This is a genomic window from Nonomuraea lactucae (assembly GCF_003313395.1).
In the GTDB taxonomy this organism is placed as follows: Bacteria; Actinomycetota; Actinomycetes; order Streptosporangiales; family Streptosporangiaceae; genus Nonomuraea; species Nonomuraea lactucae.
Genome location: NZ_QNFZ01000293.1, coordinates 1 through 45387, shown reverse-complemented (window position 1 = coordinate 45387; position 45387 = coordinate 1). Strand labels below are relative to the sequence as shown.

45 protein-coding genes and 2 pseudogenes are annotated in these 45387 nt (G+C 70.6%); 25 read left to right on the top strand and 22 right to left on the bottom strand.

Annotated elements, in window-relative coordinates; genetic code table 11:
• The 3 genes from DQW85_RS21235 to DQW85_RS21225 form a co-directional block, all read right to left on the bottom strand.
• On the bottom strand, positions 1-379 hold a 379-nt coding region (locus DQW85_RS21235), incomplete at its 3' end, for a PHP domain-containing protein (protein ID WP_113702044.1).
• Complete coding sequence (locus tag DQW85_RS21230; protein ID WP_113702043.1) at positions 379-645, bottom strand: DUF6504 family protein; 267 nt, start codon at positions 643-645, stop codon at positions 379-381. The genes DQW85_RS21235 and DQW85_RS21230, both read right to left, overlap by 1 nt.
• A 78-nt stretch (positions 646-723) precedes the next feature.
• Complete coding sequence (locus DQW85_RS21225) at positions 724-1470, bottom strand: GntR family transcriptional regulator (protein ID WP_113702042.1); 747 nt, start codon at positions 1468-1470, stop codon at positions 724-726.
• Between the two features lie 111 nt (positions 1471-1581).
• On the opposite strand from DQW85_RS21225, the gene DQW85_RS21220 reads away from it, so the two are divergent.
• The 7 genes from DQW85_RS21220 (at position 1582) to DQW85_RS21190 (ending at position 8748) form a co-directional block, all read left to right on the top strand.
• Positions 1582-2733, top strand: a complete 1152-nt coding sequence (locus DQW85_RS21220; RefSeq protein ID WP_113702041.1) for an ABC transporter substrate-binding protein — start codon at positions 1582-1584, stop codon at positions 2731-2733.
• On the top strand, positions 2730-3551 hold the full coding sequence (locus tag DQW85_RS21215) for an ABC transporter permease (RefSeq protein ID WP_113702040.1): 822 nt from the start codon (positions 2730-2732) through the stop codon (positions 3549-3551). Before DQW85_RS21220 ends, DQW85_RS21215 begins: the two co-directional genes overlap by 4 nt.
• Positions 3539-4393, top strand: coding sequence for an ABC transporter permease (locus DQW85_RS21210; protein WP_113702039.1), 855 nt, complete (start codon positions 3539-3541; stop codon positions 4391-4393). Before DQW85_RS21215 ends, DQW85_RS21210 begins: the two co-directional genes overlap by 13 nt.
• Positions 4390-5484, top strand: a complete 1095-nt coding sequence (locus DQW85_RS21205; protein ID WP_113702038.1) for an ABC transporter ATP-binding protein — start codon at positions 4390-4392, stop codon at positions 5482-5484. The genes DQW85_RS21210 and DQW85_RS21205 overlap by 4 nt, the downstream gene beginning before the upstream one ends.
• On the top strand, positions 5474-6109 hold the full coding sequence (locus DQW85_RS21200; RefSeq protein ID WP_113702037.1) for an HAD family hydrolase: 636 nt from the start codon (positions 5474-5476) through the stop codon (positions 6107-6109). The genes DQW85_RS21205 and DQW85_RS21200 overlap by 11 nt, the downstream gene beginning before the upstream one ends.
• Positions 6110-6115: 6 nt before the next feature.
• Entirely contained in the window at positions 6116-7738 is a 1623-nt protein-coding gene (locus DQW85_RS21195) for a serine/threonine-protein kinase (protein ID WP_240197326.1), read from the top strand.
• 62 nt (positions 7739-7800) lie between these two features.
• A complete protein-coding gene (locus tag DQW85_RS21190; RefSeq protein ID WP_113702035.1) occupies positions 7801-8748 on the top strand; it encodes a quinone oxidoreductase family protein in 948 nt (315 codons plus the stop codon).
• Positions 8749-8762: 14 nt separating this feature from the next.
• On the opposite strand, the gene DQW85_RS21185 is transcribed toward DQW85_RS21190, so the two are convergent.
• Genes DQW85_RS21185 through DQW85_RS21175 form a run of 3 tightly spaced genes read right to left on the bottom strand, consistent with a single transcriptional unit; the run spans position 8763 to position 11465 of the window.
• Positions 8763-9782: a PucR family transcriptional regulator gene (locus DQW85_RS21185; RefSeq protein WP_113702034.1), complete on the bottom strand. Its 1020-nt coding sequence runs from the start codon at positions 9780-9782 to the stop codon at positions 8763-8765.
• Positions 9782-10576, bottom strand: a complete 795-nt coding sequence (locus tag DQW85_RS21180; RefSeq protein WP_113702033.1) for an ABC transporter permease subunit — start codon at positions 10574-10576, stop codon at positions 9782-9784. Before DQW85_RS21180 ends, DQW85_RS21185 begins: the two co-directional genes overlap by 1 nt.
• Positions 10554-11465 carry an ABC transporter ATP-binding protein gene (locus DQW85_RS21175; protein WP_113702032.1) on the bottom strand — a complete coding sequence of 304 codons (912 nt, stop codon included), beginning with the start codon at positions 11463-11465 and terminating at the stop codon, positions 10554-10556. The genes DQW85_RS21180 and DQW85_RS21175 overlap by 23 nt, the downstream gene beginning before the upstream one ends.
• 129 nt (positions 11466-11594) lie before the next feature.
• Between DQW85_RS21175 and DQW85_RS21170 the strand changes: the two genes are divergently transcribed.
• From DQW85_RS21170 to DQW85_RS21160, 3 genes are read left to right on the top strand one after another with little or no spacing between them, the layout of a single operon-like run.
• Complete coding sequence (locus DQW85_RS21170; protein ID WP_113702031.1) at positions 11595-11993, top strand: ArsR/SmtB family transcription factor; 399 nt, start codon at positions 11595-11597, stop codon at positions 11991-11993.
• An 18-nt stretch (positions 11994-12011) separates the two neighbouring features.
• Entirely contained in the window at positions 12012-12824 is an 813-nt protein-coding gene (locus tag DQW85_RS21165) for a patatin-like phospholipase family protein (protein WP_113702030.1), read from the top strand.
• Positions 12825-12848: 24 nt separating this feature from the next.
• Positions 12849-13865, top strand: a complete 1017-nt coding sequence (locus tag DQW85_RS21160; protein ID WP_113702029.1) for a 1-acyl-sn-glycerol-3-phosphate acyltransferase — start codon at positions 12849-12851, stop codon at positions 13863-13865.
• Between the two features lie 28 nt (positions 13866-13893).
• Here the strand turns inward: DQW85_RS21160 and DQW85_RS21155 are convergent, their stop codons facing one another.
• The 3 genes from DQW85_RS21155 to DQW85_RS48255 form a co-directional block, all read right to left on the bottom strand.
• Entirely contained in the window at positions 13894-15375 is a 1482-nt protein-coding gene (locus DQW85_RS21155; protein ID WP_240197325.1) for a cobyric acid synthase, read from the bottom strand.
• A gap of 209 nt (positions 15376-15584) precedes the next feature.
• Positions 15585-16241, bottom strand: a complete 657-nt coding sequence (locus DQW85_RS48260; protein ID WP_205315280.1) for a hypothetical protein — start codon at positions 16239-16241, stop codon at positions 15585-15587.
• A gap of 317 nt (positions 16242-16558) precedes the next feature.
• Positions 16559-16786 (bottom strand): CDGSH iron-sulfur domain-containing protein, encoded by a 228-nt coding sequence (locus DQW85_RS48255; RefSeq protein ID WP_113702027.1) that lies wholly within the window; start codon positions 16784-16786, stop codon positions 16559-16561.
• A gap of 259 nt (positions 16787-17045) precedes the next feature.
• Here DQW85_RS48255 and DQW85_RS21140 point away from each other — a divergent pair, with 259 nt between their 5' ends.
• Positions 17046-18026 (top strand): iron-containing redox enzyme family protein, encoded by a 981-nt coding sequence (locus DQW85_RS21140; protein ID WP_113702026.1) that lies wholly within the window; start codon positions 17046-17048, stop codon positions 18024-18026.
• Here the strand turns inward: DQW85_RS21140 and DQW85_RS21135 are convergent.
• Together DQW85_RS21135 and DQW85_RS21130 are read right to left on the bottom strand one after the other, a co-directional pair.
• Positions 18023-21037 carry an MGH1-like glycoside hydrolase domain-containing protein gene (locus tag DQW85_RS21135; protein ID WP_113702025.1) on the bottom strand — a complete coding sequence of 1005 codons (3015 nt, stop codon included), beginning with the start codon at positions 21035-21037 and terminating at the stop codon, positions 18023-18025. The two genes, DQW85_RS21140 and DQW85_RS21135, sit on opposite strands and share 4 nt — an antisense overlap.
• A 170-nt stretch (positions 21038-21207) precedes the next feature.
• On the bottom strand, positions 21208-22083 hold the full coding sequence (locus tag DQW85_RS21130; RefSeq protein ID WP_113702024.1) for an alpha/beta fold hydrolase: 876 nt from the start codon (positions 22081-22083) through the stop codon (positions 21208-21210).
• Positions 22084-22255: 172 nt separating this feature from the next.
• Here DQW85_RS21130 and DQW85_RS21125 point away from each other — a divergent pair, with 172 nt between their 5' ends.
• The 4 genes from DQW85_RS21125 to DQW85_RS21110 all read left to right on the top strand — a co-directional run bounded on the left by DQW85_RS21125 (position 22256) and on the right by DQW85_RS21110 (position 26451).
• Positions 22256-22777, top strand: a complete 522-nt coding sequence (locus DQW85_RS21125) for a snapalysin family zinc-dependent metalloprotease (protein WP_113702023.1) — start codon at positions 22256-22258, stop codon at positions 22775-22777.
• Positions 22778-22980: 203 nt separating this feature from the next.
• The gene (locus DQW85_RS21120; RefSeq protein WP_275888226.1) at positions 22981-24603 is read left to right on the top strand and encodes a glycosyl hydrolase family 18 protein; all 1623 of its coding nucleotides are present in this window, start codon (positions 22981-22983) and stop codon (positions 24601-24603) included.
• Positions 24604-24938: 335 nt separating this feature from the next.
• Positions 24939-25307 carry a hypothetical protein gene (locus DQW85_RS21115; protein ID WP_113702022.1) on the top strand — a complete coding sequence of 123 codons (369 nt, stop codon included), beginning with the start codon at positions 24939-24941 and terminating at the stop codon, positions 25305-25307.
• A 310-nt stretch (positions 25308-25617) separates the two neighbouring features.
• A complete protein-coding gene (locus DQW85_RS21110) occupies positions 25618-26451 on the top strand; it encodes a helix-turn-helix transcriptional regulator (protein ID WP_113702021.1) in 834 nt (277 codons plus the stop codon).
• A 217-nt stretch (positions 26452-26668) separates the two neighbouring features.
• Here the strand turns inward: DQW85_RS21110 and DQW85_RS21105 are convergent, their stop codons facing one another.
• From DQW85_RS21105 to DQW85_RS21080, 6 genes and pseudogenes are all read right to left on the bottom strand, one after another.
• Positions 26669-28003 (bottom strand): hypothetical protein, encoded by a 1335-nt coding sequence (locus DQW85_RS21105; protein ID WP_113702020.1) that lies wholly within the window; start codon positions 28001-28003, stop codon positions 26669-26671.
• Between the two features lie 4 nt (positions 28004-28007).
• Positions 28008-28523, bottom strand: a complete 516-nt coding sequence (locus tag DQW85_RS21100; protein WP_162795169.1) for a hypothetical protein — start codon at positions 28521-28523, stop codon at positions 28008-28010.
• A 392-nt stretch (positions 28524-28915) separates the two neighbouring features.
• Positions 28916-30092 (bottom strand): annotated as a pseudogene (locus DQW85_RS21095) (RNA polymerase sigma factor).
• A gap of 8 nt (positions 30093-30100) precedes the next feature.
• Positions 30101-30508, bottom strand: coding sequence for a YciI family protein (locus DQW85_RS21090; RefSeq protein WP_113702018.1), 408 nt, complete (start codon positions 30506-30508; stop codon positions 30101-30103).
• Positions 30509-30646: 138 nt separating this feature from the next.
• Positions 30647-31516 (bottom strand): hypothetical protein, encoded by an 870-nt coding sequence (locus DQW85_RS21085; RefSeq protein WP_113702017.1) that lies wholly within the window; start codon positions 31514-31516, stop codon positions 30647-30649.
• Positions 31517-31640: 124 nt separating this feature from the next.
• Positions 31641-32696 (bottom strand): aldo/keto reductase, encoded by a 1056-nt coding sequence (locus DQW85_RS21080; protein ID WP_113702016.1) that lies wholly within the window; start codon positions 32694-32696, stop codon positions 31641-31643.
• Positions 32697-32804: 108 nt separating this feature from the next.
• On the opposite strand from DQW85_RS21080, the gene DQW85_RS21075 reads away from it, so the two are divergent.
• A complete protein-coding gene (locus DQW85_RS21075; RefSeq protein ID WP_205315278.1) occupies positions 32805-33422 on the top strand; it encodes a TetR/AcrR family transcriptional regulator in 618 nt (205 codons plus the stop codon).
• Between the two features lie 566 nt (positions 33423-33988).
• Here DQW85_RS21075 and DQW85_RS21070 read toward each other — a convergent pair.
• A complete protein-coding gene (locus tag DQW85_RS21070) occupies positions 33989-34792 on the bottom strand; it encodes a hypothetical protein (RefSeq protein ID WP_162795168.1) in 804 nt (267 codons plus the stop codon).
• A gap of 121 nt (positions 34793-34913) precedes the next feature.
• A pseudogene (locus tag DQW85_RS48250) lies at positions 34914-35303 on the bottom strand (DUF6744 family protein); the annotation flags it as partial.
• A gap of 332 nt (positions 35304-35635) precedes the next feature.
• Between DQW85_RS48250 and DQW85_RS21065 the strand changes: the two are divergent.
• The 4 genes from DQW85_RS21065 to DQW85_RS21050 all read left to right on the top strand — a co-directional run bounded on the left by DQW85_RS21065 (position 35636) and on the right by DQW85_RS21050 (position 38097).
• The gene (locus tag DQW85_RS21065) at positions 35636-36055 is read left to right on the top strand and encodes a carboxymuconolactone decarboxylase family protein (protein WP_113702013.1); all 420 of its coding nucleotides are present in this window, start codon (positions 35636-35638) and stop codon (positions 36053-36055) included.
• Positions 36052-36843, top strand: coding sequence for a maleylpyruvate isomerase family mycothiol-dependent enzyme (locus DQW85_RS21060; protein WP_113702012.1), 792 nt, complete (start codon positions 36052-36054; stop codon positions 36841-36843). The genes DQW85_RS21065 and DQW85_RS21060 overlap by 4 nt, the downstream gene beginning before the upstream one ends.
• 142 nt (positions 36844-36985) lie before the next feature.
• A complete protein-coding gene (locus DQW85_RS21055; RefSeq protein WP_113702011.1) occupies positions 36986-37258 on the top strand; it encodes a hypothetical protein in 273 nt (90 codons plus the stop codon).
• On the top strand, positions 37234-38097 hold the full coding sequence (locus DQW85_RS21050) for a hypothetical protein (RefSeq protein WP_113702010.1): 864 nt from the start codon (positions 37234-37236) through the stop codon (positions 38095-38097). Before DQW85_RS21055 ends, DQW85_RS21050 begins: the two co-directional genes overlap by 25 nt.
• Positions 38098-38370: 273 nt before the next feature.
• On the opposite strand, the gene DQW85_RS21045 is transcribed toward DQW85_RS21050, so the two are convergent.
• Positions 38371-39468, bottom strand: a complete 1098-nt coding sequence (locus DQW85_RS21045) for a tyrosine-type recombinase/integrase (RefSeq protein WP_113702009.1) — start codon at positions 39466-39468, stop codon at positions 38371-38373.
• An 80-nt stretch (positions 39469-39548) separates the two neighbouring features.
• On the opposite strand from DQW85_RS21045, the gene DQW85_RS21040 reads away from it, so the two are divergent.
• Positions 39549-39749, top strand: coding sequence for a hypothetical protein (locus DQW85_RS21040; RefSeq protein WP_205315277.1), 201 nt, complete (start codon positions 39549-39551; stop codon positions 39747-39749).
• On the opposite strand, the gene DQW85_RS21035 is transcribed toward DQW85_RS21040, so the two are convergent.
• Positions 39730-40854 (bottom strand): recombinase family protein, encoded by a 1125-nt coding sequence (locus DQW85_RS21035; protein WP_113702007.1) that lies wholly within the window; start codon positions 40852-40854, stop codon positions 39730-39732. The genes DQW85_RS21040 and DQW85_RS21035 overlap by 20 nt on opposite strands.
• A gap of 514 nt (positions 40855-41368) precedes the next feature.
• Positions 41369-41974, bottom strand: coding sequence for a TetR/AcrR family transcriptional regulator (locus DQW85_RS21030; RefSeq protein WP_162795167.1), 606 nt, complete (start codon positions 41972-41974; stop codon positions 41369-41371).
• Between the two features lie 63 nt (positions 41975-42037).
• Here DQW85_RS21030 and DQW85_RS21025 point away from each other — a divergent pair, with 63 nt between their 5' ends.
• The 4 genes from DQW85_RS21025 to DQW85_RS21010 form a co-directional block, all read left to right on the top strand.
• The gene (locus tag DQW85_RS21025) at positions 42038-43669 is read left to right on the top strand and encodes a GMC family oxidoreductase (protein WP_113702005.1); all 1632 of its coding nucleotides are present in this window, start codon (positions 42038-42040) and stop codon (positions 43667-43669) included.
• A 287-nt stretch (positions 43670-43956) separates the two neighbouring features.
• Positions 43957-44109, top strand: coding sequence for a hypothetical protein (locus tag DQW85_RS44665; RefSeq protein ID WP_162795166.1), 153 nt, complete (start codon positions 43957-43959; stop codon positions 44107-44109).
• Positions 44110-44586: 477 nt separating this feature from the next.
• Entirely contained in the window at positions 44587-45009 is a 423-nt protein-coding gene (locus DQW85_RS21015) for a phage holin family protein (protein ID WP_113702004.1), read from the top strand.
• On the top strand, positions 45006-45387 hold a 382-nt coding region (locus DQW85_RS21010), incomplete at its 3' end, for a DUF3618 domain-containing protein (RefSeq protein ID WP_162795165.1). The genes DQW85_RS21015 and DQW85_RS21010, both read left to right, overlap by 4 nt.

Sequence of the window (45387 nt, the reverse complement as noted above, 5' to 3'; positions counted from 1 at the left end):
GGTGCGCGTCCGTGACCAGGCGCGCCAGGCGGGACCAGCCGCCGGAGCGAGCCAGCACCGTGATCCGGTCCTCGGAGTCGGGCCCCGTCGCGGGACGCGCTCGCCGGGGCTCCCGGGCGTCGAACCCCGGGAGCGGGTCGAAGCCCGCGCCGGCCCCCGTGCCGTCGAGCGCCAGGCTGACGCCGAAGACCGGGGCGATCCCGGCGTCCGCGCAGGCCTGGGCGTGCTTGACCGCCCCGTACAGCCCGTCGCGGTCGGTCAGGGCGAGGATGTCCATCCCGTCCTCCGCCGCCCGCCGTACCAGTGCCTGCGGGAAGGCCGTGCCGTACCGCATCGAGTAGGCGGAGCTCACGTTGAGGTGAGGGAACGGAGCGGCCATCAATCCCACGCCCGCATCAGCAGCCAGCCCCCGCTGGCCGTGTCGAACCTCAGCTCGTACGACCCGACCTCGCGCCCCGGGCTCGCCTCCAGCCGCCAGAACTGGCGCTCGCCGGGGTCGCCCTCACCGGTCTTCCACCACTCGCGGGCCACCACCCAGTGGTCGAGGACGCGGCGCACGAGGTAGAGGCGGTCGCGCCAGACGAACTGGCTGGGCTCCCCGTCCCTGGTCCACACCTCGATCGGGTCGCCATAGAGTCTGCTCAAGATGCTTCTCCCCGCGGCTCTCGTGCCTGTGCTGAGCCGCCCGGGGGAAGGCGGGCGCTATGTATCGAACATATGTTCTCAGGGCCCGAAGTGCAAGTCGCCTGCCCGCCGCTCCAGCGGGTTGGCGCCGATCGAGTTGCGGATGCTGAACGCCACGCTGCCCGCCCGGTAGCGGTCGTCGGACCACTCCACCGGCCTACCCTCGTACGTCGTGGTGATGCGGCGCTGGCGCAGGAGCGGGCTGCCCCTCCGCACCCCGAGCAGGCGGGCGTCGTGCGCCCCCGCGGCCACGGCGTCGATGAGGTGCTCGCCGTAGGCGAAGACGAGGCCGACCGAGTCGTAGAGCGCCCGCGTGACCGACTCGCAGTCGGGCGGCAGCTCCTCGACGGCGCGGGCCATCCAGTCGGCGTACACCGTCCGTTCGACCAGGACGGGCTCGCCCTCCAGCGAGCGCAGCCGGAGCACCTCCAGCACCTCGTCGGAGGCGAGCCTGGCCGCCTCGACGGCGGTCGCCGTCCGGCGGCGCTGGGTGATGACCTGCCCGCCGAAGCGGTAGCCGTTGGCGCGCGCCCACTGCGCGAAGCTGTGCAGCTCGGCGAAGCTCTGGCTGCGGGCGTTGCCGAGCACGATCCGCCTCGCGCCCTGGCGCGACCCGACCAAGCCCTCGGCGGCCAGCAGCGCGACCGCCTGCCGCACGGTGCCGCGCGCGGCGGAGTAACGGGCGGCCAGGTCGGCCTCGCTCGGCAACTGCGAGCCGACCGGATGGACGCCGGTGACGATGTCGTCCCTCAGCTCGGCGGCGATCCGTTCGTAGCGCGCAACCATCCGCGTCCTTCCCGTTCACGAAAAAGCAATGTCAATGGGACTTACTTGCTCTGGCTTGTTTGTACAAGTTCCCCTAAGTTCTTTCCACACCCCCAGGAAAGTGGAGGCGACGTGTTCACACCTCGCGCTCGTGTCGCAGGCGTCATCGCGACCCTTACCGTTGTCACCGCGGCGTGCGGCTCCGCGCCCGGATCATCCCAGCAGGCCGGTTCCGACGGCGGCGCGAACGCGCGCACCGCCACCTCCGCCGCCGACTTCGGCGGCTTCGACAAGCTCGTCGAGGCGGCCAAGAAGGAAGGCGCGCTGCACGTCATCGCGCTGCCTCCCGACTGGGCCAACTACGGCGAGATCATCAAGTCCTTCGAGGCCAAGTACGGTATCAAGATCGAGAGTGAGGACCCCGACGCGGCCAGCGCCGACGAGATCAACGCGGTCAAGACGCGCAAGGGGCAGGACCGCGCGCCCGACGTCCTCGACCTCGGCCAGTCGTTCGCGATCAGCGGCGCCAAGGAGGGCCTGTTCGCACCCTACAAGGTGCAGACGTTCGACAAGATCCCCGAGGGCCAGAAGGAGCCGACGGGGCTCTGGACCAACGACTACGGCGGCTACATCTCCATCGGCTGCGACGCCAAGAAGATCACGACCTGCCCCGCCAGCTTCGCCGACCTGCTCAAGCCCGAGTACAAGGGCAAGGTCGCGCTCAACGGCAACCCCACCAAGTCGGGCTCGGCCTTCGCCGGGGTCTACGCCGCCTCGATCGCCAACGGCGGCTCGTTCGACGACATCCAGCCGGGCCTCGACTTCTTCAAGAAGCTGAAGGCGGCCGGCAACTTCAACCCCGTGGAGACCACCCCGGCCACCATCGAGAAGGGCGAGACCCAGATCAGCATCGACTGGGACTACAACAACGCCGCCTACGCCCCCAAGATGGCCGACAAGGGCATCGACTGGAAGGTCAATGTGCCCTCCGACGGCAAGTACTTCCAGATGTACGCCCAGGCCGTCAACAAGGACGCCCCCCACCCGGCGGCGGCGCGCCTGTGGCAGGAGTACCTCTACAGCCCCGAGGGCCAGAACCTCTACCTCAAGGGCTACGCCCGGCCGGTCCTCCTGCCGGCGATGGAGGCCGACGGCACGGTCGACAAGACGGCGGCCGCCGCGCTGCCCAAGGTGGAGGGCACGCCCACGTTCCCCACGCCCGAGCAGGTCGACGCCGCGAAGGCCAAGCTGGCGAGCGGCTGGGACGCCGCGATGTCCGGATGACCAGGTCCAAGGGGTGGCTGGGCGCGCTGCCCCTTCTGGTCTTCTACGCGTTCGTCTTCGGTGTCCCGCTGGTCGCGCTGCTGGCCGGCGCGTTCACCTCGCGGGGCCGGCCGACCCTGGACAACCTGCGGCAGAGCCTGCAGGGCGGCAACCTGACCTCGATGGCGGGCAGCGTCCAGGTGTCGGCCGTGGTGGCGCTGCTCGGCGCGCTGCTCGGCACCGTCCTGGCCTACGCCGTGGTGACCTCCAGGTTCACGGCGCTGCGCCAGGCGGTCCTGACGGCCTCCGGCGTGCTCGCGAACTTCGGCGGCGTCCCGCTGGCGTTCTTCTGGGTGGCCACGCTCGGCAACTCAGGGGTGGTCAGCGGGCTGCTCGGGCTGCCCACGGGCGCGCTCTACAGCTTCTGGGGGCTGGTCGTGGTCTACCTGTACTTCTCGGTGCCGCTGATGGTGCTCGTCATGGCTCCGGCGCTGGACGGGCTGCGACCGCAGTGGCGCGAGGCGGCGGCCAACAACGGGGGCACCGCCTGGCACTACTGGCGGCACGTCGGCGTGCCCGTGCTGACGCCGTCGCTGCTCGGCGGGGTGGTGCTGCTGTTCGGCTCGGCGTTCGCCGCCTACGCCACGGCGGCGGCCATGGGCGCGGGCACAGTAGTGCCGCTCGTCACCCTGAAGATCGCCAACGCGCTCACCAGCGACGTGCTGATCGGCCAGGAGAACGTGGCGCTCGCCCTCAGCCTCGACATGATCGTGGTGGCCGGGCTGGTGATGGCCGTCTACCTGCCGCTGCAGAAGAGGAGCACCCGATGGCTGCGGTGACAGGTCTCGAACAGCCTCTGGCCGCCGCTCCGGCGGCCCGGACGGCCCGGCCGCGCCTGTGGCGGGCGGCCGTGTTCGCGGTGGCCGGGCTGTACTTCCTGGTGCCCCTGGGGGCGTCGCTCTGGTACACGATCTACACGCCGACCTCCGGGGTGTCGTTCGGGGCGTACGGGGAGCTGCTCACGGCCGAGGGGTTCGCCGGCAGCCTGGCGCTCTCGCTCGGCCTGGGGCTCGCCACGATCGCGCTCGTGCTGCTGCTCACGCTCCCCGCGATGCTGGCCGTTCGGCTCAGCGCGCCCCGGCTGCGGCCCGTCATGGAGGTGCTCTGCACGCTGCCGCTGGTGGTGCCGCCGATCACGTACGTGGCCGGGCTCGGCACGTCGCTGCGCACCGGGGCCGACCTGCTGGCTCCGACGCCGTTCTGGGCGACGCTGATCGCGATCCAGGACCCGGCGTTCCCGGTCGTGCTGGTGCTCGCGTACGTGGTGCTGGTGCTGCCGTTCGTCTACCGGTCGCTGGACGCGGGGCTGCGCACGATGGACGTGCGGACGCTCGTCGAGGCCGCGCGCAACCTCGGCGCGTCGTGGCCGCACGTGGTGTTCCGGGTGCTCATCCCGAACCTGCGCTCGGCGCTGGCCAGCGCGTCGTTCCTCACGCTCGCCCTGGTGTTCGGCGAGTTCACCGTGGCGCGGCTGCTGGGCTACCAGCCGTTCGCGGTCTGGATCGTGACGATCTCCGGCTCGCGCGGGCAGGTGTCGGTCGCGGTCTCCATCCTCAGTCTGCTGCTCTTCTGGCTGCTGCTCCTCGCGGTCTCCAGCGCCTTCGGGAGGGAGAAGAAATGACGTCGAAGGTGGAGTTCCGGGGATTGCGCCGGATCTTCGGCAGGACCGTCGCCCTGGACGGCCTCGACCTGACCATCGAACCCGGCGAGTTCGTGGCACTGCTCGGCCCGTCGGGCTGCGGCAAGACGACGGCGCTGCGGTGCGTGGCCGGGTTCGAGCGGCCCGACTCCGGAGCCGTGCTGGTCGACGGCCAGGACATCACGAACGTCCCGGCCAGCAGGCGCGACGCGGGCATGGTCTTCCAGTCCTACTCGCTCTTCCCCAACATGAACGCCCGCGACAACGTCGCCTTCGGCCTGCGGGTCCGCAAGGTGCCCGTCGCCACCCGGCGGGCCAAGGCCGACGAGCTGCTCCACCTCGTCGGCCTGCCGTCCCACGCCGACCGCTTCCCGCACGAGCTCTCCGGCGGCCAGCAGCAGCGCGTCGCGCTGGCCCGCGCGCTCGCGCTGGAGCCGCGCGTCCTGCTGCTCGACGAGCCGCTGTCGGCGCTGGACGCCAAGGTACGGGTCTCGCTCCGCGAGGAGATCCGCCGCCTCCAGCTCGACCTGGGCATCACCACGATCTTCGTCACCCACGACCAGGAGGAGGCCCTGTCGATCGCCGACCGGGTCGCCGTCCTGCGCGACGGCCGCCTGGAGCAGTGCGGGCCGCCCGCCGAGGTGTACGACCGGCCGGCCACCCCGTTCGTGGCCGAGTTCGTCGGCACCATGAACCACCTCGCCGGGCAGGTGTCCGCCTCCGGTGACCAGGTGACGGTACTCGGGCAGCTCCTCCCGCTCGACGGCGCGGCACCGGCCGACCCCCACGTGGACGTGCTGATCCGGCCCGAGGCGGTCAAGGTGACGCCCGCCGCCGACGGCCGGGGAGAGGTGCTGGCGGCGTCCTTCCGCGGCGCCTCCGTACGCCTGCGGGTGTCCCTGGACGGCGGCGAGGTCCTGGCCGACGTGCCAGGACACGAGGCGGCGCTGCTCGGGCCCGGCACCCGGGTCGAGACGCGGCTGGTCGAACGCCCCGTGCTGGTGTCCGCCCGGACGGCCCCCGCGCCGGACCCCGCTGAGGAAGCCGTTTCGGAAGCCGCGGATGTCGTCTGAGGCCCGGGATCGGGGGGACTTCGTGTTCGACGCCGTCCTGTTCGACATGGACGGCACCCTGGTGGACACCGAAGGGCTCTGGTGGCAGGCCACGGTGGCGGTGGCCGGGTCGCTCGGCGTCGAGCTCGGCCCCGCCGACGTGCCGCACGTCCACGGCCGCATGGTGTCCGACGTGACGGAGCACCTGCTGCGCCGCGCCTGCGGCGTCGATGGCGAGCACGAGGCGGACGACGTGAACCGGCGCCTCACCGGCGCCTTCGCCCAGCGCGTCGGCGAGGGCGTGACGCTGATGCCCGGCGCCCGCGACCTCCTCGGCGAGCTGGCCGCGCGGGGCATCCCGACCGCCCTGGTCAGCGCCTCGCCCCGGAGCGTCGTGGAGCTCGTCCTGCCCCGGCTCGGCCACCGCTTCGGCCAGGTGATCGCCGCCGAGGACACCGCGCGCGGCAAGCCGTTCCCCGATCCCTACCAGGAGGCCGCCCGGAGGCTGCGCGTGGACCCCGGCCGGTGCGTCGCGATCGAGGACAGCCCGACCGGCATCGCCGCGGCCACCTCCGCCGGATGCCGGGTGATCGTCGTCGACCCCGTGTCGGGCCTGCCCGCGCTACACGCGATGTCGGTAAAGTAACCCGGCGTGAACGCTGAATCCCCGCACATCGGGCGCTACAGGCTGCTGAGCGTCCTGGGGCGTGGCGGGATGGGCACGGTCCACCTCGCCGAGGACGGCACCGGCCAACGGGTCGCCGTCAAGGTGATCAACCCGGAGCTGAGCCAGCACGAGCAGTTCCGCATGCGTTTCCGCCGGGAGGCGGACGCCGCGCAGCGGGTGCGCAGGTTCTGCACGGCCGCGGTGCTGGAGGCTGCGCTCGACGGCGACCAGCTCTACGTCGTCACCGAGTACGTGCCCGGCCCCAACCTGGAGCAGGCCGTCGAGCAGTCGGGCCCGCTCAGGGGGTCCAGCCTCGACGCGCTGGCCGTCAGCGTGGCCACCGCGCTCACCGCCATCCACGGGGCCGGAGTGGTGCACCGCGACCTCAAGCCGTCCAACGTGCTGCTGTCCCCCGTCGGCCCGCGGGTGATCGACTTCGGCATCGCGCGGGCGCTCGACACGCTCGGCGGGGTCACCGGCACCGGCGAGCTGGTCGGCACGCCCCGCTACATGGCGCCCGAGGTGCTGCGCGGCGAGCCGGTCTCGCCCGCGTGCGACGTGTTCTCGTGGGGATGCCTGGTGGCGTTCGCCGCCAGCGGGCGGGCTCCGTTCGGCGGCGGCACGCTGCCCGCGATCGTCTACCAGGTGCTCAACACCGAGCCCGACATCAGCGACGTCGAGCCGGGGCTGCGCGAGCTGGTCGCCTCCACGCTGCGCAAGGACCCGGCCATGCGGCCGACCGCGCAGCAGTTGCTCGACCACCTCGTGGGCCGCTCCGCCCAGCCGGAGCAGGCGGCGATGACCGTGCAGGTGGCCTGGCAGCAGGGGACGACCGCGTTCACGGACGCCATGCCGTACGCGCCTGTGAAGAGGAGGGGCAGGCTCCTCGCGGGGCTCGCCGCCGCCGCGGTCGCGCTCGCGGGCGTCGGCGTGGCCGCGTGGCGGACGCTCACGCCCAGCGGCCCCCCTGACCTCGCCGTCCTCTACCGGGAGGACTTCACGCAGACGACCGGCGGCTGGCCCGGCACCTACGACGCGGACGAATCGTCCAGCTACGGCTACCGTACGGACGGCACGTACGGGCTCGACGTGGAGGAGAACAGCGAGGAGCGCTGGGCCACCGCGCCGGTGCCCTTCCTCACCGCCACGCCCACGACCACGCCCGACCCGTCGGCCAGGCCGACTCCGATGCTCCCCTCGACCGTGCTCATCGCCGTCACCGCACAGGTCGAGCAGGTCACCGGCAGTGGCGAGTACGGCGTCTTCTGCCACGCCGCCGAGGACGACACCTACTACGAGTTCGGCATCGACACGACGGGCAAGGCACGCATCCGGCGCATCTTCGACGGCGCGGGCGGCACCCTGGCCCAGTCCGGCAAGGTGGACGGCCTGCCGGGCAAGGCCCGCATCGAGGCGTCGTGCGAGCAGCTCGGCGGCGCGGTGCGGCTGACCATGTGGGTGAACGGCAAGCAGGCGCTCCAGGCGGACGACCCGAACGGCATCGGCAACGGCAACCTCGGCCTGTTCGCCCGCACCCCCAAGGACAGCGAGTCGCTCCTGAAGACCACCTTCGACGACTTCGAGCTGCGCGGCCCCAAGGACTCCTGACCTCTCGTGCACGCACCGGGGGCGGGGGAATCCCTCGTCGCGGGGAGGAGTTGACTAGGACCATGCGCGCAATAGTCGTCGCCGAGCACGGCGGTCCAGAGGTCCTCGAATACACCGAGCTTCCCGACCCGGTTCCGGGAGAGGGCGAGGTGGTGGTCGATGTCGCCGCGAGCGGGGTGAACTTCATCGACGTCTACCACCGTTCCGGGGCGTACCCGCTGTCCCTGCCCACCACCATCGGGTCCGAAGGCGCGGGGGTCGTGTCCGCCCTGGGGCCGGGAGTGGAGGGTGTCGCCGTAGGTGACACGGTGGCGTGGGCGAACGTGCTGGGCAGTTACGCCGAGAAGGCCGTCGTCCCGGCCGGCGTGCTGGTGCCCGTCCCCGAGGGGGTGTCGGCCGAGCTGGCCGCCGCGACGATGCTCCAGGGCATGACCGCCCATTACCTCACCCACTCCACCCACCCGGTGCGGGAGGGCGAGAACGTGCTCGTGCACGCCGCCGCCGGAGGCATGGGCCAGCTGCTGGTCCAGCTCGCCAAGCTCAGAGGGGCCAGGGTCTTCGGCACCGTGTCCAGCGGCGAGAAGGCGAAGCTCGCCCGCGAGGCGGGGGCCGACGAGGTGCTGGGCTACGACGACTTCGCCAAGGCGTTGAGCGGGCGGATGGACGTGGTCTACGACGGAGTGGGGGCCGCCACGTTCGACGGCGGCCTGGAAGCGCTGCGACCGCGCGGGCTCATGGCCCTCTACGGCGCGGCCAGCGGGCCGGTGCCCCCCCTCGACCCGCAGCGGCTCAACCAGAGCGGCTCGCTCTTCCTCACCCGGCCGAGCCTGCCCTACTACATCGCCGACCGGGCCGAGCTCCTGCAGCGTGCCTCCGACCTGTTCGGGTGGATCGCGTCGGGGCGGCTGCGCGTCAACGTGTCGCACCGCTACCCGTTGGCCGAGGCCGCCCGGGCCCACGAGGACCTGGCATCACGTCGCACCACGGGCAAGCTGCTGCTGATCCCGTGACTCCAGGGCGCCGCTCAGGGCCAGGGCCATTCGAGCAGGCGCGCGCCGAGGACGGCGGTCTCCAGGGTGAAGCGCTGCGTCGGGTCGTCCGGTGAGAAGCCCGTCAGGCGGCGGATCCGTTCGAGGCGGTAGGTGACGGCACGGGCGCTGATGCCGAGCCGCCGCGCGGCGGCCGCCTGGTTGCCCTGCGCGGCGAAGACCGCCTCCAGCGTCTCCATGAGCGGCTCGTGGCCGCCCCGGGCGCGCAGCAGCGGGCTGAGCACGCTCGTCACCAGGTCCTCCATGGCGCTCCGGTCACGCAGCAGCACCGGGAAGACCAGCAGGTCGGCGGCCTTGACCACGTCCAGCCGGAGCCCGAGCCGGTCGGCCAGGTCGAGCGCTCCGGCCGCCTCCCGGTAGGAGGCGACGACGCCGCCGGGCCCGCGCTGCGGCCGTCCGACGCCGACCCGCCAGCCGGGCGCGAAGCGGGAGCGCACGTGGTGGGCGAACTCCCCCACCGCCGCCGGCAGGGTGGCCGGTACGACGCAGACGAGCAGGCCGTCGCGGACGGCGACGAGCACGTTGTGCGAGCCGAAGCGGGCGACCAGGTCGCGCTCGATGCGGTCCTGCTCGCCGTCCTTCAGCCCGCGGGCGACGGCCACCTGGTACGACTCGGCGAGCCGCAGCCCGAAGTGTTCGGCCCGCTCGGCAAGGCGTTCGGCCCGGCCGAGCAGCAGGTCCTCGACGAACTCCCTGCGTGCCGCCTCCTCCTCGCGGATCGCCGCGAGCTGCGCCCGCTCGTACCCCTCCATCAGCGCCGACACCGCCATACGCAGCGCGGCAAGCACGGCGGAGCCGTCGGTGTCCTGGGCGGCGGCCGACAGGGCGGCGTCGACGAGCGCCCGCAGCGGCACGCCCAGCTCCGCGGCCCGCATGCCCGCCTCCCGGTAGGCGTCGAGCGCGGCCCGGTCCGGCATCCGCCCCGTGGCGGCTGCCCCGGCCAGCACCGTTAAGTGCCCGCCGAGGAGGCCGGCGGGCACCTCTGAGGCCACCATCAGACTCCTACGTCACGCCTGTCGAAGGAGAGGACGGCGGTGAGCGCGAGCACCGCCACCGCCCCTGCCAGCACAAGGTAGTCCCCCACCGGCAGTCCCTCGTAGAGGGGCCTGCCCTCCGCGTAGTAGTGGAACGGCGAGACCCACTTGAGCCACGAGACGGCGTCCACGTTCTTGCCGACCGTGACGACCATGTAGCCGAGCACGGCCCAGACGCCGAGAACCGCCGAGGCGACGGCCTTGCGCCCGGTGGCGGCGCCGACGGCCAGCGTCAGCGTGCCGAAGAACAGCGCCAGCAGGTAGACCCCGATGTGGGCGGCCATGATGCGGTCGAAGCGGACGTCCATGTCCACGGACCGGGCCAGCGCCCACGCGACCGCCAGCGTCACGGCGGCCACTGCCAGCAGGCCGAGCGCCATGGCGGCGAAGAGCTGCAGCACGAGCCGCCTGCGGTCGATCGGCAGCGTGACGATCAGCTCGAACGTGCCCGACTCCTCCGGCCCGGCGAGCGACCGGTTGGCCAGGACCATCGCGCAGACGATGAACAGGACCGGCAGCAGGATCTGGTAGACGACCGTCTGCAGGTAGCCGGGCGCGGTGGCGAAGTCCTGGAGGCCGCCCATCAGGTCCTTGAGCGCGCCGGGATACTTGGCGACGGCCTGCGCGCTGTAGGTCGCCGGGTCCTCGACGATGCTCGGGTAGACGACCCCCACGTACATCGACAGGAACGCGCTGAGCCCGATCACCCACCCGATCAGCGCCCGACGGTGGTCACGAAGAGACTTGGAGATCATGGTTCCTGCCCTCCTCGCTGTAGTAGGTGAGGAAGATCTCCTCCAGGTCGGGCTCGGCGCTGACCATGTGCACGACGGTGAATCGGGCGGCGGCCTTGATGAGCGGGTCCGGCCTGCCGTCGATCGTGCAGCGCACGCTGGCGCCCTCCACGCGCAGGTCACGCACGCCCGGCAGCCCTTCGAACGCCTCGCGCGGCACCGGCGCGTCGAAATGGAGCTCCACCCGGCGCACCGCCTTCTCGCGCAGCGTCGCCACGTTCTCCACGGCGACCAGGCGGCCGGCGCGGACGATGCCGACCCGGTCCGAGACGTGCTCGACCTCGGCGAGCACGTGCGAGGACATCAGCACCGTACGGCCGGACGCGCGCACCTCGCGGACCATGGCCAGGAACTCCTGCTGCACCAGCGGGTCCAGGCCGCCGGTCGGCTCGTCGAGGATGAGCAGCTCGGGCTCGTGCATGAACGCCTGGATCAGCCCGACCTTCTGCCTGTTGCCCTTGGAGAGCTTGCGCATCGGCACCGACAGGTCGGCGTCGAGCCGCTCGGCCAGCTGGGCGACGCGGCCCGGCGGCACCCCGCCCCGTGTCCTGCCGAGGAACTCCAGGTAGTCGCGGGCCCGTTCGCGGCCTTCGAGCACGAGCTCGCCGGGCAGGTAGCCGATCCTGGCCCGGACCGCCGCCTCCCGGGAGTCCGCGCCGAGCACCCGCACCTGGCCGCTGGTGGGCCTGATCACGTCGAGCAGGAGCCTGATCGTCGTGGTCTTGCCCGCGCCGTTCGGCCCGAGGTAGCCGAAGATCTCGCCCGGCTGGATGTCGAGCGTGAGGTCTTCCAGCCCTCGGCGCCTGCCGTAGTACTTCGTCAGACCTTCGGCCTGCACCACTGCTGTCATGCCAGTCATGGTGACGACCCGGCGGCGCGGTGTCAGGGGGGCGTTCCGGCAGTCGCGCGGGTGGATTCCTTTCCGGCATCCGGCAATCTCGTTACTCCGGAATTCCGGTCCGGCCGGTACCTTGCAGGCGTGAGCAGCATCGAGGAACGCCTGGCGGATCTGGAGGCCCGGGTCTTCGCCCTGGAGGCGGCGCGCGGCACGCGGGCCGCTGGGGAGCCCACCACCGGGGACGTCACGCGTGCCTCCGCCGTCCTCGCGGCGGCCGGCCACCCGGCCCGGCTGCGCATCCTGCAGTTGCTCGTCTCCGGCCCGCGCCCCGTCGCCGAGCTCCAGGGCGTGCTGCACGTGCCCTCGCAGGGGCAGCTCTATCACCACCTCAAGACGCTGACCTCGGCAGGGCTGGTCGAGCAGCCCGAGCGGGGCGTCTACCGGGTGCCGTCCAGGGCGATCCTCCCGGTGCTCACGCTCACCGCCGCCGCCGTGGACGTCGCGGCCGCACCTGCCCGGACACAGACCGCACAGCCCTGATGCTGCGAAGGTGGACAGGTGGAGACTGCGTTCGTGCTCGGTGGCGGCGGCTTGCTCGGCGCGCACGAGGTGGGCATGCTCAAGGCGCTCGACGAGGCCGGCGTCGTGCCGGACCTGGTGATCGGCACGTCGGTGGGGGCGCTGAACGGGGTGCTGATCGCCGCCGACCCCGGCGCCGCCGTGCCGAGGCTGGCGTCGCTGTGGCGTTCGGACGTCGTGCGCACGGCCTTCGCCGGCTCGTGGGTCACCCGCCTGTCGACGCTGGCCCGTACCGGCACGCACCTGCACCCGATGGACCCGCTGCGGAGCCTGCTGCGCCAGATGGTGCCGGCCACGCTGATCGAGGAGCTGCCGGTGCCGTTCCAGTGCGTGGCGGCCTCGGTCGAGAGGGCCGCGGCTCACTGGTTCACCAGCGGGCCGGTGGTGGACGCGGTGCTGGCCTCGTGCGCGGTGCCCGGCCTGCTGCCGCCGGTGCCGATCGAGGGCGAGCACTTCTTCGACGGCGGGCTGGTGCACAGCATCCCCGTCGGCCGGGCCGTCCTGATGGGGGCCACGCGCGTGTACGTCCTGCATGTCGGGCGGATCGAGCGCCCGCTGACCGTGCCGCGGCGGCCGTGGGAGGTGGGCATGGTGGCGTTCGAGATCGCGCGCAGGCACCGGTTCGCCGAGGAGATGGCCACGCTGCCGCCGGGCGTGGAGGTGCACGTCATGCCGGCGGGGACGCCGCGGCCGCTCTCGCCGCTGCGCTACCGCGACCTGTCGCAGATCTCGCGGTACATCGAACGCGCTTACGAGGCTTCTTCCCACTACCTGCGGACAAGAGGAGGATGATGGTACGTCCCAAGGGAGGCCGACGTGCTTCCACCGCGCATTCTGCGGCGCCTTGTCCTCGCCCCCCTGGTCGTGGTCGTGACCGTGTTCGTGATCGTCACACTGCCGCTGTGGCTCGCGGTGACGGCCGCGACCTCGTTGCGGCTGCCCCCGCCTCAGCGCAGGGGGCTGAGGTTCGTGTGGTTCGGGGCCGCCTGGCTGACGCTTGAGTCGGCGGTGCTGATCGCGTGCCTGTGGCTCTGGGTGACCGGCGCGTTCGGCCGTGACAGGCATGTGGAACGGCACTACGGGCTGATCAGATGGTTCCTGTCCGAGGTGTACGCGGCGGCGGTGCGGATCTTCCGGCTGACCGTGGACATCCAGGAGCCGCCGCTCACGCCGGCGGAGCGGGCCGCGCGGCAGACCCGCCCGGTGATCGTGCTGTCGCGGCACGCCGGCCCCGGCGACTCCTTCTTGCTGATTCATCACCTTCTGGCGGTGTACGGCAGGCGGCCGCGGATCGTGATGAAGGCGGCGCTGCAGCTCGACCCCTCCCTCGACGTGGTGATCAACCGGCTGCCGAACGCCTTCGTCCCCCGCGGGCCGGGGAAGAACGGGATCATCCAGGAGATCCGGCGGCTGGCCTCGACCATGGACGAGCTCGACGCGTTGGTGATCTTCCCCGAGGGCGGGAACTTCACGCCCCGCCGCCGGCGACTGGCGATCCGGCGGCTGGAGGAGAAGGGCCTGGCCGAGGAGGCGGCGCGGGCGCGTGACATGGACCACCTGCTGCCGCCGAGGCCGGGCGGCGCCATCGCCGCCATCGAGGCGTGCCCGTCGGCGGACGTCGTCTTCGTGGCGCACACCGGCCTCGACGACCTGGCCACGATCAGCGACGTGTGGCGGAGGCTGCCGTTCACCGCGCACATCACCGCGCAGTGGTGGCGGGTGTCCGCGGAACGGATCCCACGGGACCGGGAGGCGCGGATCCGTTGGCTGTACGACCAGTGGCAGCGCATCGACGCCTGGATCAGCGCCCATCGCTTGGCCGGAACCGGCTGACCCCGCCGATCGCCTGGATCGCGTGAGGTCAGTCCGGGCGATAGGGGGCCGGCGGCGCGCCCGGCGGCAGGGTGGGGACGGGCGGCGGGCCGTGCTCGATGAGCCGCAGCAGCGCGGCCGTGTCGAGGTGCCGCTCGACCAGGTCGCCGAGGGCGTCGAGGCGCTGCTCCCGCAGCCGGGCGAAGTCCGTGCCCGGCGCGGGAACGAACGCCCGCCCCGCCCGCTCGGCCACGTCGGACAGGAAGGCCCGGCGGAAGGCGTCGTTCTCCAGGGCGCCGTGCCAGGTGGTGCCCCAGACGTTCGCGACGCGGCAGCCGTCCAGGAACGCCTCGCCGCCCTCGACCGTCGCTACGCCGTGGTGGATCTCGTACGCGCTGACCGGATGCCCGTAGGCGTGGCCGACCGGCCGCGCGAGCGTCTTCTCCGCCGCGAACTCCACGCGCACCGGCAGCAGCCCGAGCCCGTCGACCCGTCCCGCGCCCGACTCGACCTCGTCGAGGATCTCCCGGCCGAGCATCTGGAAGCCGCCGCAGATCCCGAGGATCGGCCCCTCGCGCGCGGCCAGCGCCCCGGCCAGGCCGGTACGCCGGAGCCAGGCGAGGTCGTCGACCGTGGCCCGCGAGCCCGGCAGCACGACCAGATCGGCGTCGTCCAGCTCGCCCGGCCCCGTCACGAACCGCACCGCCACCCCCGGCTCGGCCGCCAGCGCGTCGAGGTCGGTGAAGTTGGAGATCCGCGGCAGCCGCACCACGGCCACGCGCAGCGTCCGCCTGCCGTGCGGCTCCCCCACGGCGACCGGGCGGCCGTCCAGGGCCAGGGAGTCCTCGACGTCCAGCCAGAGCCCGTCCAGCCAGGGCAGCACCCCGTAGACCTCGCGGCCCGTCACCGCGCGCAGCATGTCGAGCCCCGGTTCGAGGAGCTCCCGTGCGCCCCGGAACTTGTTCACCACAAATCCCGAAATAAGCGATTGGTCGGCGTGGTCCAGCAGCCCCACCGTGCCGTAGAACGCCGCGAACACCCCTCCCCTGTCGATGTCGCCCACCACGACGACCGGCAGGTTCGCGGCCCTGGCCAACCCCATGTTGGCGATGTCGCCCCGCCGCAGGTTGATCTCCGCCGGGCTGCCCGCCCCCTCGCAGATCACCACGTCGTACGCGCTCCTCAGCCTGCCGAGCGACTCCAGCGCCGCGTCGCGCAGGAACCCCCTGAGCCCGCCGTACTCCATCGCGTCGACGTCGGCGACCGGCCTGCCGAGCAGCACCACCTGGCTGCGGCGGTCGCTGCCGGGCTTGAGCAGGATGGGGTTCATGTCGGCGACCGGCTCCAGGCCCGCCGCCCGCGCCTGCATCGCCTGCGCCCGGCCGATCTCCGCGCCGTCGGCCGTGACGTACGAGTTGAGCGACATGTTCTGCGCCTTGAACGGCGCCACGCGGACGCCCTGCCGGGCCAGCCACCGGCAGATCCCGGCCGTCACCACGCTCTTGCCCGCGTCGGACGTGGTCCCCGCCACGAGCAACGCACCCTCACCTACCCGAACGTTCCGCACTCGCGGGATACTGCCACATCCCCGGGACGCGCATACCGCGGCATTGACCACGACCGTGGCATCAGGCGACGCCCCCAACGGCGCGCGGTTCACGCCAACGGCGTCCCGTTTCGTGCTGGCCCGTCCGGGTACGGTGTGATCGCTATGAGGGGTGAACGCCCAGGTGGGCGTGGTCATGTGGGCCTCCGGCGGGCGAACGCGAGGGAGGCACCATGATGGATTACGTGCTCCCCCTGCGCTGGGAGAACGACTCCGGCCTGGAAGAGCTGACCGCCTACCTGCGCGTTCTGCGCCGCCACGTACGGGTCATCGTCATCGACGGTTCTCCCCCGTGGCTGTTCGAGCGCCACGCCGTCGCCTGGCATGGCCTGGTGACGCATGTCCGTCCGGCCGCCGATCTCCGTTGCGCCAACGGCAAGGTCGGTGGCGTACTGACCGGCATGCGGTTGGCGCGTGCCGAGCGCGTGGTCATCGCCGATGACGACGTCCGCTATGACGAGCGTGCCCTTGCCAGGATGAAGGTCCTCCTGGCCGAAGCCGAGCTGGTGCGGCCCCAGAACTACTTCGCACGACTGCCCTGGCACGCCCGCTGGGACACCGCCCGCACCCTGCTCAACCGCGCTCTCGGCGCCGACTACCCCGGCACGTTCGGCGTTCGCCGCTCGTTCTTCGAGCGGATGGGCGGATATGACGGTGATGTGCTGTTCGAGAATCTCGAACTGATCCGCACAGTCCGCGCGCACGGCGGCCGGGAGCTGCGCCCGCTGGATCTCTATGTCCGGCGGCTGCCGCCCGACGCCGCCCGCTTCTGGAACCAGCGTGTCAGGCAAGCCTACGACGATCTGGCACAGCCCGGCCGCATGGCGCTGTTCCTGTCCGTGTTGCCGGCGCTGACCGTCTGCGTGCTGCGCCGCCGGTACGTCCTGCCGGCAGCCGGTGCCGCACTGGCCGTGGGGCTGGCGGAGGTGGGGCGACGCAAGGCGAGGGGCCGGTGCGTCTTTCCCGGCACGTCGGCGCTGTTCGCCCCCGCCTGGATCCTGGAGCGGGCGACGTGCAGCTGGCTCGCGCTCGGGGCGGCCCTGTGCGGCGGCGTGCCGTACGCCGGGCGCAGGCTTCGCCGGGCGGCTCACTCCGTACGGTGGCTGCGTCAGGCCGGAGCCTCAGGCTCGCTGGCCGCCCGGAAGCCGGCCACCTTGTGGGAGCCGTCGCAGAACGGCTTGACCGCCGACCGTCCACACCGGCACAGCGCGACCGTCGCCCGCCCTGCGGGAATCGGCACACCCCCCTCGGTCACCAGCTCGAACGGCCCGCGGATCAGCAGAGGCCCGTCCTCACAAGGCGTAACCGTCACCACGTCATCTCCCTGATGCCACATCCCACCCCTCTTCCCGGCCGGAACAGTGGAACACCTGCGGCAGAGGCAGCGCCCGCCTCCCCAGCCGATGGCCCGCGGTCCACTGCGAGAAAGAGCTTGAGAAAGCCCTGGCCAAGGCCCGTTCCCGACCGGTGGCGCTCCGCGGTGGGCCGGTTTGACGCGTCAGGCTGGGGGCACTGGCGAAGGACGAGAAGGGGGACTCGTGACAGCGGTTGATGCCATAGGGGAAGGCTGCGGCGCCACTGGACGGGAGCCTGCGATGAGGCTCCCCGCTCCATGCGGGCCCGTCACCGCGACGCTCTTCGAACGCCTGGCCCGTCCGCCGGACGAGAGCCCGATTTCGCTGGACGTCACCGGTGTCGATCTGGGCGATGACGATTTCCAGCTCGCCCTGTTCGCCTGCTACGAGTTGCACTACCAGGGCTTTGACGACGTGGACGAGCGCTGGGAGTGGGCGCCGTCGCTGCTGGCCGCGCGGGAGGTCCTGGAGCGTCGGTTCGAGGAGACGCTCGCGCTGGCCGTGCCCCGACCGCCGCTCGAAGGCCCGGACGAGGTGCGGCGCACGCTCAACGAGCTGACCGCCGACGACGGCCCCTCCGTATCCACTTTCCTGGCCCGCCGGGCCGACCTCCAGCAGTTCCGCGAGTTCGTCGTGCACCGGTCGATCTATCACCTCAAGGAGGCCGACCCGCACAGCTGGGCGATCCCCCGGCTGCGGGGCAGGCCGAAGGCGGCGCTGGTGGAGATCCAGGCCGACGAGTACGGCGGCGGCCGCCCCGAGCGCATGCACTCCGAGCTGTTCCGCGCCACCATGCGCGGCCTCGGCCTGGACGACTCCTACGGCGCCTACCTCGACCGCGTGCCGGGCATCACGCTGGCCATCTCCAACGCGATGTCCCTGTTCGGCCTGCACCGGCGACTGCGCGGCGCCCTGATCGGGCACCTCGCCGCGCTGGAGATGACCTCCTCCCTGCCCAACCGCCACTACGCCACCGGCCTGCGCAGGCTCGGCGGCGACGACACCGCCGCCCGCTTCTACGACGAGCACGTGCAAGCCGACGCCGTACACGAGCAGATCGCCTCCCACGACCTGTGCCAGAGCTTCGCCGCAGCACACCCGCCGCTGGCCGGAGACGTCCTGTACGGCGCGGCCTGCGCCCTGCGACTGGAACGCCTGTGGGCCGAGCACGTCCTCGTCCGCTGGGAACGCGGGCTGACGTCATTGACGGAGCGCGCCTAGCCGGCCCGGCCCTCCAGTCCCGCGATCGCGATCGTGCCGGAGGTGCCGCGCAGACCGAAGCCGTAGCGGAAGCCCTCACGAGCCCGCGGCGTGGCCAGCGTGTCGCCGATGCCGGCTGTGCGGAGGCGTCGCCACTGCCCGGCCGTGTGGGCGAAGGAGGTGATGGCGTCGCCCGACAGCACCAGCGCGAACCGGTCGCCCGGCTTGAGCGTCACCGCCGCGTCACCGGGGGTGTCCAGGAACCGGCCGCCGACCCGCACGTTGATGCCCGACTGCTTGCGGGTGTTGTTGTACCAGGCGGTCACGTAGTTGTCCTTGTCCTTGACCCAGCCGACGAACACGCTGTCCTCCGGGGCGCCGGTGCCCGCGAACTCCCCGGCGGTGACCACACTGATCGCGTCGGCCGACGACGGTCCCAGCGGTCCGGCGACCATTCCGAAGAACGGCTGCGCGCCGCTGCCCGCGTACCGGCCGTCGCCGGCCGCGATCGACGGCTTCGCCTCGCCGCCTTCCGGCTGGTGCACGGCGTACCTCGCCGAGGTGTCCACCGCGAACCTGTCCTCGGCCTCCACCTTCGCGTACGCTGCCGGGTCGAGCGCCACCTCGACCTGCCCGTACGTGCTCACGGCCCGCCCCGAACGGTCGTAGGTCGCGAAGGCGCGCACCGGGTGGGCGCCGGGCCGCGGCGAGTCGCCGGTCGGCGGTGTCACCCGCCAGCGGACCGCGAACGTGCCACCGGGACGCACCACGGGCGTCCGCGCGCTCCCGAGCGGCTCGGCGGACCAGCCGGGCGGCACGGCCAGCGCCATCGTGACCCCGGTGGCCGCCCTGCGCGCGCGGTTGGCGAAGGTGGCCGTCACCTCGGCGGGACGTGCCTTCTGGTCGACGGCCAGGTCCAGCCTGGTGTCGGCCGCCGCGGGCGACCACGCCTGCAGTTCGGTGACGCCGACGTACGCGCCGGGCGGGTTGCCGAACACCAGCCGGATCCGGGTCGTGGTCAGGGCCGGGAACGTGATCCGGTTCAGCGCCGCGCCGGCGGGCCGCTCCGGGGTACGCGCCTGGCCCGGCACCTCACGCCACGCCGCGCCGTCCCAGAATTCCAGCCGGTACGCCGCCGGCGCCCGCACTCCGCCGCCGTCGTCGTAGGCGAGGAACCGCACGTCGCTCACCTGGGTGGGGACGCCGAAGTCCACGCCGAGATGGTCCTCGGCGTTCGGGGAGCGGTAGTTGGTCCAGCGGCTGTGCGGGATGTCGTCGTAGTAGATCCGCCCGTCCACGACGTCCCACACGTCGTCGATGCCGAAGGTGTACGACGCGAACGGCTTGGGATGGCCGGTGCGGTACGGGTTCGCGGCGTCGTTGCTCGGCCGCGAGGAGCGGTCCGGCGCGACGGCCGCCGGCACCCGGGCAGTCAGCTCGCCGAGTCCGGGCCGCACGGCGGCGACCTCGCCGTCCACGTAGACGCGCAGGCCCGCGCCCTGGCCGTACCTGGTGCCGTCGCGGTCCCACAGGACCGTCACGTTGTGCCCGTGGTAGGGCACGTTCTCCAGCGCGAAGTGGCCCCACCCTGCGGGGACCAGCGGGTTCACCACGACCTTGCCGTCCGCCCGCGGGCGGAGCCCGATCAGGCCGCTGATGACCAGGTCGTTGAAGGTCGAGTGGTTGTAGTGCTCGCTGTGCCCCCGGCTGTCGTAGATCCAGCGCGGCTCGTCGGGGTGGTGCGCCTCGGCGACGTACGGCCGGCCGTCCTTGTACTGGGTGAGCGCGTAACCGCGCAGCACCCGGTAGTAGTCGCCGGCGGTGACCGCGTCCTGGTCGCGGTCGTTGAGCAGGTTCGCCATCGCGGTGAGCGTGGTCGAGGTGGAGTACGGCCAGCTCGGCCCGTTCCAGCGGCAGCAGCCGCGCAGCGCGTCCTTCATGAACAGCGGGCTGCGCCGCTCGGCCGTCGTCGGCCCGTACGGCGCGGCGAAGCCCCGCGGGTCCAGCAGCTGCGCCCACGCCCGCTCGGTGCCAGGCCTGGCCATGCCGAACGCCCACGGCACGAACCCGATCTGCTCCCTGGCCGAGACCAGCCGCCGCTGAGGGTCCAGGTCGGCACGGGCCTTGTGGTAGAAGAACGACCGCTCGGGGTCCCACAGGTGGCGGTGCAGCGCGTCGCGCAGCGAGCCGGCCCGCCTCTCGAACGCCCTGGCCAGCGCCCCGTCACCGCGCATCCTGGCGATGGCGGCGATGGCCTTGGCGTCGCCGTACTGGTAGGCGTTCAGCGTGGGCCGGTAGCCGGCGCCCCCGTGGTAGGGGTCGGCCGGGTCGGTCTCGTACGAGGAGGCGGTGAACTCCATCGCGTCCCACACCGGCACCGACCAGTAGAGGCCCAGGTCGTCGTCGTACTGGCCGCCCCACTTGTCGTACTGGCGGACCAGGTCGGGCAGCAGGTCCTCGACGAGGCCCGAGTCGCCGGTGACCAGGTCGCGCTGGTAGGCGGCGTCGGCCGCCCACCAGGAGTACTGGTGCGCCCAGTCGTCCGTGTCCTTGTTGACGAAGTCCTCCTTCGGCTTGGGCCCGGCGCCGGGCCCCCGCAGCCAGTAGGTGAGGTAGTCGTCGACCGGGCGGCGGTCGCGCAGCCAGCGGCCCTCGTACACGTGCTGGCCCGCGGCGGCGACGATGCCGCCGAGCGGCGCGGCGTAGCCGGGGGCGTGGTGGAACTCCGTGATGACGTGACCGGTGGCGGAGTCGGTGTAGCGGATGTGCCGCTTGTAGGTGCTCCAGCGGTAGTAGTAGACGTCCTGGATCTCCCGGTCGGGCACCTCCAGGAACGGGACGTTGGCCTCGTACCACTCCGGCTCGGCGTAGCCGGACAGCATCGCCCGGTGGTCCAGGAAGGCGGTGCCCTTGCCGACCTCCGGATACACCTGGAGGGGCGCCTTCGGCGCGGCACCGGCCGGCTCGGGGATCAGCGCGGTCGGCGCGACCAGCGCCGCGAGCATCGAGAGCGCCGCAGCCGTGCGTCTCATGGTCACCTCAAGTGCGCTCGGGGGGAGGGCGACCGGGCTACACCCGGCTCATTCAGATCCGATCGCCAGTTCCGACCGAATCTGACCGCTATTGCTCAACTATTGACCAGTCCCGAGCGAAGCACAAGATCCCCGTGCCCGCTGCACCCCACCTCCGAGCCGCGTCGGCCTCAGTCCTGGGCCTCGGTGAGGACCTGGCGTAGCGTGACCGCGAAGGCGTCAGGGTCGCCCCGCATGCCGAACTCGCCACCCATGAACCCGCCGTGGTGGCTGGGGAAGGTCACGGCCGTCGTGCCGAGCCGTTCGGCGACGGCCAGGCCCCCGCGGTGGGCCATCTCGCCCTCCGACTCGGCTCCCACGCCGACGACGACGCGGGTCGACGCCGCGCGCAACGCGTCGAAGTCGTGCTCGTAGTGCGTACACGTGATGAGGTTCTGCCCGAACAACGGGTCGTCACGGGAGCCGTCGTCCTCCGTCGGTAGCCCCATCTCGGCCGGACTCTGTACGGGCTGATCGGCGAAGTCGGCCGGAACCTCGCCCCGCAGGCTCGTGACCGCGAAGAACTTCACCATCGCCGGGCCGAAGCCGTCCCGCTCGTACGTCCGGCGGATGTCCACCACCGCCGCCAGCGCCTGCTCGCGATCGGGCAGGGCCTGGGCGGCCGGCGGCTCGTGCGCCACGAGCGTACGCACCTGCTCCGGGTGCCGGGCCACCAGCACCAGCCCGTTGACGGCCCCGCCGCTGCTGGCGAAGATGTCCACCGGCTCGCCGCCCAGCGTGGAGATCAGCCGGTGCAGGTCGTCCGCGTGCTGTTCGGGCGTGGCCTCGCCGGCGCCGGCGATCCGCTCGCTCCGCCCGATCCCGCGCGGGTCGTAGGTCACCACCGTCCGGTCCGGGAAGTGCCCGGCCAGGCTGGTGAAGCCACTGGCGTCCATCGGCGACCCGATCATCAGCAGGATCGGGGCGGTGCCCGCCGCGGCCTCCCGCACGTCGTAGCGCAGGGCAGCGCCTGGAACGTCGAGGATGCGGGTCTTCGGCTCGGTCATCTGTCACTCCTTCGTCGATGCTCGCCGATACAGACCGGCGGGAGCGGCGAAACTCATCGGACGCACCAGCCGCGGCTGATCCATACCACCGTGATAGGTGGAACCTGACTTGTCCCCAGACAGCCCTGTCACGCCTACTGTGACAGCACCCCCCATTGTCCGAGGAGACACGATGCCCAACCCCTTACGTCTCGCGCTCTCTCTCGTCCTCACCCTCGCCTTCCTGCTGGCCACCTCGCCCGCGCAGGCCGCGTCCCTGGTCAGGGTCCTCCGGTACGACGCCAGTCGGGCGGCCGAGTTCCGCGGCGCGGTGGACCAGGCCGCGCAGATCTGGAACTCCAGTGTCACGAACGTCCGCCTCGTCGCCGGCACCCCCGCCCACTTCGTCGTCCTGGCCGACAACGGCTGGCCCCGCGCCCAGCCCACCAGCCTCGGCCGCGGCACCATCTGGATGGGCAGGCAAGCCACCTCCCAGGGCCATCACCCGGTGCGCATCGCCGCCCACGAGATCGGCCACATCTTGGGACTGCCCGACCGGCGCACCGGCCGCTGCTCCGACCTGATGTCCGGCTCCAGCGCCGGGGTGAGCTGCACGAACCCGAACCCGAACGCGGCCGAGCGGGCCGAGGTGGACCGCAACTTCGACGGCGGCACCCCGCAGATCGAGTTCGGCCAGCTGCACGTGGACCGCTGAACCAAGACGCCTACTGCGGCTGGTCTCCCTCGCCACGGGCGGCCGGCCGCTCGGCGCGGTGCGGCTGCTTAAGGGAGACTCAAGCGCGCCTTAACGGGGCCTGGACCCCGTTGACCTGCCTCTCCGGCGTGCCTACGCTCCCGATCCATTAATAGGAAACTTTCCTATTGCCGGGGGCAAGGCTAGATTTGGAGAGGCATCCCTTGAAACGACTTCTCATCGTCGGCTCGATCGCCGCGCTGATGGTCGGGTACGGCACGGCCGAGGCCGCCGCCGCCCCTGCCACCGCGACTTTCAAGTCCACCGCTGACTGGGGCTCCGGATTCCAGGCCACCGTCACCGTGAAGGCGGGGTCGAGCGCGCTTGACAAATGGACGGTCGAGTTCGACCTCCCCACCGGGAAGATCACCTCGGCGTGGGACGCCGAGATGACCAAGGACGGTGACCATTACACGTTCACCGGCAAGTCGTGGAACTCGGCGCTGGCCGCCGGGGCCGACACGAGCTTCGGGCTGGTCGGCTCGCCGGGCGGGATCACCTCGGTGAAGAACTGCACGATCAACGGCGCCCCGTGCGCGGGCGGCTCGGACGACACCCCGCCCAAGACCCCCACTCCTTCGCCGACCGCCACCAAGACGCCGACGCCGACGCCGACGCCGACTCCGACTCCGACGCCCACTCCCACGGACACCCCGACGTCCGGGCCGGGCGGCAAGAAGGTCGTCGGATACTTCACGAACTGGGGCACCTACAAGCGCGACTTCCACGTCAAGAACCTGGTCACCAACGGCTCGGCGGGCAAGCTCACCCACATCCTGTACGCCTTCGGCAACGTCACGGGCGGCAAGTGCGCTCTCTCCGACACCTACGCCGACTACGACAGGGCCTACAGCGCCGCCGACAGCGTCGACGGCAAGGCCGACACCTGGGACGCGGGCGCACTGCGCGGCAACTTCAACCAGCTGCGCAAGCTCAAGGCCAAGTACCCGGGTCTCAAAGTGATCTTCTCCTTCGGCGGCTGGACCTACTCCAAGGGCTTCACCGAGGCTGCCAAGAACCCCGCGGCCTTCGCCCAGTCCTGCCATGACGTGGTCGAGGACAAGCGCTGGGCCGACGTGTTCGACGGCATCGACATCGACTGGGAGTACCCGAACGCCTGCGGCGAGACGTGCGACACCAGCGGCAAGGCCGCGTTCAAGAACATGATCCAGGCGCTGCGCGCCCAGTTCGGCGCCAAAAGCCTGATCACCGCCGCCATCACGGCCGACGGCACCGACGGCGGCAAGATCGACGCCGCGGACTACGCGGGGGCCGCGCGGTACCTCGACTTCTACATGCCGATGACCTACGACTACTTCGGCGCCTGGGCCAAGGAAGGCCCGACCGCGCCGAACGCGCCGCTGACCTCCTACCCCGGTATCCCGCAGGCGGGCTTCTACGGGGACAAGGCCATCCAGAAGCTCAAGGGCATCGGCATCCCGTCGAACAAGCTGCTGCTCGGCATCGGCTTCTACGGCCGTGGCTGGACCGGCGTCACCCAGAAGGAGCCGGGCGGCAAGGCGACCGGCCCGGCGCCCGGCACGTACGAACCGGGCATCGAGGACTACAAGGTCCTCAAGTCCAAGTGCCCGGTGACCGGGACCGTCGGCGGCACCGCCTACGCGTTCTGCAACGGGCAGTGGTGGGGCTACGACACCCCCGCCACCATCGCCGGGAAGATGTCCTACGCCAACAAGCAGGGGCTGGCCGGCGCCTTCTTCTGGGAGACCAGCGGTGACACGGCCAACGGCGAGCTGATCTCCGCGATCAGCAACGGCCTGAACTAGCCACCCTCCGCACGGCCCCTCGCCCTCCTGCCGGGCGAGGGGCCGCACTTCTGCGCGCGATCGAGAGGCGCGGCAGCCATCACCCGCGCCTCTACGACCGGCGGCTCTTCGTCAGTCGATGCGACTCAGCCAAGCGTCCTGAGCGTCGGCCACCCCCTCAACCAGCGGTATCGGGACGAAGCGGCACGCGAACACCAGACCAGCGTCCGCGCCATCACCACGAACCTGGTGGTGCCACGCATCAGCGCTGTCCGGACGGGCCGTGAGCTGGAAGAACGTCGTCCTCCGAGGCTGCCCGGTATCGGCATCAGGTTGACGTGGTGGGGGGAGACCTGGTGGAGATCACCGCCTGGTCCCTGGGATGCTCGCTGAACCCTGACCGCAGTTGGTGGTTGCAGTGCACGCTGGCCTTGGAACTCGCGCTCGGGTTCGAAGCCTGTGGGGTCAACGGTGTCGAGCTGCGTCCCCACCGGCTGACCTTCGCCGTCGGCGGCACAGACGGGGTGACGGTGTTCCAGGAGAACTACTCCAACGGGCCGCTGGGGGCCATCGCGGCGCGCTTCTACCGTGCGTGGGAAAGTCGGCGCGCGATCGCCGACCGGCTGGGGTGGCAGCGGCCCAAGCCGCCGTCCGGGAAGCTGCCGATGGCGAGGTTTCTGCAGCAGGCGCGACAACGTGTGCGGTCCTCAGCGGCCATGCCTTGAGCTTGGCATGCCCGTGTCCGTGCCGGTCCTGGCCAAGCAGCGCTGCTGCCCGCACCCCGCCGCTCGATTCCGGCGGCGATGGGGCGGGAGATCAGGACGCGCGGGTTGGCGGTGTGCGGCCAGCGCCGGCGACGCTCGGCGAAGTAGTCGCGCAGCGCGTCGTCGGCGGCCCAGAGAGCCGCGATCACGACGGATACCGCACCGGCAGATAGCGTGGCCGCCGATTGAGGCATTTGCCGGATCTGCCATAACCCGCGACCGGGAAGTGCCCTGGGACATGGGACTTTGAAGTGGATTCCTTGGTCAAGTAATGGATGAACGGTCGCCCGTTACGGAATCCTTGAGACGCCGCAGCCCACCTTGCTGGCTGCCCTCCGAAGCGATGAACGAGTGCGATGGCGGATCAGTGGAACAGCTGGAATACCGAAAACTCATCAACGTGCTGGAGCAAGTGGCGGGGGCTCGGGAGGGGGAGCTCTATCCGGTGCTCGTCGAGGCCCTGGCCGTCCATCTCGGGTGGATCGACGCGTTCGTGGCCGAGAACCCAGCGTATCTGGCGCTGGGAACCGATGGCGACGAGCAGTACCTCACCATGTTCCGGCCGGACTTCGTGGAGGAATACGTCGAGCGCTGGCGCTGGAACAATCCGTTCGCCTCGCGCGGCGGGGTCGCCTGCCTGAGCCGCCACGGTGTGGCGACCCTCGGACGGCTCCGCCTGCGGGCGACCGATCCGGAGCGGGACTTCGCCGACAAATTCCTGCACCGCAACGGCATCGACGACATGCTGAAGGTCGTCGTCAGGTCCCGGGCCACGGGCGCGGTCAGCACACTGGGGGTGCCGTTCGACGGTGACAGGCGCGCCATCGAGCCGGGCGACCTGCTGATGGCGGCTACGCTGGGCCCCTTGCTGAGCCCATACTTCGACACGAACCTCGTGCCGCCAGCCTTCGGGCGGGACCTCAGCTCAGGTGAGCGCGACGTGGCCGAACTGGTGGTGCTCGGGGAAGACCACAAGCAGATCGCGCGGCGGCTGAACGTCAGCGAGAGCACGGTCGACAAGCACCTCACATGCGTCCTCGAGAAGACGGGATGCGGCAGCCTGACCGAGCTGACCGCCCAGTGGAAACGCCGCCCGATGAGCTGACCGGGCCCATCAGCGCCGAGTTCGCGGCGTGGGCCGGGGTGAGCGCGGCGACACCTGATCCGACACGCCCGTTCCTGGGTGTCGATGAGAGCGACCTGGCAGGTCGGGGTCAGCGGGGCGGTCAGCGCGCACCTCCACGGGGTCGGGGGACGGCGCCGCTGGATCGGGTCCAGCCGAGGTGCGGCCAGAGCGGCCATTGATCAAGTTGCGTCGTAATCTAAGCGAGGTAAGCGGCCACGGTGATCACCACCGATATCGCCAGCATCCAGCGTGACCACACCCGCCAGAGCCGCTCCCGCCGCTTGACCTGCACGGAGCCCGCGAACGACGCCAGGCTCAGCGCGAACGCCGCGAACAGGATGGCGACGGTCAGTCGCGTGTTGCGGGTGCCGGCGCTGTCCGCGAGATCCGCGTGGCGTGCCTGGTCGCGCGACAGGCGGTCCAGGTCCTGCTTGTCTCCGGCGAGCAGGGCGCGAGTGGCGGGGTCGACTCCGTCGGCGGATCCGGGAATTCTGCCCATGGTCCGCACCAGCCGTTCCGAGCGGGCGGCGGTGCGTTCATCGGCCGCGGCGACCGGTGAGTGCTGCGCCGACTCCGCCGCGGTCGCGTCGATCAGGACGTACTGCCTGGTGGCCGACCGGACGCCCAGGTCCCTGGCCATCCTGCGGGCGTCCGCCCCGAACGAGGCCACGATGCCGCTCGCCTCGATCGTGGCCGAGAGGCGGTTGGCGTAGCGGGCAGCCATGGCGTGTTCGCGCTGCTCGCCGTTGTTCGCCAGCAGTTGGAGCGGCGCGATCAGGGTGAGCGTCATCCAGGCCAGCAGCGCCACGCTGACGGACACGCGGCGCGCGTCCTGCCGGATCGGCTCCGGGATCAGCCCAGCGTCCTGGGAACGTCGGCGTCCTGTACGGCGGCGCACCATCCGCACCTGCAGCAGCAGGTAACCGGCCACCAGCGGAAAGACCAGGCAGGAGAGCAGGAACGCCCGTCTGCTCGTCTCGTCGCCCGCCCGCTGGCCCGCGTCGGGATCGAGACGCACGAGGCCGGGGTGCCGGGCGCGCATGTCGGCGAGGCGGCGCGGAAGGTCGAAGGAGTGGTCGGGCGCCTGGTAGCGGTCGCCGTCCACGAGCGTGCCCTTGCCGCGCTCGGCGAAGCGGAGCTGGGCGGCCGTCTGGGCCTCGGTGCCCGCCTCGAACCGGGCCGCCGCACTCCCGGCCTCAAGCTCCAGTTCCTCCGCCCGCACCTCGGCCATCGCGATCCGGAAGGCCGGCCTGGCCTCGTCGGTGTAGACGAACCGGATGTCCTCGAGGGCAGCCGCGGAGCGCTTGATGTCGTCGCGCAGCGCCCGCTGCCAGTCATCGGAGGCCTGCGAAGACAGCAGCGCGCCGGCGAGCACCGGCAGCGCTACCAGGAGGGCGATCACGAGCTGGAGCAGGTTCGCGGGATCGCCCAGGTTCCGGCGGAGCCGTCGCAGGCCTTTGACGAGCCGTGATGCGTCGCTGGCGCGGGGGCGCGTCGTCGGCACGCCGCCGCGCTTCGCCTTGCGCGCCACCGGGTCAGTCCTGCCGCTCGAAGTGCAGCGGGGAGCCGTTCTTGCCGGTCAGCATCAGAGCGGTGCCGGACCATTGCATCCGGTAGCGCTCCGGGGCGAGTGACGACAGGGGACGCGCGTAGTCACGCGAGGGGTCCTCGGGATCCTTCAGCGTCCTGGTTCCCCACGTGGGGCGCAGGGTCAGGGTGTCACCCCGAACCGTGGCCCTTCCCTTGGCTGCGACGGTGAAGCTGAACACCCCGGCGGGCCTGGGTTGCATGACGACCGACGCGTGCTTGTAGGTGCCGTCGGCGGCGAACCGATAGACGAGCTCCGCCGTGCCGAAATCGCTGGTGCCGGTGGCCACCCAGGTGCCCACGAGCCGCGCGATCCCGCTCGTCCGAGTCGTCGGGGTGGGTGTGGGCGATGGCGATGCCGTCGAGACGGTGGGCGGCGGGGGCGTGAGCTCACGCGGGGGTGGGGACGCGCACCCGGCGAGCATGACGACGGCGGCCAGCACCGCTGGCGGAGACGTACGCATGAGCCCCTCCGGGAGACGTGGGCGGCGTGCCCAGCTGTCAGGAGTTACCAGCACACGTTCCGATATCGCGGTGGATCATCGACCTGCTACGACCGGCGTCGTCGAGAACCGCCGTCGATGCTGCGGCCCGGGGACGCGGACCGACGGGACGACGGTCGGGTCCGCAGCCGGGTGGCCGGATGGGTGAAGGCGTGCCGCCGCCTGGTCGAGCGCGGCAGCCCACGACGATCCGCCGTCCGTACGAGGGGGTGCCGCATGACGGTCGCGGTGTGCCAGCCGCCGACCGGGGCGACACCATTGAGTCACGGTCTTGACCCGCCCACTCACTGTGAGGCGACCGCTCTGGCCACGGGGGCACGCCCAGTGCCGCGGGAAAATCCGAGCGCGAACCGTCAGCGACATCGGCGGGCGTTGAGCCGGGCGGCCTGGCGCGTCAGGTGGTCGCGCTCGGCGAGGTTGGGTGCCTTGTGGGCCGCCTCGGCGTACAGCCGTGCCGCCGTCGCCAGGTCGCCGTCGCGCTCGTGGAGGTATGCCGCCACCGCGGCGTGGCGGGGCAGTGAGGCGTCCAGCGCCGCGAGCGCCGCCAGGCCGGCGCGCGGTCCGTCGGCCTCCCCGACGGCGACCGCGCGGTTGAGCCGGACGACCGGGCTGTCGGTCAGTCGCGTGAGCTCGTCGTACCACTCGACGATCTGCACCCAGTCGGTCTCCTCGGCGGCGGGCGCGTCAGCGTGGAGTGCCGCGATGGCGGCCTGGGCCTGGAACTCGCCCAGCCGGTCGCGGGCGAGGGCCGCCTGGAGGATCCCGACGCCCTCGGCGATCAACGCAGTGTCCCACCGGCCGCGGTCCTGCTCGGCGAGCGGCACCAGGCTGCCGTCGGACGCGGTCCGGGCGGCACGCCGGGCTTGGTGGAGCAGCATAAGGGCGAGCAGCCCGGCCACCTCGGGGTGGTCGATGCGGGCCGCGAGCTGCCGGGTGAGCCGGATGGCCTCGGCGGCGAGGTCGACGTCGCCGGAGTAGCCCTCGTTGAAGACGAGGTAGAGGACGCGCAGCACGGTGGCGACGTCGCCGGGCCGGTCGAAGCGCACGCCGGAGACGGTGCGCTTGGCCCGGCTGATGCGCTGCGCCATGGTCGCCTCGGGCACCAGGTAGGCCTCGGCGATCTGGCGGGTGGTCAGTCCGCCGACGGCGCGCAGCGTGAGCGCGACCGCCGATGCCGGGGTCAGCGACGGGTGGGCGCACAGGAAGTAGAGCTGGAGCGTGTCGTCCACCGCGGGCGCCGGCCCGGGCGCCGGCTCCTCCTCGACGCGGTCCTCACGCCGGCGGCGGGCGGCGTCGGCGCGGGTCGCGTCGAGGAACTTGCGCCAGGCCACGGTGACCAGCCAGCCCTTGGCATCCCGCGGCGGGTCGGCCGCCCAGACCCGGAGCGCCTCGACCAGAGCGTCCTGCACGGCGTCCTCGGCCGCCGCGAAGGTCCTGCACGGCGTCCTCGGCCGCCGCGAAGTCGGCTCCGCGGCGGACGAGGACGGTGAGCACGCTCGGCGTGAGGCTCCTGAGCAGGACCTCGTCCACCGGTGACGTCACTCCGTGATGGTGGGAGGCGCGGCCAGGAACGGGCGCACCTCCAGCCACTCGTGGATCGGCTTGCCGCCCGCCCCGGGGGCGGCCGACAGCTCCCCGGCCAGCTCGACGGCGCGCTCGTAGCTGTCGACGTCGATGATCATCCAGCCGGCGATGAGGTCCTTGGTCTCCGCGAACGGTCCGTCGGTGACCGGCGGGCGCCCCTCACCGTCGTAGCGGACCCACGCTCCCTCGGGGGCGAGCGCCTGACCGTCGACGAACTCACCTGTCTTCTCCAGCCGGGCCGCGAAGTCGTTCATGTACTGCACATGCGCCGAGATCTCCTCCTGGCTCCACTGGTCCATCGGCACGTCGTTGACCGAAGCCGGGGCGCCGCGGTAGTGCTTCAGCAGCAGGTATTTGGCCATCGTGGTTCTCCTCGGTGCTCGTGCGACCCATTGTGGTCGCGTTCACCCCGGGGACGGAGCCGGACGCGGGTTCTCGACATCGCCGTCCGTTTTTGGACTCTCGTGGATAAGCCTGGGCCCGGACGACGCCGACGCACCTCAGCCGTTGCTCAGAGGCTCCAGGCGCGTTCCGTGCCCCAATCGGCCGGCGAGCCGTCCATCCGGCCCGAGGAGCATGACCTCTGCTGTCGACATGCGCATCCGTGATCCGTCGCGCAGCTTGAGGCGCCAGAGCACCTCGGCAAACAGGTACCAATCCTTGATGTACCAGTTCGTCACGATCGCCTCCGTGACGCTGGCCGCCTGGTGGAACTCCTCGTAGTGTAAACGCAGGTCTGACAGGTTCGGGAGAACAGCCAGTTCGTGGCGCATGCCACCGAAGTAGCGCCGAACGGCCGAACCGACGTAATGCTCCTCCGTGAACAGGCGTAAGATCTGGTCGACGTTGTTCGATTCAACAGCTGTGAAGTAGTCCTTGAACAACTGCACCCGCTCGGCGTGTGTCTGCCGAAGGGGCGGAGTGAGCCCGAGCGAGGTCATCTCTCCACTGATGCCGTCCCCGTCAGTGAAGTGCAGCGAGAACGCCTCGGTCTCCACGCGTTCACGGGTGAACGGCGAGACACCCTTCCACTGCGAGTCCCAGATGACCCACCAGTCCGTCGCCAGTCTCGCGTTCAGGTCGTAGCGATCCCGTTCACCGGCCTCTTGAACCCATGTGTAGTGCTTGGTCACCCCGTCCCGGTCGCTCGCAATCTCGAGCGAGAGCTTGCCGTCTTCGCCGAACTTCGGGACGACCCAGGCAAGGGAGTCGGACCGAACGAGCGAGGCGTCCGACGAAACCGTCGCCATAACGGTCTCGGGCGAGAACGGGACGATGTATTCCGACTCCGCGTGTCTGATCGAACGACGCAGCGAGTCGGCAACGCGCTCCGCGTGATCCAGCGAAGCTGACCTTGCCTTGATGACCATGGTTCTCACTGTTCCTTTCCTGTCCCATGTTTGCGAGGGCATCACATATTGCTCTCATTGATTGAGGAAATCGGGCACGATCCTGATCGGGCCGGCGGCGTACCAGTGTGGAACTGCAGTGGCGTCAGACCACGGCCACGGGGTGGCGGCGCACGCGGCGAACGTCGCCGCCGAGGCTTGTCGGCAGGGCGGCGGCGGCTGTTTCGTGCGGGCTGCCGAGCGGGACAGCGCTGACCTGTTCGAGTCGGTCGTAGTGTTCGCCGGACAGGTTGAGGTCGAGCGCGTCGAGGTACTCGCCTAGTTGCGCGGTGGTGCGTGGGCCGATGACGGGGATCAGGGCGGTCGCGGCGCGTGCGGCGCGGGTGTGTAGCCACGCCAGCGACACCTGGGTGGCCGTGGCCCCGGTCTCGGCAGCGATGGCGAGGACGGTGTCGAGGATCGCGGTTTTCTGCTCGCCGTCCTCGATGCGTACGCCGCCGCCCTGCGTGCTGAGGCGTCCCTCGTCGCTATGGCGGTACTTGCCGGTGAGCAGCCCGCCTGCGAGCGGGGCGTACAAGGCGACGCCGAGGCCGAACGCCTCGGCCATCGGCAACAGTTCCCGTTCAGCGGTGCGTTCGGCGAGGCTGTACTCGGTCTGCAGGCCGACGACGGGCGCCCGGTCGCGTAGCTCGGCGATGGTCGCGGCGGTCGCCACCCGCCAGGCGGGAAAGTTGGACAGGCCGCCGTGCAGGATCTTCCCGGCACGCGTGAGGTCGTCGAAGCCGGCGATGATCTCGTCTACTGGGGTGAGGCTGTCCGGCAGGTGTGCCCAGTACACGTCGACGTAGTCGGTACGCAGCCGCCGCAGGCTCGCCTCCAGTGAACGGACCATGGTCTTGCGGCCGTTGCCGGTCTCGCTGATGCGGGTGTGCTCGGCGCTGCCGCGGGTGTACTTGGTCGCGAGCACGAAGTGATCGCGGTCGGCGGCGACCAGCTCTCCGAGCAGACGCTCGGATTCCCCGTGCTGGTAGGCGTCGGCGGTGTCGATGAACGTGCCACCTGCCGCAGCGAAGGCCTCGAAGATCGCCCGGGACTGCTCAGGTCCGGCTCCAACGCCGGGCGAGGTGGTGAAGGTGGCGGTGCCGAGCGCGTACTCGGAGACGCGCAGGCCGGTGCGTCGGCCGAAGGTGGTGTAGTGCACGAAGGGTGCCCTTCTGTGAGGCATCAATACCGGAATCAGCTTCCGGAAACACCTTAACGGAAGCTGATTCCGGTATGGTAGGCCCGGAGGACGGATAGGAGGCACACGGTGGAAATCCCCAGTCCGGAAATGGACCTGACGCCCAAGGTGGCGCGGGCCGGTAGGCCGCGACGGGCGCACGCCCTGCGCAACCGTGACGCGCTTCTGGCGGTGGCGGCCGAGGCGTTCGGCGCCGGCGAGGTGGACATCCACATCCAGGAGATCGCCCGCCGAGCAGGGGTCGGGATCGGCACCCTCTACCGCCACTTCGAGAGCCGCGAGGCCATCATCGAGGCTGTGTACCGACAGCGCGTGGACGACCTGTACGCCATGGCACCGCGCCTGCTGGCCGCACTCCCCCCGGACGAGGCGCTCCGTGCGTTCCTAGAGCAACTCATCGCCCACTCCGCCGCCAGCCGCGGCATGGCGGTCGCGCTGCAAACGCTCATGGACACCCGGTCGGCAGTCTTCGCACGGGCCAGAACCGACATGATCGAAGCAATCGCCTCGCTCATGAACGCCGCCGCCCAGACGGGCTCCATCCGTGCGGACGTCACCCCGGAAACCGTCTTCCGAGCCATGAGCGCCATCTGCATCTCACACGATCAACCTGGCTGGGAAACCGAAGCGCACGCGGTGGTGCGCCTGCTACTCGACGGCCTACGCCACCGTGAGCGAGGACACTGAGCCCGTAGCGCGGCAGGTAGCACCGGTAGTCGGCGGCCAGGGCCGGGCGCAGCGCGGCCGCCGGCATCAAGTCTTCCAGCGAAGCCGGCACGCACAGCGAGCAGGACAGCCGCGACAGGCGCCGGCTGAAGCCGGCGTGCGGGTGCAGTCTGGCTTCCTTGATCTCGGCCCACATCGCGGACGGTCCAGTCGCGCAGCGGTAGCCAGCGCGTGATGGTCCGGTTGCCGGACGAGCGGCGCTCGTTGACCTGGACGAGCGGCTGGGCTGCGCGGCCGGTGGACTCCTCGCCGCGCAGGCCTCGACGCCCCAACTCTTCGACCGGCTCGCCGGACCGGGTGACCTCCAGCGTGTTGCGCAGCACGACAACCCTGCCGCGGTACCCCTGCTGGCGGATGAGCTTCGCAACGTACGCCGGCATCGCCAGGCTGTCCTTGCCGGCGCTTCTCTCGCCAGTTGTGACAGAGAACCATGTCCTGAGGTCCCAGCTCAGAACGCTCTGTGAGATGCAGCAGGAGCAACAGCGGTGTTGCTCAGTCATGGACTGGCGCTCGGCCCCCTCGCCTCGTCAGCTCGGAAGGCGCCAATCGCAGATGCCCTCAATGCATAGCTCGGTGGTCGTCTCGCGGGGGTCCGGCGCCTTGATCGACACCTTGCCGCCCCACCGGCTGTAGCGGGTGTCGACGTGGAGGGTCCTGCCGACCAGTTCGTCGAGGCCGTCGGCGAACGTGAACGTGCTCTGCACCCTGCTGACCAGGCCCGCGGAGGTCAGGGTGACGGTGTAGGCGAGCCTCGTGTCTGGATCCCAGCCGGCGTGGGTTGAGTGCTCCACCCAGCGGGAGACCTGCCCAAGCTTCTCGAAGGTGATCGCGCCGGTGACGGTGTCCCCGCTCCGCCGCCCGTTCTTCAGCAGGACGGCCAGGGTCGCGGGCTCGGCCGGGTTGACGAGCTGTTCGTCGTAGCCGAGCAGGTCGGTGTGCCAGAGGTGCAACTGGTGAGAATCCTTCCACCAGGTCTTGCCCTTCTTCAGCCATTTCCCTATGAGGCCGCCGGACCAATAGCTGGTGCCGCCAATGTCGTGGTTGAAGCCGATGACACGCTCGTGCCCGTGCTCACCCCCGGTAGTGGTGACGTCCAGGGCCTTGGCACCGCCCTTGGCGTCGAACTCGAAGATCCCCTTGCGCCGGCGGTCCGCCCGTTCGTCATCGCCATCTGAAAGGGTGGTTGTCTCGGTGAAATGCATGCCGTGTCCGGGCGCCAGAATGGCCTTCAGCGCCTGGACGGGGTCCCTGGTCACTACCTGCGCGAGAGCGGCGCCCGCCAGCAGAGCACCGCAGGCCACCAAGGTTGTGATCATCCTTCTCGTGCTCACGATGGTGATCATGCCGCGACCGGATCACGTCCGGGACACGGGCCAGACGCGACCATCGAACGTTCAGAAATGGCGACCCGCGCGTTGACGAGGGCGCCTTCGTCGTCAGCGCGGCGATCACCATCTCGCGCATCTCCTCCTGGTCGGGCAGCGGGACGCGCGCCAGGTGGCTGCCTCCGCCGAACCTCTTCGCCAGTTCCCTCAGCGCCACCAGGCGGTCGGCGTACGTGGTGTGCACGAAGTACACACCACCGCCGGCGCGGACCCCGGCCGCATTCAACGCCTCGATGTAGGTACGGATCACGGCGCGCAGCCGGTCGCTGGTGTAGCGGCCTCGTCCGGGTTCACCACGCCGCTGCCCACCGGTCCGATGTGCGTGCGTCGGTACGGCCCCAGCCTTGCTCGAACGAGGAAACGAGGAGACGTCGGGCTGGCTGCGCCCGACCGGCGAGGCGAGATCGGACTGGGTGAGGCGGCGCTTCTCGCGGACGCTGCGCACCTCGGATGCCATGCGCTGGCGACAACGTCCTCGATCGTCTCGTGCGCCTGCGAGCGGTCGTGAAGCCGACCGCCCCACGCCTCCCGCAGGGCCGCGAGACGGCCGACGACCTCGGCGCTTCCTTGCGCTCTGAGCTCCTCAGACATGGCTCTGGCGCGGGGCCGCCTCGTGTTCGCCGGCGAGACGTAGCAGGCTGCCCAGGGTCGTCCCGAAGCTCTCGCGGCCCGGGCACCGCTCTGCAGAGCCGTCGAAGTATGGACAGTTCAGAGCCAATCTTAACAACGCTCAGATCCTGAGGTACTCTGGAAAGGCAATCTGAACGCTGATCAGATCGGAGTGCATGCATGGGCGCCAGCACACCTTCGCCGAGTGCGACCGGCCCGGAGACAGCCGGCGGCCGGCGAGAGCGTGGCATCGCGGTCTACGCCAGGATCTTCGACGTCCCCGAGCAGGACGTGCTCGCCGCCTTCTCCGCGCGTGTCGGGCTGCCGTTCGCCGAAGAGCAACTGCACGCGGCCGGCGGCGCCGCGTGGGCGCATCCCGGTCTCACCCAACGCGACCGGCACATCGCCGTCATCACCGCACTAACCGCCCAAGGCGTGGCCGGGGACCGCCTGGACACCCACCTGCGACTGGCCCGGCAGCACGGGCTCGACGAAGACGCACTCACCGCCCTGATGACACTCCTGGCAGGCTACCTCGGATACCCCCGGGCCTCCCTCGCTATGGAGGCCGTCCACAGACTGTCCAAGGAGAACACGTGACAAGCTCCGACGCGGTCATCGCCGCGCTCCGTACCGAACACCACGTCCTCGCCGACCTCGTGTCCTCGTTCGGCGAGGACGACCTGGCTCGGCCCTCGGGCGCGAGCGAATGGGAGATCTCGCAGGTGCTGAGCCATCTGGGCAGCGGCGCCGAGATCACGCGAGCCACCCTCCGGGCCGCCCTCTCCGGCGAGCCGACTCCCGGACGCGACTTCCTGCGGACCGTCTGGGACAGGTGGAACGCCATGGGGCGCGGGCAGCGCGCCGACGAGTTCCTCCAGGCGAACCAGACCCTGACCGCACTCTACGAATCGCTGGACGCGGACACCCGGAAGAGCGTGCGCGTCGACGTGGGCTTCCTGCCCGCGCCGGTCGATCTGGCGACGGCGGCGCGGCTGCGGCTCAGCGAGCTGGCCCTGCACTCGTGGGACGTGCGCGTCGCCTTCGACGCGGACTCCGCGCTGCTTCCGTCCGCCACGAGCCGGCTCCTGCACGGGGCTCCGGATCTCACCGGCTGGGTCGCCAAGCCCGAACGGCTCGACGGCAAGCACGCGATCATCCACGTCACCACGAGCGGGCCCATGTCGGTCTTCGCGCTGCGTCTGGACGAGCGGATCAGCGTGGACTTCGACGTTCAAGGGGAGCCCGACGGCACGCTCACCCTGCCCGCCGAATCCTGGCTGCGGCTCGTAGCGGGCCGGCTCGCGCCACGGCACACCCCGAGCGGCGTCATCGCGACAGGCGCGGCCGACCTCGATCTGCTGCGCCGGGTCTTCCCCGGCTACTGAGGCGGATCACCGCGGCTCGCGGACGTCGAGGCTGGCCTCGGGTCAGGCACGCCTTCTGATCCGAGCAGATAGGGTGAAGCCTGCCGCCTGAGATCGGTGTCCGCACTCTTGGGGGAAGTCCCCAGCCCCTGACACGCTCGACGTGCTGGCGATCGTGGACTCCACCCTCGCCGCCCGCCAGTCGACCGCCCTGCGCACAACCGGCGCGGCGATAGCTCTCGCCGTGCGACAGGCCTACGTCCAGACTGACGCCGCCGCTCGCCGTCGCTGGCCTCGCACCGGCACCTCGATCGGCTCGGCCCGCATCATCGATGGCCTCGCCGACTGTCTGGCAGCCACGATCATCGACCAGGAAACGACCTGCACAATCCTCTTCACGCGATCGAGCGGATGCGCGCGGCCATCGCCGTCCTGATGAAGCTTCCGGAGGCCCCGCTGTGGCGCTTTCGCCGCACGGAAAAAGGAGAGGAGATCGAGATCGACCCGATCGCGTTGCTGTCGGCCTGGCTGAACGGCGTCGCGTTGCCCATGTTGGCCGATCAGCACCTCTCCGCCGCACCGAAGGCGGCCTGGCGCATCGAGCAGCTGGTCGGAGTGGTCACCGGCCATTTCGAGCACTACCTGGCCTGGACCATCGGCGCGCTGGTCGAACTCATCAACGCCAGACTCACCGCAGCCGACAGCGAACAGCGGCTGTGCCCGGAGTTGGGCGGCTACATCCGGTACGGCGTGCGTGAACCGGCAGCGCTCCGGTTGATGACATCAGGCATCCGCTCCCGTCGTCTGGCCCATGCTGTCGTGGCTGGCCTGCCAGCCGACCTCGAGTCCACCGCGGAGGCGCTGCGGTCGTGGGTGGCGACGCTGGGAGTGGCGGGCTGGCGCGCCTTCTACAGCGCTTCGGCCTCTGAGGTCCTGGACCTGCTCGACTTCACCCGGCTGCGGCGCCGCAGCCTGCTCAAGAGCCTGCTGGAGATCGGCACCGTGACTGTCGCCCTCCCCACGACGCTCTTCGACCTGCCTGATCGGGCAGGCCCACTGGCTCTCAAAGCGATGCCAGACGAGCCGCGGCCTGCGCCGCTAGCGCTGTACGCCGGCCAGACGCACCTGGTCACTGTCGCCGCCCAAGATCAAGCCGACCTTGCCGCGATTCTCGACACCGGGCTGGGCATCCTCGTCGAACTCGACGAGCGATCCGACCCTCCCAGCCTGCTGATCAGCCTCCCCTTCGACGTCCCCGGCACGTCCGCGCTGTAGCAGCCTGCGCCTCTCAGTGCGCTGGTCACGGCCCTCGGAGTGTGAAGGAACGGAAACGTACGCCAAGCCCGTTCGCCCAGCTCACTGGCAAGTGCGTGATCGTCGTTGAGTCGAGGACGCTGGCGTACGTTCCCGTTCCATCGCACAGGCCGAGGATGTGGGGGCCGATGCGGGTGCTCACCTCGGCCTGGAGGGCGAGTTCGAGGCTGCCCCCTTCGACAGCCTCGGTGAGGAAAGCAGTGGCCCCGCCCTCGGACCGTCCCCTTCCAGGTCCTAGAGATCTTCGATATAGCTGGCGGCGATGTCGTCGGGTGGATTGATGTACAGGCGCAGGTAGCGGTCGTTGGCATGGCCCAGGCGGCGTTCGAGCTCGGCCCGGTTGTGGCCGGAGCGCTGCGACAGCTCGAAGGCGAAGGTGTGCCGGGCATCGTGCGGGCGCAGGACGCCCAACTTGCGGCCGGGATCGGAGGTCTGGGCGTCGTGCAGGCGGCCGATCTCACCGACGATGGTGTTGATCGAGCGGGGTGACAGGCGGCCATCGGGGCGGCGGGCGGCGATGGAGGCGGCCGACAGGAACAGTGCTGTCGGAGTGGTGCTGGCCGTGGCGTCGCCGGGCCGCTCGTGTTCGAGGTAGTCGGCCAGCGCCTGGCGGGCGTCGCGGCCAAGGAAGACGGTGCGACTGGTGCGGCCCTTGCCGCGCACGTCGCGCAGCCGGACGGTCTTGGCCCGGCGCAACACGGCGACCTCGGCCACCTCGAGCTGATCCAGGTCCAGCCCGACCACTTCGGCGCGGCGCAGCCCGGTGCCGAACAGGTAGACGATGGCCCGGCCACGGGCCGGCCGGGCATGGGCGTGCAGGCGCGCAGCGGCGCCGCGGCGGCGGCGGCCCTTGAGCTCGTGGAAGGTCTCGATCCGGTCGACCACGTTCTTGACGGTGCGCACTTGGGCAGCGGCCAGGGCCCGCGGCTGCGGGGCGGGCAGCGGCAATGGCGGCACCTTCTTGGTCGGGTCGCCGTGGCGCAGCAGCTCCGCCGTAGCGTGTGCGCAGATCCAGGAAAACAGCGCCGACAAGTGGGCCAGGTGGTTGTTGACGGTGGCTGCGGCCATCGGCGCCGCCGTGCCGTCGCGGCCGAGGTTGCCGGCGGCGGCCAGGTGCTCACGCCAAGCGGTCACCTCGCGGACGGTCACGGCCGACAGGCGGTCGTGGCCGAGTCCGCCGGCGATCCAGGTGGCGAACCGCTGCAGATGCCGGGCAATCTTGGCGGCGACCTCCGCGGAACGCACGCCGCGCACGGCCAGATCGAGGTAGCGCTCGATCCAAACAGTGAGGCTGTCGTCGGCCGGATCGAGGTCCTCAGAGAGGCCGAGCACCTTTCGTGGAGTGATTTTGGCCCGAGGCGCGGAAGGCGCGTAGCGAGCTGTTGGCTGGGGTCCGGGCCGGGACGGTCACGGTGACGCAAGTGTTCGCCCGGGCGGAGGAAGAGACCGTTGTCAAGAAGACGAGGGTCGTTCAGGTGCTGCGAGCGGTGCCTGGTTATGGGCCGGCGAAGGTCGCCGCGTTGATGGCGACGTGCGGGGTCGAGGTGGAGCGACGCGTCGGCGGACTTGAGGAGGCGCAGCGCAAGCGGCTGCTCATGGCGTTTGCGGGGTAGTTCCTGATCCTCCGCCCGGGTCGGCTCGATGGGCAGGCTGCAGGGCCTGGTCCTGCAGCCGCTGTCGAAGCTCGGCTTGTTCGGGCGTGAGCGGATCGTCCGGGCGTCGGATGCGGGTTCGGTGGGGGCGGGGGATGTCGTCTGCGTCGTGGAGGCCGGCGAAGTCGGCGTGCGCCTGGGCGACGGCCTCGGGATAGGCCTGCCGCTTCTCGTGCTCGGCGAGCGCGCGGTAGATGCTCGCGACGCTGGGGGCCTGGCCTTTGCGTTTGCCGGTGGGGATGATCAGGTCGGGCTGGATCTGCTCGACGGACTCGCCGTTCGCGCGGCGCCGGAGCACGGTGTGCAGCATGTCGTCGGTGATGACGGGTGGCCGGCCGCCGTGCTTGCCTTTGCGGGCTGCTGCGTCGAGTCCTTCGAGGGTCGACTCCCGGATGTTCTCGCGCTCGGTCTCGGCCATCGCCGCGAAGAAGGCGAAGAGCAGGCGGCCGGGTCCGCTGGGGTCGTACATGCCGGGCAGGGGTCCGGCGAGCATCTCCAGGACCAGGCCGTGAGCGGTGAGGTGGTCGGCCAGGGCGGTGAGTTCGGCGGCGTCGCGGCCCAGGCGCTTCATCTCATACACGGTGAAGATGACCCGGCAGTGCGGGGCGTGGGCCTTGATCTGGCGGGCCAGCGCGAGCGCGGCTTCGAACTGCGGCCGGACGCGCACCCGGGTGCTGATCTTCTCGGAGAAGATCTTCTCCCGGCCGATGCCGTGCGCGGCCAGCGCGTCCAGTTGTGATTGCAGCTCCTGAGTGAGCGAGCTACACCGTGCGTAGCCGATGCGGATGTCGGCGGTCGGGGTGTCCGGCGCGAGGGCGAGCGGGACCGGGGTGCCGGGGCGCCACGGCTGGCCGGGTCCGCGGTCGGCGGGGGTGGGCACGCGCAGGAGCTTGGCCAGGCGGGCGACCTTGGTGAAGCGGCCGGTGTGGTAGGTGCCGGCGACCGCGCCGGAGCGCGAGCGGCACGGCGAGCCGGGCTCGGCCGTGCAGCGTGGGCAGGGGTGGCGCTCGATAGCATCGACATCGCGTCCGGCGTCGCTGGGGAAAGTCTCGTGAGGGGCCGTCATGCCTCCGGATGCTGTCACAAACAATTCTCAGAAGTACCTCGAACCCATCTTTGCGTGAGAACGAGTTCTGCGAGCCGAATCAGGGCTTCACGATCTCCGCACAGTGTCAATTTCCGTAGTCGTGTGCACAGATTTCCGAAGTACTGTGCACACGTACGCGGGTGGTCGCTGCCGGTTACTCGAATCCGAACCGCCAGACCGACTACCCCACGCCCTGGTGAACCGCCACCAGAGCCTGCACTTGCAGTTGGCACTTTCAAGACCACCTAACAGCCCTTCCAGATGTCCGTTTATCCGCCAGTTCGGCGTCGGCGTCTCCGTCGGCGTCGTTCACGAGGCACTCATCCCCGCTCTGCCGACAGCTGGGCCTCATCCGCGGAGCAGCACGGAGACGATCTCACTCCGCTGAATTTCGTTCTGGTGCTCCCCGAGGGCCGTGATCACGCGGGTGCTCTTTCCCACGGCTTTGCCGGGTCGGGCGCCTGCGTCGTTCGGAAGTGCTGCAAGATGGAACTTATCGCCCTTCGAGAGCGTGAGTCGCCTGAGTAACGAGCCACTGTCGTGTGTCGTCGAGCGACCAGCCCACGTCGCGGAGAAGCGCATTCCAGGCTCCGTAGCCGAAGTAGAACCACAGTAGGTTCCCCACGCCCTTGGGGTCAGCTTGCCTGGAGTCGTCGAGGTCGACGATGCGAGCCGCGGCTTTGTCGAGGGTTGCCCGGTAGCGGTGGGTCGCGGCGGCAAGCGCATCGTGCGCGCCCTGGTCGTGTGGTGCAGTGGCCAGGGCGATCCGCATCGTGCGGCTGTGGCGTTGGTGGATGCCGGCGCTCGCGTGTCCGATCGCGGCGATCACCTCGGCCGTGGATTCGCATCCCCCGAGGATTGCGTCGACGTCGATCTCTGCCGTCGCTGAAGCCCATTGGTTCATCAGTTCCTTCAGAATCCCGGATTTCCCTCCAGCGATCGCGTACACCGTCGCCGGCGACACGTCAGCGGCCTCGGCGATCTGTTCGACGGTCGTGGCGAACAGCCCGTGCTGCTCGAACAGGTCCGCCCCGGCATCGATGATGCCGTCCCGGGTACGCGCTGCTCGTCGTGTCCGTCGTTCCTGCCCCGTCGTCATGCGCACACCCTACTCTAGAGTGTGACTCTGTTTTTTGAAGCTCAACTCTGATATTGATGGGGCATGACCTCAACCACCTCGAATGCGACCGACCCGTACGAGCTGGTCACCGCCGCGTCCGCAGCCTTCTCCGAGCCGGTACCCGCCGATGTCGACGTTGTCATCGTCGGCGGAGGCCCTGCCGGATGCGTGCTTGCGGCACGGCTCAGCGCAGATCCGCACCGACAGGTCCTGCTCCTGGAAGCCGGCGACACCACCGGGGCCGAGCACGCGTCTCAGGTGCCAGGACTGGCGTTCAGCCTGCTGACCGGCCAGAACGCGTGGCCGGATGTGACCGAACCGCAGACCGCTCTGCACAACCGGCCCGTCTACCTGGCGCAGGGCCGTGGTCTTGGCGGCGGCAGCAGCATGAACATGATGGCCTGGTTCCGCGGCCATCCCGAGGACTTCAACGGATGGGCGAGGTCCGGTGCCACCGGCTGGGGATGGAACGACGTCGCCGGTACCTTCGATGTGATCGAGGAGCGCGAACCCCGGACCGGGCGTGCCGGGCAGCGGGGCGTCATCGCTGTCACTCCCGCCAGGGACGTGTCGGCGCTGCCCTTGGCGTTCCTCGCCGGCGCGGACGCGGCTGGAATGCCCATCACCACCGACTTCAACGGCGACGTCCGCGAAGGCGCCGGCCTGTTTGCCAGCAACATCCGCGAAGGGCGCCGTGACAGCACCGTCACCGCATACCTCGCCCCTGCCCTGCACCGCCCGAATCTGCATGTGCGCAACGGCGTCACCGTGTCAAGGATTCACCTCACCCAGGGACACGCCACCGGCGTCCTCGCACAGACCCCCGGCGGGACAGTGACCGTCACCGCCAAAAAGGTGATCGTCACCGCAGGCGCGATCCGCACCCCGCAACTGCTGATGCTCTCCGGAATCGGAGCCGCGGCGCACCTGCACGAACGAGGGATCAGCCCGGTGATCGACCTCCCCGGTGTCGGCCAGAACCTGCAGGACCACCCGATGATCACCCCCATGTGGTCGGTCATCGACGGCAGCCCGCTGGCGAACACGGTGGGAGAAGCCGAGCAATCCGCCTACACCCTCGCCCGCCGCGGCCCGCTCGCCACCCTGTCCCAAGCCGGCGCGATCTTCCGCACCGACCCGGACCTGGCCGCCCCCGACGTGCAGATGACCCTCACCCTGCTCGGCCTCGACGACACCGGGCAACTCCGGCCAGATCCCGTCATCACCGCGGCCCTGTCCGTCCTGGCCCCCACCAGCCGCGGCACGGTCCGCCTGCGTCCCGACGACCCGGGCGGACAGCCCGTCATCGACCCCCGCTACCTCACCACCGACCATGACATGGCAGCCCTGCGGGCGGGGCTGCGCCACATCGAGCGCGTCTTCCGCAGCGGCCCCCTCAAAAACGCAATCGGCCAAGCGCTCTCCATCACCGACTTCGCCGATGACGACGAGCTCGACTCATTCATCCGCAACAACGCCGGAACCGAATGGCACCCCAGCGGTACCTGCCGCATGGGCACCAGCCCCGGCACCGTCGTTGACCCGGACACTCTCCTGGTCCACGGAACCGACAATGTTCACATCGCCGATTCGTCCGTCATGCCCACCATCACCCGCGGCAACATCCAAGCCCCCGTCATCATGATCGCCGAACGCGCCAGCACCCGCATCTAGTGCTGTGACCGCGTTGGTTCGCCAGGTTGAGGGGCGTGGCGGTTGGATGAGCGGTGACGTCCGTTCAACCGGTGGCGAGGTGGCTGAGCCTGTCCGTACTGGACATCCACGTCTCCATAGTCCCCTCGCTGGAGCCCTGATCCCTGGCGACCTGGGCGATTGGTTTCCCCGTCTCCGTCACGACCCGTACCCGCGCCCTCGCAGAACTGCAGGATCGTACTTCCGACCCTCCGACGCTGCCATGACTCAACTTTCCCCTGCAGGGCCACCTGGCAGCATGGATCACCGTGAGCAGCAAGGTGCCCAGCTCCGACCTCAACCACGACTTCCACCCCGACCTCAACCGCCGCGTTGGCGGCGAAGACCGGCAGGAGACCGCCGTGGTCCGTCCGCCGGCCGGCCCGCGTGAACCGCCCGGCGACTGGCTTGCGATCCTGTAGACGGCTAGGAACACCTCCGGCGCCCAGGCCGCTGCAGAGCAGGGCGTCTGCCATAAGCGATGCCGCACCACGCCTCGCCGATGATGGCGATTGCGGCCTGCAGCGGCGCCGAGGTGTTTGCATCGCCACTGGCCAGCCGTAACGGGATGAGGATGCGGCGCTATTGACGTCTGCGAGCAGCCCCCTGGTGCCGCCGGGCACGAACTACACTGCGTCCCTGGGTCCCGGCCGGCCGGAGGCCTGTTCCATGAGCAGACGTCATGGTCTAGGACGGCGGCAATCTGCTCATGCGTGATCACTTTCTTCCTCCCTGCTGGCTTCTTGACGTCCGGCGCCGCCTACCCCGATACGACGAGCAAAACATCCGGTTCGGCGGGAGCGCCTGCGCTGATCGCCACATGCCGCGGGCGATTGAGGGCAGCGGTGCCAAGAAGGCGAGCAATCCCGACGGCAAGGAGAGCAACGGCGTTGAGTACGGTGCAGCCGCCTGCCGACGGTAGGCCCGGAGCCGGCCGAGGGGAGCAGCCGCCCCCGGTCGGTGAGCTGATCAAACAGGCGACCGAGCAGGTCTCCGCGCTGGTGCGCCAGGAGATACGGCTGGCGGTCGCCGAGCTGAAGGGTCGGCATGCTGGCCGGGGAGCGGTGCTGCTAGGCGCGGCCGGCCTGGGCGCGCTCTACGGCGCCGCCGCCCTGCTGGCTGCGGTGATTGCCGCTTTGGCGTTGTTCATGCCGGCGTGGACGGCGGCGCTGATCGCCGCTGTGGTGCTGCTGGCCGTGGCGGCGGTGCTGGGCCTGACAGGCCGTAGGCAGGTCACCCACGCGATGCCGCCGCTGCCCGAGCAGGCGATCGACAGCACCAGGCAAGACGTGACCGAGATGAAGGAAAGAGCGAGACGATGACCAGCAGCGGATCTCACACCACGGGCGAGCCTGCCACGGGCAAGCCGCACTTCGATGACGAGCAGGCCGACTCCCGCGAGCAGCTGCGCGCCGATATCGCCCACACGCGCGAGAATCTGGCGGGCACCGTGGACGCACTGGCCGCCAAGGCCGACGTCACGGCCCGCGCCAAGGACAAGACCGAGCAGATCAAGGCGAACCTCGCCGCCCGCGCGCAGCAGGCCCGGACCCAAGCCCGGGCCAAGGCCGGCGAGGTCACCGCCAAGGCTCGAGCGTTCACCTCCGACACCGCGCCGGTGATGCGCCGCGGTACCGCGGCCACTGGCGCGGTCACCGGCGCGGCCGCCGCGATCGTCGCCGTCGCGGCGTGGCGGCGCC

Excerpts from the sequence above, each read along its gene's own strand:
- DQW85_RS21110 (WP_113702021.1), top strand. The coding sequence starts at position 25,618 with ATGGATGAACGGTCGCCCGTTACGGAATCCTTGAGACGCCGCAGCCCA.
- DQW85_RS21125 (WP_113702023.1), top strand. The coding sequence starts at position 22,256 with ATGCCCAACCCCTTACGTCTCGCGCTCTCTCTCGTCCTCACCCTCGCC.
- DQW85_RS21085 (WP_113702017.1), bottom strand. The coding sequence starts at position 31,516 with ATGGTCATCAAGGCAAGGTCAGCTTCGCTGGATCACGCGGAGCGCGTT.
- DQW85_RS21205 (WP_113702038.1), top strand. The coding sequence starts at position 4,390 with ATGACGTCGAAGGTGGAGTTCCGGGGATTGCGCCGGATCTTCGGCAGG.
- DQW85_RS21135 (WP_113702025.1), bottom strand. The coding sequence starts at position 21,037 with ATGAGACGCACGGCTGCGGCGCTCTCGATGCTCGCGGCGCTGGTCGCG.
- DQW85_RS21030 (WP_162795167.1), bottom strand. The coding sequence starts at position 41,974 with ATGACGACGGGGCAGGAACGACGGACACGACGAGCAGCGCGTACCCGG.
- DQW85_RS21180 (WP_113702033.1), bottom strand. The coding sequence starts at position 10,576 with ATGATCTCCAAGTCTCTTCGTGACCACCGTCGGGCGCTGATCGGGTGG.
- DQW85_RS21140 (WP_113702026.1), top strand. The coding sequence starts at position 17,046 with ATGAGGCTCCCCGCTCCATGCGGGCCCGTCACCGCGACGCTCTTCGAA.
- DQW85_RS21225 (WP_113702042.1), bottom strand. The coding sequence starts at position 1,470 with ATGGTTGCGCGCTACGAACGGATCGCCGCCGAGCTGAGGGACGACATC.
- DQW85_RS21025 (WP_113702005.1), top strand. The coding sequence starts at position 42,038 with ATGACCTCAACCACCTCGAATGCGACCGACCCGTACGAGCTGGTCACC.
- DQW85_RS21130 (WP_113702024.1), bottom strand. The coding sequence starts at position 22,083 with ATGACCGAGCCGAAGACCCGCATCCTCGACGTTCCAGGCGCTGCCCTG.
- DQW85_RS21200 (WP_113702037.1), top strand. The coding sequence starts at position 5,474 with ATGTCGTCTGAGGCCCGGGATCGGGGGGACTTCGTGTTCGACGCCGTC.
- DQW85_RS21065 (WP_113702013.1), top strand. The coding sequence starts at position 35,636 with ATGGGCGCCAGCACACCTTCGCCGAGTGCGACCGGCCCGGAGACAGCC.
- DQW85_RS21100 (WP_162795169.1), bottom strand. The coding sequence starts at position 28,523 with ATGCGTACGTCTCCGCCAGCGGTGCTGGCCGCCGTCGTCATGCTCGCC.
- DQW85_RS21090 (WP_113702018.1), bottom strand. The coding sequence starts at position 30,508 with ATGGCCAAATACCTGCTGCTGAAGCACTACCGCGGCGCCCCGGCTTCG.
- DQW85_RS21185 (WP_113702034.1), bottom strand. The coding sequence starts at position 9,782 with ATGGTGGCCTCAGAGGTGCCCGCCGGCCTCCTCGGCGGGCACTTAACG.
- DQW85_RS48255 (WP_113702027.1), bottom strand. The coding sequence starts at position 16,786 with ATGTGGCATCAGGGAGATGACGTGGTGACGGTTACGCCTTGTGAGGAC.
- DQW85_RS21215 (WP_113702040.1), top strand. The coding sequence starts at position 2,730 with ATGACCAGGTCCAAGGGGTGGCTGGGCGCGCTGCCCCTTCTGGTCTTC.
- DQW85_RS21190 (WP_113702035.1), top strand. The coding sequence starts at position 7,801 with ATGCGCGCAATAGTCGTCGCCGAGCACGGCGGTCCAGAGGTCCTCGAA.
- DQW85_RS21035 (WP_113702007.1), bottom strand. The coding sequence starts at position 40,854 with ATGACGGCCCCTCACGAGACTTTCCCCAGCGACGCCGGACGCGATGTC.
- DQW85_RS21050 (WP_113702010.1), top strand. The coding sequence starts at position 37,234 with ATGCGCGCGGCCATCGCCGTCCTGATGAAGCTTCCGGAGGCCCCGCTG.
- DQW85_RS21175 (WP_113702032.1), bottom strand. The coding sequence starts at position 11,465 with ATGACAGCAGTGGTGCAGGCCGAAGGTCTGACGAAGTACTACGGCAGG.
- DQW85_RS21210 (WP_113702039.1), top strand. The coding sequence starts at position 3,539 with ATGGCTGCGGTGACAGGTCTCGAACAGCCTCTGGCCGCCGCTCCGGCG.